Here is a 44,722-nt window from a genome sequence, read left to right on the forward strand (position 1 = left end):
CGGTCCATGACCTGCAGCAGGATGTTGAAGATGTCCGGATGCGCCTTCTCCACCTCGTCCAGCAGCAGCACGCAGTGCGGCGTCTTGACGATCTTCTCGGTCAGCAGGCCGCCCTGGTCGAAGCCGACGTAGCCCGGGGGCGCGCCGATCAGGCGGCTGACCGAATGCGGCTCCATGTACTCGCTCATGTCGAAGCGCACCAGTTCGATGCCCAGTTGCAGCGCGAGCTGGCGGGTGACCTCGGTCTTGCCCACGCCGGTCGGGCCGGCGAACAGGAAGTTGCCGATCGGCTTCTCCGGATTGCCCAGGCCCGAACGCGACAGCTTGATCGCCGACGCCAGCGATTCGATCGCCGGGTCCTGGCCGAAGATCACCATCTTCAGGTTGCGCTCCAGGTGCTGCAGCACGTCCTTGTCGGTTGCGGTGACCTGCTTGGCCGGGATGCGTGCCATCTTAGCGACGATGGCCTCGACCTCCTCGACATCGATGGTCGCCTTGCGTTCGTTTTCCGGCAGCAGGCGCTGGCGCGCGCCGGCCTCGTCGATCACGTCGATGGCCTTGTCCGGCAGCAGGCGGTCGCCGATGTGCTTGACCGACAGGTCCACCGCCGCCTGCAGCGCGTCGTCGGCGTAGGTCACGCTGTGGTGCGCCTCGTACTTCGGGCGCAGGCCCTTGAGGATCTCGTAGGCCTCGCCCACGGTCGGCTCGACGATGTCGATCTTCTGGAAGCGGCGCGCCAGCGCCCGGTCCTTCTCGAAGATGCCGCGGTATTCCTGGAACGTAGTCGAGCCGATGCAGCGCAGCTCGCCGGAGGCCAGCGCCGGCTTGATCAGGTTGGACGCATCCATGGTGCCGCCCGAAGCCGAGCCGGCGCCGATGATGGTGTGGATCTCGTCGATGAACAGCACCGCGCCCGGCACCTTCTTCAGCGCGGTCAGCACGCCCTTCAGGCGCTTCTCGAAATCGCCGCGGTACTTGGTGCCGGCGACCAGCGCGCCGAGGTCGAGCGAATAGATCACCGCATCGGCCAGCACCTCGGGCACCTCGCCGTCGACAATGCGCTTGGCCAGCCCTTCGGCGATGGCGGTCTTGCCGACGCCGGCCTCGCCCACGTACAGCGGGTTGTTCTTGCGGCGGCGGCACAGCACCTGGATGGTGCGCTCGATCTCGTCGCCGCGGCCGACCAGCGGGTCGATGCGGCCGGCGCGGGCCTGCTCGTTGAGGTTGCTGGCGAATTCGGCCAGCGCGTCGCCCTTGGCCTCGCCCTCCCCGCCCTCGGCGCGGCCCTCGCCGTCGATGGACGGCGAGGTGTCGCCATCGTCGCCGGACTTGGCGATGCCATGGGACAGGTAGTTGACGATGTCCAGCCGGGTCACGTCCTGCTGGTTGAGGTAGTAGACCGCGTGCGAGTCCTTCTCGCCGAAGATCGCCACCAGCACGTTGGCGCCGGTGACCTCCTTCTTGCCTGAGGACTGGACGTGGTAGACGGCCCGCTGCAGCACGCGCTGGAAACCGAGCGTGGGCTGGGTGTCGCGGCCGTCGTCGTCGGCCAGGCGCGAGACCGAGGTCTCCACGGCCTGTTCCAGGTCCTGGCGCAGACGGTCCAGGTCGGCGCCGCAGGCCTTGAGCACGGCCTGCGCGGAGGGATTCTCCAGCAGGGCGAGCAGCAGGTGCTCGACCGTCATGAATTCATGACGGGCCTCGCGGGCGCGCTTGTAGCACTGGCCAATCGTCTGTTCGAGGTCTTTGCTGAACATGGGGGACTCCGACTGCGGTTGGAGACAATATGCGGCCTGACTGCACGTTTTCCATCACCCTACCGGATGCCGGTGTTCAGACGGCGTTAGCAGTATGCCCAATGGTTGGGGATCCGTTGCGGCCGGTCGGCCGCCGGGGGCGTATCCCTACCCTGCACCACGGCATTCTTTACCGGCACCGCGATCCGGCAGGAGTCACGCCAGGCAACTCCTGTCCCCTCCACATGGGCGCCGGCCGGGCCACAGCCAATGCCGCCGCCGTACCCATATACGGAACGATGCGGACCGCCAGTGTCGGGACGGGGCGACGCGCGCACTGCCGGCGGCGACGCCGGTCAGGCCTTCTCCATCGTGCACAGCAGCGGGTGCTGGTTCATGCGCGAGAACTCGTTGACCTGGGCGACCTTGGTCTCGGCGACCTCGCGGCTGTAGACCCCGCAGATGCCGCGGCCACGGGTATGGACGTGCAGCATCACCTGGGTGGCCTTGTCCAGGTCCATGGCGAAAAAGTTCTGCAGCACGGCGACCACGAAATCCATCGGGGTGTAGTCGTCGTTCAGCAGCATCACCTGGTACAGCGGCGGCGGGGCGACCTCGGGCTTGCCGGGTTCCACCAGCAGGCCATGGTCGTTGTCGTGTTGGAGCTTGCGGGGCATGCGCGGAATTATACCGGGTGGTCCCGGCGTACTGCGCCGAATTGGACGTGAACGCCCCCGTCAAAGCACAATTTGCGCCTGATCAACCAATCCCGCAGGGAAAGCATGAAGAAGTACGTGACTGGAATGATGGCGGCGTGCGTGTTGGGCTGCATGGCCGGAACCGCCTTCGCCGGCGAACCGGATGCCGCAATCGGGCGGCTGCTCGATTCGCTGGAATACAAGTACGAGGTCGACGACGACGGCGACTACCGCATGGTGTTCGACATGGAGGACGAGCGCACCCAGCTGGTGTTCGTGCGCTCCTCGGTGGAGACCTACGGCACCCACCGCATCCGCGAGATCTGGTCGCCGGGCTACAAGTCCTCCGGCCCGCAGCTGCCGGCGCTGGTGGCCAACCGCCTGCTCGAGGATTCCAACGACTCCAAGCTCGGCAGCTGGGTCAAGCAGGGCGACATGGCCATGTTCGTGGTCAAGATCGACGCCGATGCCAAGGCCGAGGTTCTCAGCGACGCCATCGATGCGGCGATCAAGAGCGCCGATGCGATCGAACTGGAACTGACGGCCAAGGACGAGTACTGAGGGTGAACGCACTGGACTGCCAGCGCTGGGCGCCACACGTCACCGTGGCCACCGTGGTGTCCCGCGCCGGGCAGTTGCTGCTGGTGGAAGAGGAAAAGGAAGGACGGCGGGTGCTGAACCAGCCGGCCGGCCACCTGGACCCCGGCGAAAGCCTGGTCGAGGCCGCCGTGCGCGAGACGCTGGAGGAAACCGGCTGGGAAGTGCGGCCGACCGCCTTCATCGGCGCCTATCAATGGGACGCGGCCGACGGCACGCCGTTCCTGCGTTTCGCCTTCGCCGCCGAGCCGGTGAGGCACCACCCGGAACGGCCGCTGGACGGCGGCATCGTGCAGGCGCTGTGGCTGAGCCCGGCCGCGCTGCAGGCCGACATGGCGCGGCTGCGCAGCCCGCTGGTCTGGCAGACCGTGTCGGACTGGCTGGCCGGGCAGCGTTTCCCGCTGTCGGTGCTGAGGCAGGTGCCGTGAGCCGCCCGGGCGTGGTCGTGGGCGTGTCCGGCGGTGTGGACTCCTCCGTCGCCGCCCTGCTCCTGGTGCAGCAGGGACTGGATGTCTCCGGCCTGTTCATGCAGAACTGGGCCGATGACGGCAGCGGCCATTGCCGTGCCGAGGACGACCGCCGCGACGCCGTGGCGGTCTGCGGCCGGCTGGGCATCGCGTTCCATTTCCGCGACTTCTCCGCCGAGTACTGGCAGGGTGTGTTCGCGCATTTCCTGGCCGAATACGCGGCCGGGCGCACGCCCAACCCGGACGTGCTGTGCAACCGCGAGGTCAAGTTCAAGCATTTCCTCGACGCCGCCCGCGAGCTGGGCGCCGGGCGCATCGCCACGGGCCATTACGCCCGGGTGGCGCAGTCCGGCGGGCGCTGGCGCCTGCTGCGCGGGGCCGACCGCGGCAAGGACCAGAGCTATTTCCTGCACCAGCTGGGCCAGGAACAGCTGGCCGCCACCCTGTTCCCGATCGGCCACCTGGAAAAGAGCCAGCTGCGCCGCATGGCCCAGGAGGCCGGGCTGCCGACCCATGCCAAGAAGGATTCGACCGGCATCTGCTTCATCGGCGAGCGCGATTTCCGCCAGTTCCTCGGCCAGTACCTGCCCGCGCGCGAAGGCGATATCCGCGACCCGGACGGCCGGCCCATCGGCCGCCATCCGGGCGTGTTCTATTTCACCCTGGGCCAGCGCGAAGGCCTGAACATCGGCGGCGTGCGCGGCCGGTCGGCGGCGCCCTGGTACGTGGTCGGCAAGGACGTGGCGGCCAACGTCCTGTACGTGGACCAGGGCCACGACAGCCCCTGGCTGCAGTCCAGCCGCCTGCAGACCGAATCCATGCACTGGATCGCCGGCGCCGCGCCCGCCGCCCGCTTCCGCTGCACGGCGCAGACCCGCTACCGGCAGCCGGACGAGCCCTGTGCGGTCACCGTGCGCGATGACGGCACCCTGCAGGTCGATTTCGACCGGCCGCAGCGGGCGGTCACGCCCGGCCAGTCGCTGGTGCTGTACGACGGCCCCGAATGCCTGGGCGGCGCGGTGATCGCCGCCACCGACGCGCCGCTGGAACAGCGTGCGTCCCGCCCCGTTTCCCTTGAGAGGCAAGCATGAGTTTTTCCTTCGACGACCGCGTACTGGCACTGGCCGGCATCGCCCAGGCCCTGCAGCAGGTGCGGCGCATCGCCGAGACCGGCCATTCCGATGCCGCCGTGGTGCGCACGGCCATGGACAGCGTGCTCCGCATCGACGCCCCCTCGCCTGCGGCCGTCTATGGCGACGGCCGCCAGCTGGACGCCGGATTGCGGCTGCTGCGCGACTACTTCGGCAACCAGGGCAAGGACGACCTGCTGCCGCGTCTGGCGTTGTCGGTGATGCAGCTGGAACGCCGCTTCGTGCGCGATGGCGCCACGGTCGCCAGGGTCCAGGCCGGCATCGCCGCCGCCGCGGCGCGGGCCGGCGAACTCGGCGACCCGGCCCATCCCGACGTGCTGGCGGCCATGGGCGGCCTGTACGCGGACACCATCAGCCAGCTCAAGCCGCGCATCATGGTGCAGGGCAATCCGCATTACCTCGGGCAGGCCGGCGTGGTCGCCGAGATCCGCGCCCTGCTGCTGGCCGCGGTGCGTTCGGCGGTGCTGTGGCGCCAGCTCGGCGGCAGCTACTGGGATTTCCTGTTCTCGCGCAGGGCCATGCTGGAGGCGATCGGCCGGCAATTGCGCGGCGGCGCCTAAAGACCGCCCCCCCACGGCCGATACTGCAATCGTGACTCTCCCGAGAACGTCCATGTATTCACGCATTGCTATCCGCCTGGCCGCCCCGCTGGCCCTCACCCTCCTGCTGCCGCTGGCTGCGGCGTTCGCATGGCCCTCCGCCGTGGTCTGGGCGATCATGACCACGATGGTCCTCAGCTGGCTGGTGTTCGCCTACTGGAGCGTCTACAGCCAGTCGCAGCGGTCCCCCGAGCATGCCCGCGTGCTCAAGGAGCAGGATCAGCTGCTCAACGAACTGCGCAGCTTCGTCAGCAACGAGATCGACGGCTCGCGCGGCGAGATCGAACGCGCCCGCGAACTGATCCGCCAGGCCGTGTCCGGCCTGGGCAGCAGCTTCGATGCGATGAACCGCAAGTCGCGCCAGCAGAGCCAAGCGCTGGCCCGCATCGTCGACCGCGCCGGCGATGAAGGCCATGGCGGCGTCGACGTGGCCCGCTTCGCGCAGCATGCCAGCCACCAGATGGAACAGCTGGTCGAGGCGCTGGAGCAGGTCAGCGGCCAGAGTAGCAACACCGTGCAGCACATCGACCAGATGGCGCAGCACCTGGACGGCATCTTCGCCCTGCTCGAGGACGTGAAGTCCATCGCCGACCAGACCAACCTGCTGGCGCTCAACGCCGCCATCGAGGCCGCGCGCGCCGGCGAGGCCGGACGTGGCTTCGCCGTGGTCGCCGACGAGGTGCGCAACCTGTCCGAGCGTTCGACCACCTTCAACGAGCAGATCCGCAAGCTGGCGCACAGCTCCAAGGACGCCATCGCCAAGGTCCGCGAGACGGTCTCGCACATGGCCTCGCGCGACATGGACCGCTCCCGCGAGGCGCGCCAGGAAGCGGCGGCCATGCTGGACAACGTGGCGGCGATCAACAATTCGCTGGGCGACGGCATGCGCGAGATCTCCGAATGCGGCCGCGCCATCGACAGCAGCGTCGCCGAAGCGGTGCGCGCCCTGCAGTTCGAGGACATCGCCACCCAGGCGCTGGGTGGCGTGCACACCCACCTGGACCGCCTGACCGCGATCAACCGCGAAGCCGTGGCGCTGCAGGAACTGCTGCACCGCAGCGGCGGCGTGCTCGACAGCGAACTGGTGGCCGCGCTGCAGCGCACCGGCAGCCGCCTGCGCGAGATGCGCAACGAATGGGAACGTCCGCCGCACAAGCCGGTGGCGCAGCAGAGCATGGGTGCGGGAACGGTTGAACTGTTCTGATTTCCCACGCGGCGAAATACCGACCCCGGCTCCGGCCGGGGTTTCGTCGTTGCAGGCCGCCTCCCCTGCGCAGTCCGCCGCCGCGGCGGACGAGGCGTATCCGGCCACCTTCCTGCCGGTAACGGGCAACGCGGGTGTTCCCCGCCCCGTATCGGCGCTGGAACGGCTGATGGCCCTGGAGGCACTGGCGCAGCAGGAACTGGCCGGCGCCACGCGCCTGCAGGAAGCCGCCGCCCCCCGGCAGGACGACCTGCTGGCGATCCTGGTCGCCTGGGACCTCGCGCTCTGACGCCGGCACTGGCGCGCGCGGGCAGCCTGCTCCACGGGCGGTGACGTCGTCTGGCGGTATCCGGTCGTCGTCGGGGAACTGACCTCGAGCTCCCGCAGCTGCGATGGAAATGCCCTCTGCCGGATCAACCGGATGCGTTGCCCGTGCGTCGATGACGTCCGATCTGGTTTCCGCTGACGGAACGATGCGCGGAGCGCCCGTTGCCGTCCGCGCCGCCTCCTCGAGCCAAGTGTCATGCGATGGCGGACCACGCTGATCGAGCAGCGTGGCGCGGCGCCTCAGGCAGCACAGGGGGCGTAGCAAAGAGCTCCGGCTTCCCTCCCCGGCGCGAGTGACAGCGCGGTGTCCCAAGCAGGAATGGGACCGTCGACTGCACGCGCCGGCAGCACCGACGGCAATGCCCACGTCGCGCTGACGCGGCTGTGCAGGGGAAGAAGAATTACCGTGGGGGCGGTGCCCCTTGAACCGGCCATCCAGCGCGGGCCGAGATGGAACAGGCCCGATACGCGGTCGGTCAGAGCGCCACGGCCGGCCTGTCCGACGGGTGCGGCGACGACGGGTTCTGGCCGTTGCCGCACTGGCGCAGCCACTGCGCCATGTCGCGCGACGGCAGCGGGCGCGAGTACAGATAGCCCTGGATCTCGTCGCAGCCCTGGCGCAGGAGCAGCGCTTCCTCCTGCCGCGTCTCCACGCCTTCGGCCACCACCAGCATGCCCAGTGCGTGGCCGAGGTGGACGATGGCCTGGGTCACCTCGGCGGTGCCGGCGTCGTGCAGCATGCGCTGGACGAAACTGCGGTCGATCTTCAGGCGCTGCACCGGGAACCGGTTCAGGTAATGCAGGTTGGAGAATCCGGTGCCGAAATCGTCCACGGCCAGCAGCACGCCGTTGCGCTCGAAGGTGTCGAAGCACTGGCGCAGCGCGTCGCTGTCGCGGATCAGCGCCGATTCGGTCAGCTCCAGTTCCAGCCGCTGCGGCGGCCAGCTGTGGCGCTCGCAGATGGCGATCACCTGCTCGGCGAAGCCGCGCTCGCGCAGCTGCATGGCCGAGACGTTGACGGCGATGCGTTCGAACGCCAGGCCCGCCGCCTGCCACACGGCCGCCTGGCGGCAGGCCTCGTCCAGCACCCACTCGCCGATGCGGGCGATTTCCCCGCATTTCTCGGCCACCGGGATGAACTCGGCCGGGCTGCATGGCCCCAGTTCCGGGCAAACCCAGCGCAGCAACGCCTCGATGGCCGGCGGCCGCGACGGGTCGACGTTGACCAGCGGCTGGTAGACCAGCTGGAACTCCTCGCGTTCGAGCGCGCCATGCAGCGCGTGCTCGATCTGCAGGCGCCGCTGGATGCCGGCCAGCGCATCCTGGCTGTAGTACTGGTAGGTGTTGCGCCCGGCTTCCTTGGCGGCATGCATGGCCGCGTCGGCCGCGCGCAGCAGCGTGTCGAAGTCGTGGTGGTTGTCGTCGGCGAGCGCGATGCCGACGCTGGCGCCGACCTTCAGCGTGGTGTCGCCGCGGTGCAGCGGCGAAGCCAGCGAGGCGATCAGCTTGCGCGCGACGTGGCCGGCATCGGCCGGGTCGGCGAGGTCGCGCAGCACCACGACGAACTCGTCGCCGTTGAAGCGCGCGAACAGGTCGGCGTTGCGCAGGTTCTGGTGCAGCCGCGCGGCGGCGGCCTTGAGCAGCATGTCGCCGGTGGCATGGCCGAAGGTGTCGTTGATCGACTTGAACCCGTCCAGGTCGACGAACAGCATCGCCAGCACCCGGCCGTTGCGGTGCGAATCGGCGATGGCCTCCTCGGCCTGCTCGCGCAGCAGGATGCGGTTGGGCAGCCCGGTCAGCAGGTCGTAGTGCGCCAGCAGTTCGATGCGCTCGTTGGCCTCGCGCTCGCGGGTGATGTCGCGGAAAAGCACGACGAAACGCTCCGGCAGGCCTTCGCGCCGGTCCAGTTCGACCTGCACCTGCACCCATACGCGCTCGCCCGAATGCCGGTAGAAGCACAGGTCCAGCTGTTCGGGCAGGCCGCCGCCGGCGATGCGGGTGAGCGCGGCCTCGAAGCTGTCGCGCGAATCCTGCGTGTAGAGCGCCAGCGCCTGCTCCAGCGTGACCGGCTCCTTGCGCAGGCCGTGGATGCGGTAGCACTCGTCGGTCCAGAGCATTCCGCGGGTGGCGACCTCGATCTCGCAGCCGCCGATGCGGCCGAGCGCGGACACGCGGTTGAGCAGTTCCGTGCGCCAGCGGATCAGGGCGTCGGTCTGGCGCTGTTCGGTGACGTTCTGCAGTTGCCCGATCACCCGCTGCACGCGCCCGGCTGCATCGCGCTCGGGATGCATCCAGATCCGCAGGTGCAGGCTGCCGGACTCCATCGGAGCGGGCGCCAGCACCAGGTCGAAACCATGCGGCTGGCCTTCGCGGTGCAGCCGCCGCCAGGCGGCCAGCACCTGGGCGCGGGCGTCGCCGTCGAGCAGGCACAGCCAGCGGCGGTCGCCGGGCAGGCTGCCGGGCGAGCGGCCGACCGCGGCATGCAGTTCTTCGGACCAGAGGAAACGGGCGCCATCCCGCTCCCACGACCAGGTGCCGAGGCCGGCGATGCGCTGCAGGTGGCGCAGTTGCGCCTGCTGTTCGTGCGCGCCGGCGTCGTGCGCGTCCTGCGGGCCGATCTCGATACGGATGCCGCTGATGCGCAGCGGCTGGCCGTCGGCCGTGCGCGCCACCACCTGGCCATGATCCTGCACCACGTGCCAGTTGCCGTCGCCGCGACGCACGCGCAGGCGGCAGGCATAGGGCATGGAGGCGTCGTGCAGGTGCGCCTGCAGCGCCGCCCGCTGCGCGGCACGGTCGGCGGGATGGACCTGGTCCAGCCATTCCTGCACGGTGCCGGGCGCGATGCCCTGCCCCGCCTGGCCCTCCAGAAGGGCCAGCAGGTTGGCCGGCACGTCCCACTCCCACACGCCGTGCCCGGCTTCGTGCAGCAGCCTGGCCCAGCGCCCGTCGGCCAGCGCGACGGCCGGGGCGGCGGTGTACACGTAGGCGCAGACCGCGCCGGCGGGCGAGCGCGCCGCGCTCAGGAAGCCATCCAGGCGTTGCCCGCCAGCGGGAACCGCGCAGGGCAGCAGCCCCTGCGCGGCGACACGCTCGCGCAGCCCGAGCAGGGCGTGGCGATGGGCCTGCAGCCCGCGCGGCAGGTCCAGCGTGCGGGCCGCGGCATTGGCCGCCAATGGATGGCCCTCCGGATCGAGCAGCACGATGGCCCCCTCCATCGGGTGGCCCATCATGCTCGCAATCACGCCCTGATCCACGCGCTACCGCTCCAGTCATCCACCCGAGGTCCGGGAACCCTATCGATAACGGCAGTCCCGGAGGGAAATTGAGTACTGCGTCATCGCTCCCGGCGACGGCCCGTTAAGATGTCCGGGACAGATCACGCCGGTACCGCCACGGAATATGCACAACGGCCCCACCCTCCCGCGGCACGCCGCTTCCACGGACGCGGCGATGGCATGCCTGCAGCGCACCACCTACGGCGTGGTGGCCGGCGGCGGCGTGCTGATCCTGCTGTGCGGGCTGCTGCCGTGGGCCTGGGCGGCGATCCCGGCGCACCCGCTGGCCTGGACTGTGATCTCCGTCGCCCTGGTGGCCGCGTACATGGCGCTGGCACTGCTCCTGCTCCTGCCCCGGCTGGCGCAGGTACGCCTGCTGGCCGCGCGCGACCTGGCCGAACTCGAATCCAGCCGCAAGGCGCTGGAGACCGGCAACCGCGAACTGCAGGCCATGGCCGGGCGCCTGTTCTCGGTGCAGGAGGACGAGCGCCGCGCGATCTCGCGCGACCTGCACGACGACATCGGCCAGGCCGTCACCGCGATCAAGCTGGCCGCGCACGCGGCGATGGACGAGGACGACACGCGGCGGCGCCGCGAGGACCTGGGGCAGATCGTGGAACTGGTGGATAGCACCGTCGTGCGCCTGCGCAACCTGTCGATGCTGCTGCGCCCGCCGCAGCTCGACGCGCTGGGGCTGGAGGCCGCGCTGCGCTGGCAGGCCGGGCAGCTGTTCCGTTCCTCGCCGGTGGAGCTGTGGATGGAGGTGGACGAGCTGCCGCAGCGGCCCGACAACGAGGTCGAGCAGGCCTGTTTCCGCATCGCCCAGGAAAGCCTGACCAACGCCCTGCGCCACGCCCTGGCCAGCCAGGTCCGGCTGAGCCTGGAGGACGATGGCGACGGCCGCCTGCGGCTGCGGGTGGTCGACGATGGCGAAGGTTTCGACCCCGACGGTCCGCGCGGGCTGGGGCTGGTGGTGATGCGCGAACGCGCGCAGAGCGTCGGCGGCTGGCTGCGCATCCGCACCGCGCCGGGCGAAGGCACCCAGATCGAACTGCACCTGCCCTACCGTGCGCCGCAGGCGGCCGCCTGCCAGGGAGCCTGACGATGTGGAACCCCGCCGCCTCGCAACCGGCCGTCGAACTGCCCGCCCCTGCGCGCCTGGGCGCCGGCAATCCCGAACTGGCCGCCATGGTCGCCGCGGCGTCCGCCGGCGGCACGCCGCTGATGCTGCTGCACCTGGACATCGACCACTTCGCCTCGGTCAACGAGAACATGAGCGCCGAGGTCGGCGACCAGGCGCTGGTCCTGATCGCCCAGCGCCTGGGCGACCATCTGCGCGGCCGCGGCCGGCTGTGGCGGCACGGCAGCGACGAGTTCGTGCTGGCCATCCCGCGCGAAAGCGGTGTGCCGCTGCCGGAGGAAATGGCCGAGCAGCTGCGCCAGCAGATGGAGCTGCCGCTGTCGGTGCTGCCCTACACCCTGTTCCTGACCGCGAAGATCGGCGTGTCGCTGTGCCCGGAGCACGCCGTCGATCCGAGCCGCCTGCTCGACCTGGCCGAGGACGCGCTGCACCAGGCCGGGCGCGAAGGCGGCAACGTCGTGCAGGTGCACATGCTGCACAAGCCGCTCAGCGCGCACAGCGAGAGCATCATCTCGCGGCAGCTGGTGGACGCCATCGAGAACGGCGAGCTGCGCCTGCGCTACCAGCCGCTGGTCAGCGCCCGCGACGGCCATGTCGTGGGCATGGAGGCGCTGCTGCGCTGGCAGTCGCCGACGCTGGGCATGCTGGTGCCGGAGCGCTTCATGCGCACCGCCGAGCGGCTGGGGATCATCGTCCAGATCGGCGCCTGGGTGCTGGAGATGACCCTGCGCCAGGCGCGCGTCTGGCGCGACCAGGGCTTCGACGATTTCAACATCGCGGTGAACGTGTCCACTCTGCAGCTGCTGCGGCCCAGCTTCTTCGCCGAGGTCATGGCGCTGCTGCAGTCCACCGGCGTGCCGGCGCGCATGCTGACCCTGGAGATCAACGAAAGCGCGCTGACCAACAACGTCAATTTCGTCTACGAGACCCTGGCCAACCTGCGCAACGAAGGCATCAGCCTGAGCCTGGACAACTTCGGCACCGGCGATTCCAGCCTAAGCGCGCTGGTGCGCTACCCGGTGGACAAGCTCAAGATCGACCGCAGCTTCATCAAGAGTGCGCCGGCGGCCAACCGCGAGGCCGCGATCTCCCGCGCGATCATCGCCATGGGCCACCAGCTGGGCATGACCGTGATCGCCAACGGCGTGGAATCGCAGGCGCAGCTGGGCTTCCTGCGCCGCAACGACTGCGACGTGTTCCAGGGCTACCTGTTCGGCGAACCGATGTCGGCCGAAGCCGCCGGCGTGACCCTGCGCCGCCGCTACCTGCGCCCGGAAGCCTTCGCCGAGACCCGCCCGGACCGCACCCTGCTGCTGCTGGACGACGAGGAGAACGTGCTGCGCTCGCTGGTGCGCCTGTTCCGCCGCGACGGCTACCGCATCCTGGCCGCCGGCAACGTGCGCGACGCCTTCGACCTGCTGGCGATCAACGACGTGCAGGTGATCCTGTCCGACCAGCGCATGAGCGACATGAGCGGCACCGAGTTCCTGGGCCGGGTGAAGATGCTCTACCCGGACACGATCCGCCTGGTGCTGTCCGGCTACACCGACCTCAACACCGTCACCGACGCGATCAACCGCGGCGCGATCTACCGCTTCCTGACCAAGCCGTGGAACGACGACGAGCTGCGCGAGCACATCCGCCAGGCGTTCCGCACCCACGACGAGAAGCGCAAGCCGGGAAAGAGCGCGTAGCCGCCGGAAGCCGGGAACCGCTGGAGAGGAGCCCGCTCCTAGCCCTTGGGCTGCCGCACCGGCAGCACGATGCGGAAGCGCGAGCCCTCGCCCACCGTGCTGTCCAGGTCGATGCGGCCGTGGTGCTTGTTGACGATGCCGTAGGAGATGGACAGGCCCAGTCCGGTGCCGCTGCCCACCGGCTTGGTGGTGAAGAACGGATCGAAGATGCGCTGGCGCAGTTCCGGCGAGATGCCCGAGCCGTTGTCCTGGAATTCGATCCACACCTCGTCGCCCTGCACGCCCGTGCTGACCACGATGTGGCCGCGCTCGGCGATGGCGTGGCCGGCGTTGAGCAGCATGTTCATGTACACCTGGTTCAGTTCCGACGGCAGGCACTCGACCATCGGCAGCTCGCCGTAGCGGCGCTCCAGGGTGACCTTGTACTTGAGCTCGTTCCAGATGATGTTGATGGTCGATTCCAGCCCCGAGTGCAGGTCGGCCAGCTTCCACGACTCGTCGCGCCCGGAATAGGAGAAGTCCTTCAGGTCGCGCACGATGCGCGTCACCCGCTCGATGCCCTCGCGCGACTCGGCCATCAGCTGCGGCAGGTCGCGGCTGATGAAGTCGATGTCCAGGCGGTCGCGGATGTCGTCGATCTCGGGGATCAGCGCCTTCGGGTCCGGCGCGCGCAGCGCCCGTTCGTAGGCCTCGATCACGGTGAACAGGCTGCGCAGGTATTCCTGCAGGCTGCCCAGGTTGGAGTGCACGTAGCCGATCGGATTGTTGATCTCGTGCGCCACGCCGGCGGCGAGCTGGCCGATGGAGGCCATCTTCTCCGACTGCAGCAGCTTTTCCTGCGCGCCGTTGAGCCGCAGGTAGGCCTGGCGCAGCTCGGCGTGGCGGCGCTGCAGTTCGTTCTCGTAGTCTTCCTGGCCGTCGATGTGGCGGAACAAGGCCAGGCAGGCCCGTTCGCTGCCCTCGTGGTGGTGGTAGAGGTGCACGATCACCGCGCGGTCGCCCAGCGGCAGGCTGCCGCTCCAGCTGCCCGATTCCTTGGCCTGCGCCAGCGCCACCGGCGGCAGCAGGTCGACAAGGCGCCGGCCCAGTTCGGCGGCATCGCCGCCCTGCGCGCCGAACAGGTCGCGCACGGCGCTGTTGGCCAGGGCCACTTCGCCGGTGTCGTTGAACAGGAGCATGCCGTCGCGCATGCGGTCGCTCAATGCATGGAGCATGGCGGGCGACGGAAGGGGCGCGAGCGGAGCGGAAGCGTTGTCGGCCACGGAAGGCGGTGGATCAGTGGAACGGGCGTCCACTATAACCGCGGATGCCTCGGCGCATCGGCGCCGGAATGCGGTGGCGCGCCCTCAGGCGACGGCCAGCGGCTTGCGGGTATGCAGCAGGTGGGCCTGGCCCTTGGCGTCGTAGGCCGAGGAGGCTTCGCTGCGGCCGAGCTGGCGTAGCGCCCAGCTGACCTCGCGCCGGCGGCGGGCCAGCAGCGCGCCGTTGGCGCGGTTGCGTTCGGCCAGTTCGCGCAGCCGCTCGGCGTGCTCCAGCGGCGGCCGTGCCTCCAGGATGCGCAGCGCCTCGAGTTTCAGGCTCGTGGCCGCCACCAGCGCCTGCACGTCGTGCTCGACCAGCGCCTGGCGCTCGCCGTCGAGCGCGTCGCTCAGCTGCTGCAATGGGTCGGCCACCGCGAGCTTCATGCGCGCAGTTGCTCGTCCTGGTCCAGCATGCGCTTGGCGATGGCGTCCGGGTCGATCCGGTAGCTGCCGTTCTCCAGCGCTTCGCGCACGGCCTGCACGCGGGCGGTGTCGATCGCCGGGGCGGTGGACAGTTCGCGCTGCAGGGCCTGCAGGCTGGTGGCTTCGCCGGTCAGGCGCACGCTGTCGGCGGCCTCGACCGGACGGGCCTCGGGTCCGCCGGCTGGGGCGGCCTTGGTGGGCGTGGCGACCGGGCGCACCTGGGTGCTTGCCGTGATCCCGCCGTCGATTTTCTGGCTCATGTGATGGAAGTCCTGATTCGGTACACAGGGGTTAACGGCAACCCGGGGGTAATCTTTAGCGGAATCTATCGCGAAACCAGCACGTCGCCGGCGGCGGTCGCGATGCCCTGCACCACCCGCCGGGAGGAGAGGTTCTCCACCGGCACCCGCTCGGCCTCGCCGGCATCGGCCAGCGCCTTGCCGGCCACCCGGACCTCGACGCCGCCCCGCCGGGACACCAGGGCGACGCTGTCTCCGCGGCGGATGATACGCGGGGCAACTAGGTCGGCGGCCGACAACAGCGTGCCTGCACTCATCGCACGCCGCGCCACCCGGCCGATGGCCGATTGCGGGTCGGACAATACCGCACCGGCGATGCGCGCGGTGTCACGGCGCACGCTTCCCATATCGGCGGCGGTCAGCACTTCTCCAGCGGCGACGCCGCGGGCCAGCACCAGCACGTCCTGCTCGCGGCGCACCGTCACCGGCACGAACAGCTTCCAGCCGCCGGCCTGCGGGCACCCCACTTCCACCGTGCGGTTGCCGGTGGCCCGCGCCTGCAGCGCGACCGGGCAGGCCGGCAGGCGCAGGCCGGCGTCGACGCTGGCCTCGCCGTCGGTGGCCGGGTCCAACGTGGACAACGCGGCCGCGCGGATCGAGGCCACGGACTGGAAATCGCCGGCCCAGGCGGGGGCCGCCAGCAGCAGACACAACAGGGCCAACAGGCGCATGGGCAACTCCGCCATGGATAAGGTCGCCCGTTTCCCTGCAAGCGGCGTGCCGGAAGCCGCGCTCAAGTCCCGCCCCCCGCCTGCCGATACCGGCTGCATGTCACATGACCTGCTCAACCGCATCGACCAGCGCACCCGGCTGGCCGGCCACAACCGACTGGCCCTGCTGCTGTTCCGCCTTGGCGGCCGTCAGCTTTTTGGCGTCAACGTGTTCAAGGTCCAGGAAGTGCTGCGGCGCCCGCCGCTGTTCCTGGTCCCGGGCCTGCCGGTGCAGTTCTCCGGCGTGGCCGACGTGCGCGGCCGTTCGGTGCCGGTGCTGGACCTGGGCCTGGCGATCGGCCATCCGGAGCGCGAACCCGATGCGGATACCTCGCCGGGCTACCTGGTGGTCACCGAGTTCAACCGCTCGGTGCAGGGCTTCCTGGTCAGCGGCGTGGAACGCATCGTCAACATCGCGGTGGAAGACATCCAGCCGCCGCCGGAACTCGGCGCCGAGTCCAGCTACCTCACCGCGGTCACCCGTTTCCAGGGCGAACTGATCCAGGTCATCGACGTGGAGAGCGTGCTGGCCGACATCGCCCAGGTGAGCAAGGAAGCCGTGCTGGACCCGTCGATGGCGCTGCCCTCCGACGCGCCGCCGATGCAGGTGCTGGTGGTGGACGACTCGCGCGTGGCCCGCCAGCAGATCCGCAGCGTGCTGGACCAGCTGGGCGTCACCGCGACCCTGCTGTCGGACGGCAAGCAGGCGCTGGACCACCTGCTGCAGATCCATGCCGCCGGCGAGAACCCGGCCGAACGCTATGCCATGGTCATCTCCGACATCGAGATGCCGGCCATGGACGGCTATACCCTGACGACGGAAATCCGCCGTCACCCCGGCCTGGCCGGGCTGTACGTGCTGCTGCACACCTCCCTGTCCGGCGTCTTCAACAACGCCATGGTCGAACGCGTCGGCGCCAACGCCTTCGTGGCCAAGTACAGCCCGCACGAACTGGCCGACTTCGTGCTGCACCGCCTGCGCCAGGTGGCCGAGGCGGCCTGAGCCACCGGTGCGGGGCTGCGCTCCGCACCGCCTGACTGGCCCCGCACGCGCGGACCGGCCTGACTCCTGCGGGTGACGGACTCGTCCATCTCAGCGTCGATGAGATAACCCGGGCCACTACGCCGTTCCTGGCCCCTTCCCGCTGACTCCTGCCGTTCTGGCACACCGCTTGCAGCTTCCCGGGCATCGTTCCCCCGGGAGGCGCGCCATGCCCAACCTCATCTCCAACTATCTGGGCGTCCATGCCCAGGCCATGCCGTTGCGCGAGCAGCGCATGAAGCTGATCGCCGGCAACCTGGCCAACGCCGACACGCCCGGCTACAAGGCCCGCGACCTGGACTTCGATGCGGCCCTGCGCAACGCCCAGGGACTGGACGGCAACGGCCTGCTGGCGACCACCGCCGAGCAGCACTACCCGGTCGGCGGCGATGGCCTCAATCCGTTCCAGGTGCTGCGCCCGGGCGTGCAGCCCAGCCTCGACGGCAACACCGTCGACCCGGATGCCGAACGCGCCGCCTACGGCCGCGCCGCGCTGGAATACCGCGCCTCGCTGAGCTTCGTCGAGTCCAAGGTGCGCAGCCTGCTGACCGCGATCACCGGCCAGTAAGCCGGCCGCCACGGAGAACACCATGAGCAACCTGCCCATCTTCGACATCGCCGGCTCGGCACTGCAGGCGCAGTCGGTGCGCATGAGCACCATCGCCTCCAACCTGTCCAACGCCGACACCGTGGCAGGTTCGGCCGAGGCGGCCTACAAGCCGCTGGAGCCGATCTTCCAGGCGGTCACCAGCCGCGAGGACCCGCGCCTGACCCGCGTGGAGGTCAAGCAAGTCACCCAGAGCGAGGCGCCGCCGCTCAAGCGCTACGAGCCCAACCATCCGCTGGCCGACGGCGATGGCTACATCTACTCGCCGGACATCGATCCCGTCGCGCAGATGGTCAACCTCATTTCCACCTCGCGCAATTACCAGGCCGGCGTGGAAATGCTCAACACCGCCAAGGAACTGACCCTGGCCACCCTGACCATGGGCCGCTGAGCCGGCCGCCACGGAACCGCACTGTCATGAGCAGCATCAACACCAATAGCGACCTGTTCGGCGCGCTCGGGCTCAACGCCCCGGCCACGCAGAACACCAAGAAGAAGGACGCGCTGGACCAGGCCGATTTCCTGCGCCTGATGACCACCCAGCTGCAGCACCAGGACCCGCTCAAGCCGATGGACAACAGCCAGATGGTCGCGCAGATGGCGCAGCTGTCCACGGTGCAGGGCATCACCGACCTGAACAAGACCGTCAGCGGTTTCCAGGAATCGATGGCCGGCGACCAGATCCTGCGCGGCGCGGCCATGGTCGGCCACGACGTGCTGGTGCCGTCGACCAAGTTCCTGCTCGGCGAGGAGGGCGACACCGGCGGCACGCTGGCCGCGCCCGGCGCCGGCACCATCACCGTGGACGTCACCGATGCCAACGGCAACAAGGTCACCCAGCTGAGCGTCCCGGCCGAGGCGGCCGGCGAAGTGCCGTTCCAGTGGGACGGCACCGACGCCAACGGCAAGCGCATGCCGGCCGGCGCCTACACGCTCGCGGCCACCTACACCGACGGCAGCGGCAAGCAGACCAAGCTCAGCACCTACGTGCAGGCCGAAGTGGAGAGCGTGACCGTGGGTGCGGACGGGCTCTACCTGAATCTCAAGGGGCTGGGCGCGGCCCCGCTCGACTACGTGCTCCGCGTCAGCTGAGCCCCACACCTTCCACGGATTCCCCAGGAGTTTCGCCATGGGCTTCAATACTTCCCTGTCCGGCATCAGCGCCGCCAACGCGGACCTGAACGTCACCGCCAACAACATCGCCAACGTCAACACCGTCGGCTTCAAGGAATCGCGCGCCGAGTTCGCCAACGTGCTCAACGCCACCGGCTACGGCCTGCTCGGCAACGCGATCGGCTCGGGCGCGCGCCTGACCAACGTCGCCCAGCAGTTCTCGCAGGGCAACATCGACCAGACCGGCCGCAGCCTGGACCTGGCCATCGAGGGCGAAGGCTTCTTCACCCTGAACATGAACGGCAGCCGCGTCTACTCGCGCGCCGGCAATTTCCAGGCCGACAAGAACGGCTACGTCATCAACCCGCAGGGCGCGCGCCTGCAGGTGTACGCGCCCAGCGCCGACGGCACCCGCTTCGACGGCGGCCTGAGCGACCTGCGCCTGCTCAGCAGCGACAGCCCGCCGCGCCCGACCAGCCAGGTCGAACTCTCCTTCACCCTGCCGGCCAACGCCGAGGCGCCGACGATCACGCCCTTCGATCCGGCCAGCAGCAACAGCTACAACTTCTCCAGCGGCGGCATCACCGTGTTCGATTCGCTGGGCGTCAGCCACGTGCAGACCTCGTATTTCGTCAAGACCGCCAATCCCAACGAATGGCAGGTCTTCAACTTCGTCGACGGCGTGCCGGTCAACACCGGCAGCGTGCCCGGCGACCCGACCGCCACGCCGCCGGTCCCGGCGGTCATCGGCACCCCGACCACGCTGCAGTTCTCCGACAGCGGCGCCCTGACCGCGCCCGCCAGCGGCCGCATCGACCTGGGCACCTTCACCCCGACCACCGGCGCCGGCCAGTTGGTGATGAACCTGGACATCTCCGGTTCCACCCAGTACGGCGAGAAGTTCAACCAGTACAACACCGGGCAGGACGGCTACGCCTCGGGCAAGCTCAACGAGCTCAACATCTCCGAGCAGGGCGTGGTCTACGCGCGTTATTCCAACGGCGTGGACGTGGCGCTGGGCCAGGTGGCGCTGACCAACTTCAACAACCCGCAGGGCCTGCTGAGCCAGGGCAACAACCTGTGGACCGAGACCTACGCCTCCGGCACGCCGCGCATCGGCGCGCCGGGCAGCTCGGACCTGGGCCAGATCCAGGCCGGCTCGCTGGAAGCCTCCACGGTCGACCTGACCCAGCAGCTGGTCAACATGATCACCGCGCAGCGCAACTTCCAGGCCAACGCGCAGATGCTCTCGACCCAGGACCAGATCACCCAGACGGTGATCAACATCCGTTAAGGCCGGGAACGGGGAAGCGGGAACGGGGAATGACACGGTGCGGAGGCTTTCCGCCCTGCCCCGCTCCCGCTTCCGCTGCCTCCGCCCACGGCGCTCCGTCATTCCCCCTTCCCCGCTTCCCGGTCCCCGCTCCCCATGGACAAAGCCCTCTACGTCGCCATGACCGGCGCCCGCGCCTCGCTGCAGGCGCAGGCCACCGTGTCGCACAACCTGGCCAATGCCGACACCCCCGGTTTCAAGGAAGCGCTGGCCAATACCGAGGCCTTCCCGGTCCAGGGCCAGGGCTATGCCTCGCGCATCGACGCCCTGCACGTGGATGCCGGCTTCAACCGCCGCGTGGGCGCGCAGCAGATCACCGGCAACGCGCTGGACCTGTCGCTGCAGCCGGGCAGCTGGCTGGCGGTGCAGGCGACCGACGGCTCGGAGGCCTATACCCGCGCCGGCGGCTTGACGCTCACGCCCAACGGCCAGCTGGTCACCGCCGAGGGCAACGCCGTGCTCGACGAGAACGGCAACCCGGTGGCGGTGCCGCCGCACCAGGCCATCGAGATCGGCCACGACGGCACGCTGTCGGTCATCCCGCTGGGCGAAGGCCCGCAGACCATGGCCATGGTCGGGCGGCTGCGCGTGGTGCAGGCGCCGGACGAGCGGCTGCAGCGCGGGCTGGACGGCCTGATGCGCAACACCGACCCGCAGCAGCCCTTCGCCCAGGTCCAGGGCAAGGCGCTGGACAGCGGCGTGCTCGAGTCCAGCAACGTCGACGCCGCCGGCGCGCTGGTGCAGATGATCCAGCTGCAGCGCCAGTTCGAGATGCAGGTCAAGGTCATCAAGCACGGCGACGAGAACGCGCGCAGCGCCAACACGCTGCTGCGCCTGAACGGCTGACGCCGCCGCGCCGGCCGATTGGCGCGCGGATCTGGCACGCCCCATGCATTACATCCTGCAAAGGCCCTGAGGGCCGGCACCAGCAGCAGAGGAACCGCTCATGAATCAGGCACTGTGGGTCGCCAAGACCGGCCTGGATGCGCAGCAGACGCGCATGTCCGTCGTCTCCAACAACCTGGCCAACACCAACACCACCGGCTTCAAGCAGGACCGCGCCAGCTTCGAGGACCTGCTGTACCAGCAGGTGCGCCAGCCCGGCGGTTCCTCCTCGGCGCAGACGCAGCTGCCGACCGGCCTGCAGCTGGGCACCGGCGTGCGCGTGGTGGCCACCTCCAAGAACTTCCAGCAGGGCGGCCAGCAGCAGACCGGCCGCGCCCTGGACGTGATGGTCAACGGCCGCGGCTTCTTCGAGGTGATGCTGCCCGACGGCAGTTCGGCCTATACCCGCGATGGCAGCTTCCAGATGAGCCCGCAGGGCGAACTGGTCACCAACAGCGGCTACCCGGTGCAGCCGGGCATCCAGATCCCGGAAGGCGCGCAGTCGCTGACCATCGGTGCGGACGGCACGGTCAGCGTGAAGATGGCCGGCGACGCCGCCTCGGTCGAGATCGGCTCGCTGACGCTGACCGACTTCATCAATCCCGCCGGCCTGCAGGCCAAGGGCGAGAACCTGTACCTGGAGACCACGGCCTCCGGCCCCGCGCAGAACGGCACCCCCGGCCTCAACGGCCTGGGCGGCATCGTGCAGGGCGCGCTGGAGGGCAGCAACGTCAACGTGGTGGAGGAGCTGGTGACGATGATCGAGACCCAGCGCGCCTACGAGATGAACGCCAAGGCCATCTCCACCACCGACTCGATGCTCGGTTACCTGAACAGCAACGTCTGATCCTCCCGCCTCCGGAACCCGCCATGGCCCGCCTGTCCAACGCCCTCCGTCTTTCCTGCGCCGCCGGCAGCCTGGTGCTGCTGGCCGGCTGCGTGGTCGCCGGCGACGTGCGCCCCTACCCGGCCATGGCGCCGGTGGTGCCGGTGGTCGCGCCCTCGGCCGAACCTACCGCCGGCGCGATCTACGCCGCCGGCCCGAGCCTGAACCTCTACGGCGACCGCCGCGCCCGCGACGTCGGCGACCTGCTGACCATCACTCTGGTCGAGAGCACCTCGGCCACGACCAGCGCCAACACCGCCATCGGCAAGAAATCCAGCATGGAGATCGGTTCGCCGACCCTGTTCGGCGCGCCGGTGACCGTGGGCGGCAAGGACGTGCTGGCCGCCAGCGCCAGCGGCGAGCGCGATTTCAACGGCAAGGGCAGCAGCGCGCAGAGCAACCGCCTGCAGGGCAGCGTGACCGTCACCGTGGTCCAGCGCCTGCCCAACGGCAACCTGGTGGTGCAGGGCCAGAAGAACCTGCGCCTGAACCAGGGCGACGAACTGGTGCAGATCCAGGGCATCGTGCGTTCGGCCGACATCGCCACCGACAACACCATTCCCTCCAGCAAGGTCGCCGACGCGCGTATCGCCTACGGCGGCCGCGGCGCGGTGGCGCAGTCCAACGCGATGGGCTGGCTGGGACGCTTCTTCAACTCGCGCCTGGCGCCGTTCTGAGCATGGCCATGACGATTCCCGCATTCCCGCGCCACGCCGCCGTCCTGCTGCTGGCGGCCGCCTGCGCCCTGCCCGCCCACGCCGAGCGCATCAAGGACCTGGCCCAGGTCGGCGGCGTGCGCGGCAACGCGCTGGTCGGCTACGGCCTGGTGGTCGGCCTGGACGGCAGCGGCGACCGCACCAGCCAGGCGCCGTTCACCGTGCAGAGCCTGAAGAACATGCTCGGCGAGCTGGGCGTCAACGTGCCGGCGAACGTCAACCCGCAGCTGAAGAACGTGGCGGCCGTGGCCATCCACGCCGAGCTGCCGCCGTTCGCCAAGCCCGGCCAGACCATCGACATCACCGTGTCCTCGATCGGCAACGCGGTCTCGCTGCGCGGCGGCTCGCTGCTGATGGCGCCGCTCAAGGGCGCCGACGGGCAGGTCTACGCCATCGCCCAGGGCAACCTGGTCGTCGGCGGTTTCGGCGCGCAGGGCAAGGACGGCTCGCGCGTGTCGGTGAACGTGCCCAGCGTGGGCCGCATTCCCGGCGGCGCGACGGTCGAGCGCGCCCTGCCGGACGTGTTCGGCGCCAGCGGCGAGATCACCCTGAACCTGCACCAGAACGATTTCACCACCGTCGCGCGCATGGTCGCGGCGGTGAACAACGCCTTCGGCGAAGGCGCCGCGCGCGCGGTGGACGGCGTCACCGTGGCGGTGCAGGCGCCGACCGACCAGGGCGCGCGCATCGGCCTGCTGGCGCGCATCGAGAACATCGAGCTCTCGCCCGGCACCGCGCCGGCGCGGGTGGTGGTCAATTCGCGCACCGGCACCGTGGTGATCGGCTCGCAGGTGCGGGTCAGCCCGGCGGCGATCGCGCACGGGTCGCTGACGGTGACCGTCAGCGAGGCCACCCAGGTCAGCCAGCCCGACGCCTTCGGCGGTGGCCAGACCGTGGTCGCGCCGCAGTCCACCATCACCGCCAGCAACGAAGGCAGCCGCATGTTCCGCTTCGACGGCGGCACCACGCTGGACGAGATCGTGCGCGCGGTGAACGAGGTCGGCGCCGCACCCGGCGACCTGATCGCGATCCTGGAAGCCCTCAAGCAGGCCGGCGCGCTGAGCGCCGAGCTGGAGGTGATCTGACATGCGCATCGCCGCCCCATCGCTGGAGCTCAATCCGGTCGTCGCCAACGACCCGGCCAAGATCGACAAGGTCGCGCGCCAGCTCGAGGGCCAGTTCGCGCAGATGCTGATCAAGAGCATGCGCGCGGCCAGCTTCGGCGACTCGCTGTTTCCCGGCGAGAACCAGATGTTCCGCGAGATGTACGACCAGCGCATCGCCGAAGCGATGACCAAGGGCCGCGGACTGGGGCTGTCGGCGATGATCGCCCGCCAGCTGGGCGGCGGCGCGACGGACGCGCAGGCGCCGCTGGATCCCTCGCTGCGGCCGGCGGCCAAGGCCGCGCAGGCCTACCGGCTGATGACGCCGGCCCCTGCCACCGCGCCGGCCACGACGGCGGCGATGGCGGCCGATCCGCTCGGCGCCCTGGGTGGCGCCGCCCCGGCGATGCCGGAAGAACAGATGCTGGACCTGATCGCCGGCCGCGACAGCGGCAGCCTGCACCAGGCGATCGGCGGCCGCGGCATGGCCGCGGACATCGCCCAGCCGGCCGCCGACTGGGCGATGGGCAGCGACCGCTGGAGCGGCGTCGGCCCGGCCACGCATGCCGGCGCCACCGACGTGGCCACCGCCGACGCCGCCGCCGACCAGCTCGGCAAGCACACGCCCGAAGGCTTCGTCGCCAGCATCTGGCCGCATGCCGAGAAGGCCGCGCGCGAGCTCGGCGTCAATCCGCGGGCGCTGGTCGCCCAGGCCGCGCTGGAGACCGGCTGGGGCCGCCGCCACATCCGGCGCCAGGACGGCGCCAGCAGCCACAACCTGTTCGGCATCAAGGCCACCGGCTGGAAGGGCGACAGCGCCACCGCCGCGACCCACGAATACGTCGACGGGCAGCGCCAGAGCCAGACGGCGCGCTTCCGCGCCTACGGCTCGGCGGCCGAGAGCTTCGGCGACTACGTGCGCATGCTCAAGAACAGCCCGCGCTACCAGGCCGCGCTCAAGGCCGGCAGCGACGTGCGCGGCTTCGCGCAGGGCCTGCAGCGCGCCGGCTACGCCACCGATCCGGGCTACGCGGCCAAGATCGCCGCCATCGCCGCCGGCCCGACCATCGAGCGCGCCGTGGCCGCCATCGGCCAGGCCGGCGCCCGCGTCGGCCAGACGTTCGCAAACGCCACCGGCCTGACCGGCCTCACCCGTCGTTGAGATAGTTCCCGATGCCCAGCGTCCTCTCCACCGGCAGCAGCGCCCTGATCGCCTTCCAGCGGGCGCTGGCGACCGTCAGCCACAACGTGGCCAACATCAAGACCGACGGCTACAGCCGGCAGAAGGTCGACTTCGCCACGCGCAATCCCACCGACGTGGGCTACGGCGACGTCGGCAACGGCACCAAGATCACCGATATCCGCCGCGTCGCCGACCAGCTGGCGATCTCGCGCCTGCTCGACAGCAGCGGCGAACTGGCCCGGCTGAAGCAGCTCTCCGGGCTGGCCGACCGCGTGGATGCGCTGTTCTCCGACAGCGCGACCAACCTCAACGGCATCTGGTCCAATTTCTTCGACTCGGTCAGCGGCCTGTCGGCCAACGCCGCCGGCGCCGCCGACCGGCGCAGCATGCTCGACAACGCCAACGGCCTGGTCAACCGCTTCAAGCAGCTGACCGGCCACCTGGATTCGCTCGGCCACGAGGTCAACAACGGGCTGATCGCCGGCGCCAGCGAGATCAACCGCCTGGCCACGGAGATCGCGCAGATCAACAGCGCCATCGGCAGCGACGCCAACCGCGCCGCGCCGGACCTGCTCGACCGCCGCGACCAGCTGATCAGCCAGCTGGTGGGCTACACCGGGGGCACGGCCGTCATCCAGGACGGCGGCATCATGAACGTGTATTCGGCCGGCGGCCACGCGCTGGTGGTGGGCAGCACCGCCTCGCAGGTGACCACCGTGGCCGACCCGTTCCAGCCCGAGCGTCTGCAGCTGGCGCTCCGGACCCTGGGGCAGACCATCGCCCTGGACGGCAAGGCGCTGGGCGGCAGCATCGGCGGCCTGATCGAATTCCGCGACACCGTGCTGACCCCGGCGCAGGCCGAGCTCGGCCGCATCGCCGTCGGCCTGACGCAGGCGTTCAACGAAAGCCACCGCGAAGGCATGGACCTGTACGGCGACATGGGCGCGGACTTCTTCGCCCTCGCCCCGCCGAAGGTCGCCGCGCACAGCGGCAACAACAGCGCCAGCACCGCCACCGTCGCCGCCAGCTACGGCGACACCACCAAGCTCGACGGCCAGAACCTGCAGCTGCGCTTCGACGGCAGCAACTGGGTGGCCACCCGCACCGACACCGGCGCGCCGGTGTCGATGACCGGCAGCGGCACCGCGCTGGACCCGTTCGTGGTCAACGGCATCGAACTGGTGGTCGGCGGCACGCCGGCGCTCAACGACCGTTTCCTGGTGCAGCCCACCGCCGCGGCCGTCAACGGCCTGTCGGTGGCGATCACCGATCCTTCGCGCATCGCCGCGGCCAACCCGGTGCGGGTCAAGGCCGACATGGGCAACATCGGCACCGGCGTGGCCGGCCGGCTCGACGTCACCGACGCGACCGACACCGCCCTGCTCAACCCGGCCAGCATCGATTTCATCGACGCCGACCACTACACCATCGACGGCCTGGGCCCCTATGCCTACACGCCCGGGCAGACCATCAGCGCCAACGGCTGGAGCCTGGTGCTGGACGGCAAGCCGGCCGCCGGCGACACCTTTACCGTGAGCCGCACTCCGGCCGGGTCCAGCGACAACGGCAATGCCTCGCGCCTGGCCAAGGTGGAGGACGCCAAGGCGTTCAACGGCGGCACCGTCACCCTCAACGGCGCGCTCGGCGGCCTGACCACGCAGGTCGGCGCGGCGGCGCGCGCGGCCGATTACTCGCTGCAGGCGCAGCAGGTCATCAACGAGAACGCCCAGGCCACGCGCGACTCGGTCTCCGGCGTGAACCTGGACGAGGAAGCGGCGGACATGCTCCGCCTGCAGCAGGCCTACCAGGCCGCTTCGCAGCTGATTTCCACGGCCGACACCATGTTCCAATCGATCCTGCGGGCGGTGGGCTGATGAACAACCGCATCTCCAGCAGCATGATGTACGACCAGTCGGTCTTCCTCATGCTTTCCAAGCAGAGCAAGCTCAACCACCTGGAGCGCCAGCTGGCCACCGGGCAGAAGATGGTCACCGCCAAGGACGACCCGGTCGCTTCGGGCACCGCGGTGGGCATGGACCGCGTCCTGGCCGAACTGGACCAGCTCGGCGCGAACGCGGCGACCGTGCAGAACCGCCTGGGCCTGCAGGAGAACGCGCTGGCCCAGGCCGGCGAGCTGCTGCAGCGCGTATCGGACCTGACCATTCAGGCCAACAGCGCCGCGCTGTCGGCCGAGGACCGCAAGAGCGTATCGGCCGAACTGCGCACGGTCCGCGATTCGCTGCTGTCGCTGGCCAACAGCACCGACGGCAACGGGCGCTTCCTGTTCGGCGGCACTGCCGACGGCGTGGCGCCGTTCTCGGCCAGCACCGGCACCATCCTCTACAACGGCGACCAGACCCAGCGCCAGGTGGAAGTCGCGCCGGGCAGCTTCGTGCAGGACGCGCTGCCGGGCAGCGAGATCTTCATGCGCATCCGCACCGGCGACGGCACGGTGGACGGCAGCGCCGCGACCGGCAACGCCGGCCAGGCGGTGCTGACCGGCGTCAGCCGCGACGGCACCGCGACCTGGACCGGCGACAGCTTCACCGTGCAGTTCACCGGCCCGGATACCTACGACATCCTCGACAGCGGCGGCAACCCGGTCGGGGGCGGCACCTACGCCGATGGCGACGACATCGTGTTCCAGGGCCTGCGCGTGCGCCTGAGCGGCGTCCCGGTAGCCGGCGACGAGTTCAGCGTCGGCCAGGCCGGCAACCGCGACGTGTTCTCCACCATCGACCGCCTGGTCGGTGCGCTGCAGATGGACACCTCCACCCTCGCCGGCCGCACCGCGCAGCAGAACGTGCTGCAGTCCAGCCTGCGCGACGTGGCCCGGGCGGCGGAAAAGATGATCGATTCGCGCGCCTCCGGCGGCGCCCAGCTCAGCGCCATCGACAACGCCGCCTCGCTGCGCGAGGCCAACGCCATCAGCCTGAAGGATTCGCTGTCGCAGCTGCGCGACCTCGATTATGCCGAGGCCATCGGCCAGTACAAGCTCGAAGGCGCCGCCCTGCAGGCCGCGCAGACCATCTTCACCCAGATGCAGTCCATGTCGCTGTTCAACATGATCCGCTGATCCAGACCAACGCAGAAGCACTGCTTTCCCATACCACGCAAGGCCCCGAACACAACGGAGAAGTCCCATGGCACAAGTCATCAACACCAACATCATGTCGCTGAACGCCCAGCGCAACCTGAACACCAGCGGCACCAGCCTGGCGACCAGCATCCAGCGACTGTCCTCGGGCCTGCGCATCAACAGCGCCAAGGACGACGCCGCCGGCCTGGCGATTTCCGAGCGCTTCACCACCCAGATCCGCGGCCTGGACGTCGCCACCCGCAACGCCAACGACGGCATCTCGCTGGCGCAGACCGCCGAAGGCGCGATGGTCGAGATCAGCAGCAACCTGCAGCGCATCCGCGAACTGGCGGTGCAGTCGGCCAACGCCACCAACTCCGGCAACGACCGCGAGGCGCTCAACGCCGAAGTGCAGCAGTTGCTGGGCGAGATCGACCGCGTCGCCAACCAGACCAGCTTCAACGGCACCAAGCTGCTGGACGGCAGCTTCACCGGCGCCCTGTTCCAGGTCGGCGCCGACGCCGGCCAGACCATCGGCGTAAACAGCATCGTCGACGCCAACATCGACATGCTGGGCAAGGCCGGCTTCGCCGCCACCCAGACCTCGACCAACGCCGTGGCTTCCGGCATCGCCACCGCCGCCGGCAACCTCTCCGGCCTGAGCATCAACGGCAAGGCCATCGCCGCGGTGAAGGTCGCCATCGGCGACACCGGCGCGGACGTGCAGAAGAAGCTGGCCTCAGCCATCAACGAGAGCATGGACCAGACCGGCGTCTACGCCTCGATCGACAGCACCGGCAAGCTGCAGCTGGAATCGGTGAAGGCCGGCCAGGACTTCAGCATCTCCGGCACGCTCTCGGCCGTGGCCGGCATCACCACCGACGTGTCGGGCATCGTCAACGCCACGGTGGCGGCCAATGTCACCGCCACCGGTTCCCGCTTCCTCAAGGACCTGGACATCTCCGACTTCACCGGCGCCCAGCGCGCCCTGGAGATCGTGGACAAGGCGCTGACCGCCGTCAGCGGCTCGCGTGCGGAAATGGGCGCGATCCAGAACCGCTTCACCTCCACCATCGCCAACCTGTCCACCACCTCGGAAAACCTGTCCGCCTCGCGCAGCCGCATCCGCGACGCCGACTACGCCAAGGAAACGGCCGAGCTGACCCGCACCCAGATCCTGCAGCAGGCCGGCACCGCCATGCTGGCCCAGGCCAACCAGGTTCCGCAGAACGTGCTCAACCTGCTCAAGTAATCGCTGCTGCCTTCCGGAAGACAGAAAGCCCCGGCATGCCCGGGGCTTTTTCCATTTCGGCGCCATCGCAGAGCAACGCGGCGCCGGGCAGGCCATGCCATGCGTCGCGGAATAATGTGGTTCCCTGCCCCTCTCTCGCTGAAGAGCCGGATGCCTGCAAACCGCGGGCGTGTTTCACCGCCCGCCCGCGGAAAAAACAACGGCGCTGGAACTTAATGGTTCCAGCGCCGTTTCCGTATGACGAACCCCTTCCGACCGCGCCCCGGACCTTGCGGTCCATTTTTCCGGCAAGCCCTAAAGCTGCCGGTGGCGCTGCCGTTATTGGTATCAGCAGCGGTACTGCGGCGCCCTACGCCACCTCCCACTGCACTCAGTACCGGTCAGGTTGAAGCTGCCGGATCAAACGCCAAACAGGAATCCGAATCATGGCACAAGTCATCAACACCAACATCATGTCGCTGAACGCCCAGCGCAACCTGAACACCAGTGGTGCCAGCCTGGCGACCAGCATCCAGCGCCTGTCCTCGGGCATGCGCATCAACAGCGCCAAGGACGACGCCGCCGGCCTGGCGATCTCCGAGCGCTTCACCACCCAGATCCGCGGCCTGGACGTTGCCACCCGCAACGCCAACGACGGCATCTCGCTGGCCCAGACCGCCGAAGGCGCGATGGTCGAGATCGGCAACAACTTGCAGCGCATCCGCGAGCTGGCGGTGCAGTCGGCAAACGCCACCAACTCCGGCACCGACCGCGACGCGCTGAACGCCGAAGTCAACCAGCTGCTGAAGGAAATCGACCGCGTCGCCAACCAGACCAGCTTCAACGGCACCAAGCTGCTGAACGGCGACTTCTCCGGCGCCCTGTTCCAGGTCGGCGCCGACGCCGGCCAGACCATCGGCATCAACAGCATCGTCGACGCCAACATCGACGCCCTGGGCAAGGCCGGCTTCGCCGCCACCCAGACCTCGACCAACGCCGTGGCTTCCGGTACCGCCACCGCCGCCGGCAACCTCTCCGGCCTGAGCATCAACGGCAAGGCCATCGCCGCGGTGAAGGTCGCCGTCGGCGACACCGGCGCGGACGTGCAGAAGAAGCTGGCCTCGGCCATCAACGAGAGCATGGACCAGACCGGCGTCTTCGCCTCGATCGACAGCACCGGCAAGCTGAAGCTGGAATCGCTGAAGGAAGGCAAGGACTTCACCTTCTCCGGCACGCTGTCGGCCGTGGCCGGCATCACCACGGACACCTCGGGCGTGGCCGCCTCGGCGACCGTTGCCACCAACGTCACCGCCAACGGCTCCAGCTTCCTGAAGGATCTGGACATCTCCGACTTCACCGGCGCCCAGCGTGCCCTGGAGATCGTGGACAAGGCGCTGACCTCGGTGAACAGCTCGCGTGCCGACATGGGTGCGATCCAGAACCGCTTCAGCTCGACCATCGCCAACCTGGCCACCACCTCGGAAAACCTGTCCGCTTCGCGCAGCCGCATCCGCGACGCCGACTACGCCAAGGAAACGGCCGAGCTGACCCGCACGCAGATCCTGCAGCAGGCCGGCACCGCCATGCTGAGCCAGGCCAACAGCTCGACCCAGAACGTGCTCAGCCTGCTGCGCTGATCCGTCGGCGTCAGCCTGGCAAGTGGACACGGGCCCCCGCCAGCAATGGCGGGGGCTTCGTCTGTCCGGGAGCCGGCCCGCCGCCGCCGCCCGTCGCGCGGCCCACGGCATGAGTCTTGCCTATCCGGGGAGACATGTCCGTCGCCGGGGCTAAAGAATCCCGGCTGCGGGCCGATATCCGGGATGCCTGCACGAGTGTCCCTTTGCGCAAAGGAATCCAAATGGCCACGTCCTCTCTCTCCACCATCGGCTCCGGGCTGGATATTCCGACCATCGTCTCCAAGCTGGTCGCCAACGAGCGCAAGCCGGCCGCGGACCGGATCAACAACCAGGGCACCACGGCCACCGCCAAGCTTTCGGCGCTGGGCAGCATCAAGAGCTCGCTCGGCAGCCTGCAATCGGCGCTGGAGACGCTGACCAAGAGCGCGAGCACCCCGGCCTACAAGACCACGGTGCCGGAGGGCAGCGGTTTCGGCGCGACGGTCGTGACCGACCCCAGCACCGGGAAGACGCTCGCGGCGGCCGGCACCTACAACGTCGAGGTGCTGAGCCTGGCGCAGCCGCAGAAGCTCAGCTCCGGCGCGTTCGCCGCCGATGGCGCGGTCGGCGACGGCACCCTGAAGATCGCCTGGGACGACAAGTCCCTCGACGTGGCGATCAAGCCCGGCAGCACACTGTCGGACATCGCCGCGGCGATCAACAAGGCGGCCGGCGGCAAGGGCGTCAATGCCACCGTCATCACCGCCAACGATGGCCAGCACCTGGTGCTCAACGCGGTCGACGCCGGGACCAAGGGGGCGTTGACCGTCTCGGCCAGCGGCGGCAACGGCGGCCTTTCGGCGCTGACCTGGGACGGCACCGCCGGCGGCCTGAGCCAGACCGTGGCGGCCACCAACGCACGCGTGCGGGTGGACGGGTTCGAGCGCGAGTCCAGCAGCAACAGCGTCAGCGACCTGATCCCGGGCATCACCCTGAACCTGACCAAGGCCGAGGAAGGCACCACCAAGACCCTGACCGTCAGCCAGGACAACGCGCCGCTCAAGATCAACGTGCAGGCCTTCGTCAGCGCCTACAACGCCTCGATCAACCTGCTCAAGAATTCCAGCGCCTACGACGCGACCAACAAGAAGGCCTCCACCCTTACCGGCGATTCGATGGTGCGCGGCCTGCAGCAGCAGCTGCGCGGGCAGCTCAGCGCGAACGTGGTCGACCTGAAGGCCATGGGGCTGACGATCAACACCGACGGCACGATGTCCCTCAACGCCAGTACGTTCGACAAGTCGATGGCCGAGAACCCCACCATGGCGGCCAGCCTGCTGGGCAAGGACGGCAAGCTCTCCGGCGGCCTTTCCAGCCTGCTCAAGAGCAACCTGGACAGCGGCACCGGCACCCTGACGCTGCGTACCGACGCCCTGAACAAGCAGATCAAGAAGCTCGAGAAGGACCTGGACGACCTGGACGCGCGCATGGAGAAGGTCTCCGATCGCTACACCAGGCAGTTCAACGCGATGGATTCGCTGGTGGCGCAGATGCAGGGCACCAGCAACTACCTGGCCCAGCAGCTGGCGGCACTCCAGAAATAACCCTTCGCGTTCAAGTAAACGGCCATGACGGCCGATACACGGATATCACCCCATCATTCCCGACGCAGCCCGGACCGCGCGCCGGACAGGTCCCAGGAGACTCTCCCCATGTACGGTTCCAGCCGCAACTACGCCGAGCAGTACCGAAAGGTCGGCGTTTCCACCAAGGTTGTGGATGCCGATCCGCACAGGCTGGTGGCCCTCCTGTTCGAAGGCGCCAACGAGCGGATCCGCCGTGCCGAGGCCTTCCTCGCCCAGGGCGACCAGGCCATGAAGGGCAAGTCCATCGGCGAGGCCTGCGCGATCATCGGCCATCTCAACGGCTCGCTCGACCACGAGGCCGGCGGCGAGATCGCCGGCAACCTCTCGGCGCTGTACGACTACGTCATCCAGCGCCTGACCGAGGCCAACCTCAACAACGACGTCGCCGCCCTGCAGGAATCGCTCTCGCTCATGGGCGAGATCGAATCGGCCTGGAACGCGATCCCGGGCGACCAGCGCCAACGTCCCGCCGTCGCCGGAGCCTGAACATGATCGATACCGACCACACCCTGCAGGCGCTGCACGACGACCTGGAGGCGCTGCGTGCCGCGGTCGAGCAGGAAGACCACGCCGAGGCCGAACGCATCGCCAGCGGCCACGACCGCCGCCTGCGCGAGTTCGTCGACGCCTGCGGCGTCCAGGCTGCCGCCAACGGCCTGCGCAACCTGCTGGCCCTGCAGCAGTCGCTGATGGCCGACATGCTGGTGCGGCGCGACATCGCCGCGGCCCGGCTGCGCGCCGGGCGCCAGTCCGTGCGCGCGGTGCATGCCTACCAGCAGGCCGAATCGCTGGCATGAACGCGCCCGGCGCCAGCGTCGTGCACCATCCGGCCGAAACCGAGCTGTTCGAGGACACGCTGTCCTGCGACGTGGCGCTGCCGGCGGCGTTCGAGCCGGGCAGCACCGCCATCCGCGCAGGCGCGACCGAGATGCTGCTGCGCAGCGTGGCGCTGGTGGAGGATTCGCGCGGCACCGACGGCGACGACGACCGCGGCGGCGACGGCAACCCGCAGCTGCAGCGGCTGGAAGCGCGCATGGACCTGGCGCTGGTCCTGCTCGGGCGCCTGCTGCGCCAGTCCGTGCAGGCCTTGCCGCTGCGCCCGGTGCGCTGGTCGCGTCGCGGGCTGCGGCTGGAACTGGGCCAGCGCACCGGCGCCGTGCAGGGCAGCGCCGGCATCGTCCGGCTGCAGCCGGCGGACTGGCTGCCGGACCATATCGAGCTGCCGGTGCAGGTACTGGGCGAGGCGACCTCCGGCAACGGCGGCGTCTACCTGTGGCTGCGCCTGCAGAGCACCGGCGAGGCGCTGGAAACGGCGCTGGAGCGCCACCTGTTCCGCCTGCACCGCCGCCAGATCGCCGACAGCCGGCGTCCGCGTTGATCCGCGCGCATCCATGACCTCTGCCGCTTGGCGCGCATGCGCGCGCTCGGCTAAGGTGCCGCCATCCCCAAGCGATGCCCCCTGCCCGTGCGTGTCCTGATTGTCGATGACCATACGCTGGTCCGTGCCGGCCTGTGCCGCCTGCTGCAGACGTTCGGCGGGGTGCTGGTGATCGGCGAGGCCAGCAGCGCGGAACAGGCGCTGGAACTGGCCGTGCGGGAACAGCCCGACGTGGTGCTGCTGGATCTCTCCCTGCCCGGCCGCAGCGGCCTGGAAGCGCTGTCGGACATCGGCCACAAGGTGCCCAACGCGCGGGTGGTGATGATGTCCATGCACGACGACACCGCCCACGTGCGCGATGCGCTGGACCGTGGCGCGGTGGGATTCGTGGTCAAGGACGCAGCGCCGCAGGAACTGGAACTGGCGCTGCGCGCGGCCCATTCCGGCCAGGTGTTCCTGAGCCCGCAGATTTCCGCGCGCATGCTCTCTCCGCTGCTGGGACGCGAACGCCCGACCGGCATCGCCGCGCTGTCGCCGCGCCAGCGGCAGATCCTGCGCCAGCTCGGCAACGGCCAGTCGACCAAGGAGATCGCCGCGGAGCTGGGCATCAGCGTCAAGACGGTGGAGACCCACCGGGCGCGCATGATGGAGGCGCTGGGCTGCCGCCGCGCCAACGACCTGCTGCTGCTGGCGGTGCGCCACCAGCAGGAACTGGCCTGACGGCGGGCAGCCAGTCTGGATCCGCGTCACATATCCGGAAATCCGTCGCGGCCGCCGTCAGAAATCCGTAAGTCGTTGATTCTCCGGTTTCCCTACATCGCATTGCGACGGATTAATGACGTTGTGTAGGAAAAACCCCTACATGAAGTAAGGGGATTTCCTAGGCGATACAGGTTTTCACCGATTCATTCCCTGACACCCCCTACGCAAGATGCGTTCCATAACGGTCGCTTCACACGGCGCCCACGGGGATCAGACACATGAAGACCACGCTCGCCACCCAGCTCGGCCAGCAGCTCCACCTCACGCCCGCGCTGCTGCAGTCGATCCGCCTGCTGCAGCTCAACGGCCTGCAGCTGGAACAGGAAATACGCCAGGTCCTGGAGAACAACCCGCTGCTCGAGCTGGAGGAGGAATCCTCCCCGGCGGCCGACGCGGCCAGCGGCGGCGACGCGCTGGTGGAAACCGCGGCGTTCGACGAACTGCCCGAAAGCGCGATGTGGGACGTGGCCGGCGCCAGCTGGAACGATGGCGAGGACGACCGCACCGCGCGGCTGGCGATGGGCCAATCCAGCGACCCGCACCTGCGCATCCTGCAGGCGCTGTCCCTGGAGCTGGACGAGGGCGACCTGGCCATCGCAGCCTTCTGGCTGGAGCACTGCGACGACGCCGGCTACCTGCAGGCGCCGCTGCCGCAGCTGACCCTGCTGGCCAGCGCCCGCTTCGACCGCGACGGCGCCCACGTGGAAAGCATCCGCCAGCGCCTGCTGCAGGGCGATCCGGCCGGCATGGCCGCCTGCGACCTGCGCGAATGCCTGCAGGTGCAGCTGGCCGCCCTGCCCGGCGCCGTGCCGGCCCGCCACCTGGCGGCAAGGCTGCTGGGCGAAGACCTGCAGCTGCTGGCCAGCCACGACTATGCCGCGATCGCCCGCCAGCTGGATGTCGAGCAGGCCGACGCGCTCGAGGCGATTCGCCTGATCCTGTCGCTGCAGCCCCGCCCCGGCGATACCCTGCAGCCGCAGGAAGAAACCGCGGTCATCCCGGAAGTGGTGGCCTGGCGCGCGGACGGCCAGTGGCGGGTCGCGCTGAACCCGGCCACGGCGCCGCGCGTGACCCTCAACCCCACCTACGAACGCGCCCTCGCCGCCAGCGAAGGCGCCGCCGCCCAGCCGATGCGCGAGATGCTGCAGGAGGCGCGCTGGTTCACCCGCGGCCTGTCCATGCGCTACGACACCCTGCTGCGCACCGCGCGGGTCATCGTCGAGCGCCAGGCCGCGTTCCTGGCCGAAGGCGAGGAAGCCATGGCGCCGCTGACCCTTAAGGAAGTGGCCGACGCCATCGGCATGCACGAATCCACCGTCTCGCGCATCACCTCGGGCAAGTTCATGCAGACCCCACGCGGCACGTTCGAGCTGAAGCACTTCTTCGCCGTGCGGCTGGAAGGCGCCAGCATCTCCGGCCAGGCGGTCAAGGCGATGGTGCGCCGGCTGATCGAATCCGAACCGTCGGCCCGCCCGCTGGCCGACGAGGCCATCGCCGTGCTGCTGTCGCGCCAGGGCGTCAACATCGCCCGCCGCACCGTGGCCAAGTACCGTGAACAGCTGGACATCGCCCCCGCGCGCGAGCGGAAGCGGCACAATGCGCGTCCGCTGCTGGCCCGCGCAGGCTGATCCGAGGAATTCCATGAGCAAGCTCACCGTTCTGCTGGTCGACGACCACGAAGGCTTCATCAACGCGGCCATGCGCCATTTCCGCAAGGTCGACTGGCTGGAGATCGTCGGCAGCGCCGCCAACGGCCTGGAGGCCATCGAGCGCTCCGAGGCGCTGCGGCCGCGGGTGGTGCTGATGGACCTGGCGATGCCGGAGATGGGCGGGCTGCAGGCCACGCGCCTGATCAAGACCCAGGACGAGCCGCCCTACATCGTGATCGCCAGCCATTTCGACGATGCCGAGCACCGCGAGCACGCCCAGCGCGCCGGCGCCGACAACTTCGTCAGCAAGCTGTCCTACATCCAGGAGGTCATGCCGATCCTGGAAGGCGTGCGCCAGGAACAGGGCCATGAGTGAATCGCGCATCCTCGTGATCGACAGCGAGGGCGTGCGCGCCGAGCGCACGGTCGCGCTGCTCGAGTTCATGGACCTCAACCCGCGCTGGGTCACCGACGTGGGCGACATCGACATCGCGCGCCACCGCTCCAACGACTGGATGGCGCTGGTGGTGGGCACGGTCGAGGATCCGGCGCGCGCCGCGCCGTTCTTCAACTGGCTGGCCGGCACCGGCATGCCGCCGCCGGTGCTGCTGGCCGAGGGCGATCCGCTGGCCTTCGCGCGCCACTACGGCCTGCACGAGGCCAACGTCTGGCCGCTGGACCAGCCCATGCGCCACGCGCAGATGGAGGCGCTGCTGCGCCGCGCCAGCCTCAAGCGCCTGGACGCCGAGCGCCATGCCGGCGGCGGCGAGGACGAAGGCCCCACCGGCGGCAGCCCGGCGGTGACCGAGCTGCGCCAGCTGATCGAACAGGTGGCCGGCTTCGACACCACGGTGCTGGTGCTGGGCGAATCGGGCACCGGCAAGGAAGTGGTCTCGCGCGCCATCCACCAGCGCTCGCCGCGGCGCGATGGCCCGTTCGTGGCCATCAACTGCGGCGCGATCCCGCCGGACCTGCTGGAAAGCGAGCTGTTCGGCCACGAGAAAGGCGCCTTCACCGGCGCGCTGACCGCACGCAAGGGCCGCTTCGAGATGGCCGAGGGCGGCACCCTGCTGCTGGACGAGATCGGCGACATGAGCCTGCCGATGCAGGTCAAGCTGCTGCGCGTGCTGCAGGAACGCAGCTTCGAGCGCGTCGGCGGCAACCAGACCATCCGCTGCAACGTGCGGGTGATCGCCGCCACCCACCGCAACCTGGAAACGCGCATCGCCGAAGGCAAGTTCCGCGAGGACCTGTTCTACCGCCTGAACGTGTTCCCCATCGACGTGCCGGCGCTGCGCGAGCGCATCGCCGACATTCCCGCGCTGGTGGAAACCATCGCCGCGCAGCTGGCCCGCACCGGCCGCGGCGAGGTGCGCTTCGCCGCCGAGGCGCTGCAGGCGCTGGCCGCCTACCGCTGGCCGGGCAACGTGCGCGAGCTGACCAACCTGGTCGAACGCCTGGCCGTGCTGCACCCGGGCGGACTGGTGCGGGTACAGGACCTGCCCGCGCGCTACCGCGGCGATCCGGCAGCGGCCGCCACCGCCGTGCACGACGAGGAACGCCCGCTGGCCAGCCTGGCCAATGGCGCGGCACCCGCGCCCGTGGCGCCCGCCGCGGCTGCGGCAGCGCCGGTCCCGGCGCAGCTGCCCAGCGACGGCCTGGACCTGCGCGACCACATGGCCGGCATCGAGCTGAAGCTGATCAACGAGGCGCTGGAACGTACCCAGGGCGTGGTCGCCCACGCCGCGCAGCTGCTCGGCCTGCGCCGCACCACCCTGGTGGAGAAGCTGCGCAAGTACGGGATCGACCGCGAGCAGGGCGAGAACGCCGGCTGAGCCGCGCCTGGTGGCCCGGGTACCGCCCGTCCGGCCATGATGGCGCGCCACCGCGCTTCTTCGCCGCCTCCATTACCCAACGCCTGCCCGCCCGACCCCTGCCCGCCCGACGCCGATCGCACGCGCAGGCGGTGGCACGGCGCTTGCAGCATCTCCACCATGTCCGTCCGGCAGAGACCATCGATGCGCAGAAGTGTCCAGGCTTCACTGTTCCGCGTCCCGCTTTCCTGCGGGAAAGCCGGACGTCCGGGAATGCGCCCTTCCCGCCCGGGGAAGCGCCCATGATCGGGGTGATCCTGGCCGCCGGTATCGGCTCGCGGCTGCGGCCGATGACCAACCACAAGCCCAAGTGCATGGTGAAGTGCGCCGGCAAGCCGCTGCTGCAGTACCAGATCGACGCCTACGTCGCCGCCGGCATCACCGACATCGTGATCGTCGTCGGCTATGAGGCGCAGGCCATCGTCGACTACTGCAAGCACCTGAAACACGTGTCGATCCGCATCGTCGACAACGCCGAGTACGAAACCACCAACAACATGTACTCGCTGCACCTGGTGTGCGAGCACCTGCGCGGGCGGCCCTTCATCCTCAACAATGCCGACCTGGCGGTGGACGGGCAGATGGTCCGGCGCCTGCTCGACTTTCCCTGCGCCGATGCGGTGGCGGTGGATACCTCCCTCTACATGGACGAGTCCATGAAGGTGACCATCGATGGCGAAGGGCTCATCCGCGACATAGCCAAGGGCATCCCGGCCAGCGCCGCATTCGGCTGCTCGATCGATTTCTACAAGTTCTCCGCGCAGGCGGGCAACGTGCTTTTCGCCGAAATCGCCCGCATCGTCGAAGGCGAAGGCCTGCTTCGCGAATGGACCGAAGTGGCGATGCAGCGCCTGTTCCAGGCCGGCCATCTGGATTTTCGCCCCTGCGACATCGCCGGGCTGGACTGGGTGGAAGTGGACAACTACGACGACCTCGCGCTGGCCGACCGGAAATTCTCCGGGTTCGACGATGCGCTGGACCATATCGACACCTTCGTCTTCGACCTCGACGGCACCCTGTACGTCGGGAACGAGGCGGTCGAAGGCGCTGCCGTCACCCTGGAGACGCTGCAGCGGCAGGGCAAGCAGATATTCTTCATCTCCAACAACTCCTCCGGCACCGCCGACGGCTACGTGGACCGCCTGGCGCGCATGAACATCGCGGCGGCGCCTTCGCAGGTCATCCTGTCGTCGGACGCGCTGATCGCCTGGCTGCATCGCCAGGGCGTCCAGAACCTGCACGTGCTGGGCACCGAGGCGTTCAGGCGGCGCCTGGCCGAAGAGGGCTTCAACCCCGCCGCCGAGGACCCGGAGTACGTCGTCATCGGCTACGACACCGAACTGGACTACGCCAAGCTGGTCGCGGCCTGCCGCCTGGTCAACCGCGGCGTGGACATCCTGGCCACGCATTCGGACCTGTTCTGCCCGACCGAGGCCGGGCCGATTCCCGATATCGGCGCCCTGCTGGAAATGATCCGGATCACCACCGGGCGTTCGCCCAAGCAGGTATTCGGCAAACCGCACGAGTCGATGATCCTGCTGCTGCGGCAACGCGCGGAGGTGGACCTGGCGCGCACGCTGGTAATCGGCGACCGCCTGCATACCGACATCGCGATGGCGCGCAACGCGGGCACCCGCAGCCTGCTGGTCCTGTCCGGCGAGACCACGCGTGACCAGCTCGACCACGCCGACATCCTGCCGGACCACGTATTGAAGTCAATCAAGGACATCGTCTGCTGCTGAGGCGGCCGGCGTTCCCCGTTGCCACGACCCGACCGTCCGCCATGAGCCCAGCCTGCGCTTCCGACACCGCACTCGCCGCCCCTGCGTTCGAAACCCCGGACGACTCGCCGGCGCCGGCCTGTAGCCTGCCGGCGACCGCCGAGGAGCCCGTGCCGGACTGGTTCGATGCCGGCTTCTACCGCTCCCAGAATCCCGACGTGGCCGCCGCGGGCAGCGCGGCCTGGCACCATTTCCGCAGCCAGGGCTGGCGCGAATTCCGCAACCCGTCGGAAAGCTTCGATCTGTGGTGGTACTGCATCTGGCACCTGGATGCGGACCCGACGCGCGACCCGGTCGCCCACTACCAGGCCACGGGCATGGCCGCCGGGCTGGATACCTGGCTGGCGCCGGGCGAACGTTTCGAGGTGTCGCGCAAGACACGATTCAACCTGCGGACCCTCGCGCTCTACCGGCAGCTGGATGTATCCGGCGAGGTATTCGCGCGGATCGCGGCGAATCTGGCGCGCATGTCCCTGTGGGACGTCGCCGACATGATCGCGGTGCATGCGGCGTCGCTGGCGCCGGATGATCCGGCCATCCAGGTCCTGCTCGCGCGCATCGTCTGCAAGCGTGGCGGCTGGCGCCGTGCCATCGACCCGCTGCGCAAGGCGGTCGCCGCCGATCCGACCCACGCCGACTGGTGGCACGACCTGGGCGTGGCGGCCGAGCGGCTGCGGTGGTACGACGAGGCCGCCGACGCCTACCGGCGTTCGCTGGAGCTGGACCCGGGCCATGCCGATGGCTGGTATCGCCTCGGATGCGTGCGCGACCGTCAGCTGCGCGGGCACGACGCCGATGCCGCGTACGCGCGGCTGGCCCTGCTCGACCCGGAAGTCGCGCGGCTGGGCCCGGGCGTGCTGCATCAACGCGAAGGCCGCTGGACCGACGCCGAAGCCGCCTACCGGGCGGCGCTGGCTGCCCCTGGCCGGGACGACCCCGCGCCGCTGCACTTCGCCCACGGTTTCGCGCTGGAGATGCTGCTGCGCTGGGAAGACGCCGTGGATGCCTACCGCCGTGCGCTGGCATCGGCGCAGGCGCCCGCCGAGTGGCATTACCGCCTCGGCTGGATGCTCGAACGCCTGGACCGCCATGCCGAAGCCGCCCAGGCATACGGGCGCGCCCTGCACCTGCGCGACACGGCCGATGGCTGGTATCGCCTGGGCAACGTGCTGCACCTAGCTGGCGACATGGCCGCCGCTTTCAACGCCTGGCTGCGCTGCGTGCCCGGGGAACCGGCGGCATTGGCCATGGACGAGCCCGCCGCGCTGCTGCAGGTTCGCCGCACCGCGCTGCTGGCCGCGCTCGCGGCCAGTACCCTCGATGCCGCCACCTACCATGAGCTTGGCAACGTCTGCGAACGGCTCGGGAGGCTGGACGAAGCCGCCGACGCCTACCGCGCGGCGACCCTGCGGCGCCACGAGCCGCAGCCCGGCGACCACTTCCGCCTCGGCGCCGTCCTTCTCCGACTCGGCCAGACGGCGGCAGCCTGCCGCGCCTTCCTCGATACGCGGGTCTACAAGCGCGATTTCGCCCATCTGCCGGCGCCGCAGACCGAGGACATCAAGACGCCGTACGCGGAGTATCTGGACACGTTGCCGGTGGACGGGGCCGTCATCCTCTACGAGAGCTTCCACGGCGCTTCGGTCAGCTGCAACCCGCTGGCGCTGTTCCGCCAGGCCTACCGCCGCTTCGCCGGCAGCGGGCGGCTGCATGTGTGGGCGGTCAAGGCCCACGCGGTCATCCCCGCCGAACTGGCGGCATTGCCGGACGTGGTGTTCGTGCGCCACGGCAGCACCCTGTACGCGCGTTACCTGGCCACGGCCATGTGGCTGGTCAACAACAACACCTTCCTGCCCTACTTCGTGCGGCGGGAGGAACAGCGTTACCTCAACCCCTGGCACGGCACGCCGCTGAAGAAGCTCGGCGCCGATATTCCGGGCGCGCTGTTCGACCACAAGAACTGCACCCGCAACCTGCTGCAGGTCACCCACCTGGTGCTGCCGAACGCGCATACGCTGCAGACCATGCTCGACGCCAACCAGGTCCGCGACGTTCTCACCGCGCGGGTGGCGCAGACCGGGCACGCGCGTGTGGACCTGATGCTCAACGCCGATCCGGCCACCCGCGCGCGCCTGCGCGAACGCCTCGGCGTGGCCGACGGCGACCGCGTGGTGCTGTACGCGCCTACGTGGCGGGGCGATCTGGCGGGCGCTTCGCTGGACATCGAACTCGTCGGCGCGGCGATACGGCGCATGGCACGCCCGGGCGTGAGCCTTCTGTTCAGCGCCCACCACATGGTCGCGCGCAGCCTGGGGCCGCTGCCGCCGGGAGCGCGCGCCCTGCCGGGAGGCATCGACATCACCGAACTACTGTCGATCGTCGATGTACTGGTGACGGACTATTCCTCGATCCTGTTCGATTACCTGCCGCTGCGCCGTCCGCTGATCCTGCATGTGCCCGATCTGCCCGAGTACGCCCGCGAGCGCGGCCTGTATCACGGGGTAGAAACGATGCCCGCCCGGATCACGCACGATCCCGACGCGCTGGAAACCGCGCTCGGCGATGCGCTCGCCGATCCCGCGCCGCACCCGGGCCTGCCGTCGGCGCTGGCCACCTATTGCCCGCATGAAGATGGCGCCGCCTGCGAGCGCATCCTGGACTTCTTCTTCGACGATGCCGCCATCGCCGGCGAGACCCGGATCGACAGCGGCAAGCACACGCTGCTGTTCCAGGCCGGGAACTTCAACCCCAACGGCGTCACCGCCTCTTTCACCCGGCTGGCGGCGCAGCTGGATCCGGCGCGTTATGCCGTTGCCGTCGTGGTGGACCCCTGGAGCCTAGAGAGCTACCCGCAGCGGCTGCAGCGCTATGGCGAACTGTCCGCCCATGTCTGCCGCTGGGGACGGGTGAGCCACCCGGTCAACAGCCATGAGGACCAGTGGCTGCACCAGCGCATCGGCGAACCGGAAACGCTGTCCCCGCGCGCCGAGCGCATGCTCGATCGCGTCCTGCGCCGCGAGTACCGGCGCCAGTTCGGCCACGCGCGTATCGATACCGCGATCGACTTCGGCGGCTATACCGCCTTCTGGTCGGGCCTGTTCGCGCGCGGCCGGCCGGCCGGGACACGCGCGGTGACCTGGCTGCACAACGACATGAAGCAGGAGGAGATCGTCCGCCATCCCCAGCTGGCCAAGGTCTTCCGCCAGTACCGGTACTGCGACGCGCTCGTCTCGGTATCCCGGAGCCTGCACGAGGTCAACCGCGAAGGACTGGCCGCCCATGTCGACAACGACGCGGGTCGCTTCCAGGTGGCGGACAACTGCATCGATCCGGCGCTGATCCGCGAGCGGGCCGCAGCGGCGTTGCCGCAGGCCCTGCAGCAGTGGCGCGCGGGTCACCGGCTGATCGGCAGCGTCGGCCGCCTTTCGCCCGAGAAGGGGCATGCCCGCCTGTTGGAGGCATTCGCCGAACTGCGTGGCGATGTGCCGGACCTGCGCCTGGTCATCGCCGGCGACGGCGCCGAGGCGCCGGCGCTCAGGCGGCAGATCGAGCGCCTGGGCCTGGACGAGGATGTCCATCTCGCCGGGGCGCTGGAGAACCCCTACCCGCTGATGCAGGCGCTGGACCTGTTCGTGCTGCCTTCCCTGCACGAGGGCCAGGCCATCGTGCTGCTCGAAGCGCTGACGCTGGGTACGCCGGTGATCTCCACCGACATCCCGGGCCCGCGCAGCGTGCTGGCGGGCGACCCGCAGCGGCTGGTCGAGAATTCCACGCATGGCCTGCGGGAGGGCATGCGCCGCTGGCTGCAGCATCCCGTCGCCTCCGCGCCCTGGGATGCCGACGCCTACGCCCGCGCGGCGCTGGCGCAGTTCGAGCGCATCGCCACCGGCCATGCCTGAGGTGAGCGGCATCAACGTCCTGGTCTTTCCCTGCGGCTCCGAGATCGGCCTGGAGATCCATGCGGCCCTGCGCCACGCCAAGGACGTGCGCCTGCACGGCGTGTCCTCGGTCGACGACCACGGCGGGTTCGTCTACGCGCACCATCGGCGCATCGACGCGGAGGCGCGCTCGCCGGACTTCATCGAAGCGCTCAACGCGCTGATCGCCGAGTGGGGCATCGACATCGTGCTGCCCGCCCACGACGATGCCATTCCCGTCCTGGCCACGGCCGTGGCCGAGGGCCGCCTGCACGCACGCGCCGCCGTACCCGACGCCGAGACCGCCGCGGTCTGCCGCGACAAGCGGCTCACCTATGCGCGGCTGCGCCACCTGGGCTGCGTCCCGGCCGAGGTCGACGCAGATACCGGGGCGTATCCGATCTTCGCCAAACCTGCCATCGGCCAGGGCAGCCAGGGCGCCGAACGGGTCGACGATGCCGCCCGCCATGCCCAGCTGCGCGCCTGCGGCGTGGATTACGTGTTCAGCGAGTACCTGCCCGGCCAGGAATACACCGTCGACTGCCTGTCCGATGCCGATGGCCGACTGCTGCACAGCGCCGCGCGGCAACGCGGGCGGATCAAGGGCGGCATCAGCGTGCGTACGGAGGCAGCGGCGCCGGACCCGCGCTTCGCCGAAATCGCCGGCGCCATCGCCGCCGAGCTTCGACTGAAAGGCGCGTGGTTCTTCCAGCTGCGGCGCGACCGCCACGGCACGCCCAAGCTCCTAGAGGTGGCCCCCCGCATCGCCGGCTCGATGGCACTGGCCAGGATGCAGGGAATCAATCATGCGCTGCTGGGCACGCTGGCCCACCTCGGCAGTGCGTTCTCCGTTCTGCCGCAGCAATGGCCGCTGGTGCTGGACCGTGCGCTGACCAACCGGTACCGTCCACGGCTCGACTATCGACAGGTCTATCTGGACCTGGACGACACGCTGATCGCGGGAGGCAAGGTCAATCCATGGCTGATGGCACTGCTCTACCAGTGGCGGGCGAACGGCATCCCGGTGACGCTGTTGACCCGGCATGCCGGCGATCCCTGCCAGACGCTGGCCGCCCATCATGTCGCCTGCAGCCTGTTCGCCGCGATCATCCACGTGACTGACGGATCGCCCAAGAGCGCAGCCATGGACCCGGCGGTGCCGGCGTTGTTCATCGACGACTCGTACCGGGAGCGGCGCGATGTCCATGCGGCCTTCGGCTGGCCGGTGCTGGACGTGGACGCGGTCGAGCAGTTGCTGGACCAGCGCGCCTGAGGCACGGAACTTGCCTGCCCACC

The 44,722-nt window shown here is 69.5% G+C and carries 38 protein-coding genes and 1 pseudogene (1 of these 39 only partly in view); 32 read left to right on the forward strand and 7 right to left on the reverse strand.

The annotated features are described in order from the left end of the window. Together clpA and clpS are read right to left on the reverse strand one after the other, a co-directional pair. Positions 1-1,757, reverse strand: partial view of an ATP-dependent Clp protease ATP-binding subunit ClpA gene (gene clpA / locus CQ393_RS02500; protein ID WP_153190043.1) — the 5' portion only. 523 nt of this gene lie to the left of the window's left edge; 1,757 of the gene's 2,280 nt are visible here — the first part of the coding sequence; its start codon is at positions 1,755-1,757; its stop codon lies beyond the left edge, outside the window. 335 nt (positions 1,758-2,092) lie between these two features. Further along, the gene (clpS, locus tag CQ393_RS02505; RefSeq protein WP_153190044.1) at positions 2,093-2,413 is read right to left on the reverse strand and encodes an ATP-dependent Clp protease adapter ClpS; all 321 of its coding nucleotides are present in this window, start codon (positions 2,411-2,413) and stop codon (positions 2,093-2,095) included. Between the two features lie 105 nt (positions 2,414-2,518). Between clpS and CQ393_RS02510 the strand changes: the two genes are divergently transcribed. From CQ393_RS02510 to CQ393_RS02530, 5 genes are read left to right on the forward strand one after another with little or no spacing between them, the layout of a single operon-like run. Continuing rightward, entirely contained in the window at positions 2,519-2,995 is a 477-nt protein-coding gene (locus CQ393_RS02510) for a hypothetical protein (protein ID WP_153190045.1), read from the forward strand. A gap of 2 nt (positions 2,996-2,997) precedes the next feature. After that, complete coding sequence (locus tag CQ393_RS02515) at positions 2,998-3,459, forward strand: NUDIX hydrolase (protein ID WP_343199460.1); 462 nt, start codon at positions 2,998-3,000, stop codon at positions 3,457-3,459. After that, entirely contained in the window at positions 3,456-4,589 is a 1,134-nt protein-coding gene (gene mnmA, locus CQ393_RS02520) for a tRNA 2-thiouridine(34) synthase MnmA (RefSeq protein WP_343199461.1), read from the forward strand. The genes CQ393_RS02515 and mnmA overlap by 4 nt, the downstream gene beginning before the upstream one ends. Further along, positions 4,586-5,209, forward strand: coding sequence for a high frequency lysogenization protein HflD (gene hflD, locus CQ393_RS02525; RefSeq protein ID WP_153190046.1), 624 nt, complete (start codon positions 4,586-4,588; stop codon positions 5,207-5,209). Before mnmA ends, hflD begins: the two co-directional genes overlap by 4 nt. A 52-nt stretch (positions 5,210-5,261) precedes the next feature. Then, positions 5,262-6,452: a methyl-accepting chemotaxis protein gene (locus tag CQ393_RS02530; protein ID WP_153190047.1), complete on the forward strand. Its 1,191-nt coding sequence runs from the start codon at positions 5,262-5,264 to the stop codon at positions 6,450-6,452. 803 nt (positions 6,453-7,255) lie between these two features. On the opposite strand, the gene CQ393_RS02535 is transcribed toward CQ393_RS02530, so the two are convergent. Further along, entirely contained in the window at positions 7,256-10,036 is a 2,781-nt protein-coding gene (locus tag CQ393_RS02535) for an EAL domain-containing protein (protein WP_343199462.1), read from the reverse strand. 391 nt (positions 10,037-10,427) lie between these two features. Between CQ393_RS02535 and CQ393_RS02540 the strand changes: the two are divergent. Together CQ393_RS02540 and CQ393_RS02545 are read left to right on the forward strand one after the other, a co-directional pair. Then, positions 10,428-11,159: pseudogene (locus CQ393_RS02540) on the forward strand (sensor histidine kinase); the annotation flags it as partial. A 2-nt stretch (positions 11,160-11,161) separates the two neighbouring features. Beyond that, positions 11,162-12,892 (forward strand): EAL domain-containing protein, encoded by a 1,731-nt coding sequence (locus CQ393_RS02545; RefSeq protein WP_153190049.1) that lies wholly within the window; start codon positions 11,162-11,164, stop codon positions 12,890-12,892. A 38-nt stretch (positions 12,893-12,930) separates the two neighbouring features. Here CQ393_RS02545 and CQ393_RS02550 read toward each other — a convergent pair whose 3' ends face one another. From CQ393_RS02550 to flgA, 4 genes are all read right to left on the reverse strand, one after another. Beyond that, a complete protein-coding gene (locus CQ393_RS02550) occupies positions 12,931-14,106 on the reverse strand; it encodes an ATP-binding protein (RefSeq protein ID WP_153190050.1) in 1,176 nt (391 codons plus the stop codon). Between the two features lie 132 nt (positions 14,107-14,238). Next, entirely contained in the window at positions 14,239-14,577 is a 339-nt protein-coding gene (locus CQ393_RS02555; RefSeq protein ID WP_153190051.1) for a flagellar protein FlgN, read from the reverse strand. Then, positions 14,574-14,876 carry a flagellar biosynthesis anti-sigma factor FlgM gene (flgM, locus tag CQ393_RS02560; RefSeq protein ID WP_153190052.1) on the reverse strand — a complete coding sequence of 101 codons (303 nt, stop codon included), beginning with the start codon at positions 14,874-14,876 and terminating at the stop codon, positions 14,574-14,576. Before flgM ends, CQ393_RS02555 begins: the two co-directional genes overlap by 4 nt. Before the next feature lie 65 nt (positions 14,877-14,941). Then, positions 14,942-15,586, reverse strand: coding sequence for a flagellar basal body P-ring formation chaperone FlgA (gene flgA, locus CQ393_RS02565; protein ID WP_153190053.1), 645 nt, complete (start codon positions 15,584-15,586; stop codon positions 14,942-14,944). Between the two features lie 97 nt (positions 15,587-15,683). Between flgA and CQ393_RS02570 the strand changes: the two genes are divergently transcribed. The 25 genes from CQ393_RS02570 (at position 15,684) to CQ393_RS02690 (ending at position 44,699) form a co-directional block, all read left to right on the forward strand. Further along, positions 15,684-16,628, forward strand: coding sequence for a chemotaxis protein (locus CQ393_RS02570; RefSeq protein WP_153190054.1), 945 nt, complete (start codon positions 15,684-15,686; stop codon positions 16,626-16,628). A gap of 208 nt (positions 16,629-16,836) precedes the next feature. Continuing rightward, positions 16,837-17,235, forward strand: coding sequence for a flagellar basal body rod protein FlgB (gene flgB / locus CQ393_RS02575; protein ID WP_153190055.1), 399 nt, complete (start codon positions 16,837-16,839; stop codon positions 17,233-17,235). A 22-nt stretch (positions 17,236-17,257) separates the two neighbouring features. Then, positions 17,258-17,665, forward strand: coding sequence for a flagellar basal body rod protein FlgC (flgC, locus tag CQ393_RS02580; RefSeq protein WP_153190056.1), 408 nt, complete (start codon positions 17,258-17,260; stop codon positions 17,663-17,665). Between the two features lie 26 nt (positions 17,666-17,691). Continuing rightward, entirely contained in the window at positions 17,692-18,366 is a 675-nt protein-coding gene (locus CQ393_RS02585; protein WP_153190057.1) for a flagellar hook capping FlgD N-terminal domain-containing protein, read from the forward strand. A 37-nt stretch (positions 18,367-18,403) separates the two neighbouring features. Continuing rightward, entirely contained in the window at positions 18,404-19,681 is a 1,278-nt protein-coding gene (gene flgE / locus CQ393_RS02590; protein WP_153190058.1) for a flagellar hook protein FlgE, read from the forward strand. A 135-nt stretch (positions 19,682-19,816) separates the two neighbouring features. Beyond that, positions 19,817-20,566: a flagellar basal body rod protein FlgF gene (locus tag CQ393_RS02595; protein ID WP_153190059.1), complete on the forward strand. Its 750-nt coding sequence runs from the start codon at positions 19,817-19,819 to the stop codon at positions 20,564-20,566. Between the two features lie 100 nt (positions 20,567-20,666). After that, positions 20,667-21,452 carry a flagellar basal-body rod protein FlgG gene (gene flgG / locus CQ393_RS02600; RefSeq protein ID WP_153190060.1) on the forward strand — a complete coding sequence of 262 codons (786 nt, stop codon included), beginning with the start codon at positions 20,667-20,669 and terminating at the stop codon, positions 21,450-21,452. 23 nt (positions 21,453-21,475) lie between these two features. After that, complete coding sequence (gene flgH / locus CQ393_RS02605) at positions 21,476-22,168, forward strand: flagellar basal body L-ring protein FlgH (RefSeq protein WP_153190061.1); 693 nt, start codon at positions 21,476-21,478, stop codon at positions 22,166-22,168. Positions 22,169-22,176: 8 nt separating this feature from the next. After that, positions 22,177-23,292 carry a flagellar basal body P-ring protein FlgI gene (locus CQ393_RS02610; protein ID WP_153190062.1) on the forward strand — a complete coding sequence of 372 codons (1,116 nt, stop codon included), beginning with the start codon at positions 22,177-22,179 and terminating at the stop codon, positions 23,290-23,292. A 1-nt stretch (position 23,293) separates the two neighbouring features. Beyond that, the gene (flgJ, locus tag CQ393_RS02615) at positions 23,294-24,472 is read left to right on the forward strand and encodes a flagellar assembly peptidoglycan hydrolase FlgJ (protein ID WP_153190063.1); all 1,179 of its coding nucleotides are present in this window, start codon (positions 23,294-23,296) and stop codon (positions 24,470-24,472) included. Positions 24,473-24,483: 11 nt separating this feature from the next. After that, positions 24,484-26,367, forward strand: a complete 1,884-nt coding sequence (gene flgK, locus CQ393_RS02620; protein WP_153190064.1) for a flagellar hook-associated protein FlgK — start codon at positions 24,484-24,486, stop codon at positions 26,365-26,367. Then, complete coding sequence (gene flgL / locus CQ393_RS02625; RefSeq protein WP_153190065.1) at positions 26,367-27,569, forward strand: flagellar hook-associated protein FlgL; 1,203 nt, start codon at positions 26,367-26,369, stop codon at positions 27,567-27,569. Before flgK ends, flgL begins: the two co-directional genes overlap by 1 nt. 67 nt (positions 27,570-27,636) lie before the next feature. Next, positions 27,637-28,824, forward strand: a complete 1,188-nt coding sequence (locus CQ393_RS02630) for a flagellin (RefSeq protein WP_153190066.1) — start codon at positions 27,637-27,639, stop codon at positions 28,822-28,824. Positions 28,825-29,249: 425 nt separating this feature from the next. Continuing rightward, positions 29,250-30,440: a flagellin gene (locus CQ393_RS02635; protein WP_153190067.1), complete on the forward strand. Its 1,191-nt coding sequence runs from the start codon at positions 29,250-29,252 to the stop codon at positions 30,438-30,440. A gap of 221 nt (positions 30,441-30,661) precedes the next feature. Continuing rightward, complete coding sequence (gene fliD, locus CQ393_RS02640) at positions 30,662-32,023, forward strand: flagellar filament capping protein FliD (RefSeq protein WP_153190068.1); 1,362 nt, start codon at positions 30,662-30,664, stop codon at positions 32,021-32,023. Positions 32,024-32,131: 108 nt separating this feature from the next. Beyond that, the gene (gene fliS, locus CQ393_RS02645) at positions 32,132-32,551 is read left to right on the forward strand and encodes a flagellar export chaperone FliS (protein ID WP_153190069.1); all 420 of its coding nucleotides are present in this window, start codon (positions 32,132-32,134) and stop codon (positions 32,549-32,551) included. A gap of 2 nt (positions 32,552-32,553) precedes the next feature. Further along, positions 32,554-32,862, forward strand: coding sequence for a hypothetical protein (locus CQ393_RS02650; protein WP_153190070.1), 309 nt, complete (start codon positions 32,554-32,556; stop codon positions 32,860-32,862). After that, positions 32,859-33,443 carry a PilZ domain-containing protein gene (locus CQ393_RS02655; protein ID WP_153190071.1) on the forward strand — a complete coding sequence of 195 codons (585 nt, stop codon included), beginning with the start codon at positions 32,859-32,861 and terminating at the stop codon, positions 33,441-33,443. Before CQ393_RS02650 ends, CQ393_RS02655 begins: the two co-directional genes overlap by 4 nt. Positions 33,444-33,530: 87 nt before the next feature. Then, entirely contained in the window at positions 33,531-34,163 is a 633-nt protein-coding gene (locus CQ393_RS02660) for a response regulator transcription factor (protein WP_343199464.1), read from the forward strand. Between the two features lie 260 nt (positions 34,164-34,423). Then, complete coding sequence (gene rpoN, locus CQ393_RS02665; RefSeq protein WP_153190073.1) at positions 34,424-35,833, forward strand: RNA polymerase factor sigma-54; 1,410 nt, start codon at positions 34,424-34,426, stop codon at positions 35,831-35,833. A gap of 13 nt (positions 35,834-35,846) precedes the next feature. Continuing rightward, positions 35,847-36,230 (forward strand): response regulator transcription factor, encoded by a 384-nt coding sequence (locus CQ393_RS02670; RefSeq protein WP_153190074.1) that lies wholly within the window; start codon positions 35,847-35,849, stop codon positions 36,228-36,230. After that, positions 36,223-37,689, forward strand: a complete 1,467-nt coding sequence (locus CQ393_RS02675; protein WP_153190075.1) for a sigma-54 dependent transcriptional regulator — start codon at positions 36,223-36,225, stop codon at positions 37,687-37,689. The genes CQ393_RS02670 and CQ393_RS02675 overlap by 8 nt, the downstream gene beginning before the upstream one ends. 281 nt (positions 37,690-37,970) lie before the next feature. Continuing rightward, positions 37,971-39,470 carry an HAD-IIA family hydrolase gene (locus tag CQ393_RS02680; RefSeq protein WP_153190076.1) on the forward strand — a complete coding sequence of 500 codons (1,500 nt, stop codon included), beginning with the start codon at positions 37,971-37,973 and terminating at the stop codon, positions 39,468-39,470. 41 nt (positions 39,471-39,511) lie between these two features. Continuing rightward, a complete protein-coding gene (locus tag CQ393_RS02685; RefSeq protein ID WP_153190077.1) occupies positions 39,512-43,408 on the forward strand; it encodes a CDP-glycerol glycerophosphotransferase family protein in 3,897 nt (1,298 codons plus the stop codon). Further along, entirely contained in the window at positions 43,401-44,699 is a 1,299-nt protein-coding gene (locus CQ393_RS02690; RefSeq protein WP_194269564.1) for an ATP-grasp domain-containing protein, read from the forward strand. Before CQ393_RS02685 ends, CQ393_RS02690 begins: the two co-directional genes overlap by 8 nt. Positions 44,700-44,722 lie beyond the last annotated feature (23 nt).

It is taken from the genome of Stenotrophomonas sp. MYb238 (assembly GCF_009496535.1).
Lineage (GTDB): Bacteria > Pseudomonadota > Gammaproteobacteria > Xanthomonadales > Xanthomonadaceae > Stenotrophomonas.

Bases quoted from the DNA above. Each gene is read 5' to 3' on its own strand.
- clpS (WP_153190044.1), bottom strand. From the start codon at position 2,413: ATGCCCCGCAAGCTCCAACACGACAACGACCATGGCCTGCTGGTGGAA.
- CQ393_RS02510 (WP_153190045.1), top strand. From the start codon at position 2,519: ATGAAGAAGTACGTGACTGGAATGATGGCGGCGTGCGTGTTGGGCTGC.
- hflD (WP_153190046.1), top strand. From the start codon at position 4,586: ATGAGTTTTTCCTTCGACGACCGCGTACTGGCACTGGCCGGCATCGCC.
- CQ393_RS02530 (WP_153190047.1), top strand. From the start codon at position 5,262: ATGTATTCACGCATTGCTATCCGCCTGGCCGCCCCGCTGGCCCTCACC.
- CQ393_RS02545 (WP_153190049.1), top strand. From the start codon at position 11,162: ATGTGGAACCCCGCCGCCTCGCAACCGGCCGTCGAACTGCCCGCCCCT.
- CQ393_RS02550 (WP_153190050.1), bottom strand. From the start codon at position 14,106: ATGCTCCATGCATTGAGCGACCGCATGCGCGACGGCATGCTCCTGTTC.
- CQ393_RS02555 (WP_153190051.1), bottom strand. From the start codon at position 14,577: ATGAAGCTCGCGGTGGCCGACCCATTGCAGCAGCTGAGCGACGCGCTC.
- flgM (WP_153190052.1), bottom strand. From the start codon at position 14,876: ATGAGCCAGAAAATCGACGGCGGGATCACGGCAAGCACCCAGGTGCGC.
- flgA (WP_153190053.1), bottom strand. From the start codon at position 15,586: ATGCGCCTGTTGGCCCTGTTGTGTCTGCTGCTGGCGGCCCCCGCCTGG.
- CQ393_RS02570 (WP_153190054.1), top strand. From the start codon at position 15,684: ATGTCACATGACCTGCTCAACCGCATCGACCAGCGCACCCGGCTGGCC.
- flgB (WP_153190055.1), top strand. From the start codon at position 16,837: ATGCCCAACCTCATCTCCAACTATCTGGGCGTCCATGCCCAGGCCATG.
- flgC (WP_153190056.1), top strand. From the start codon at position 17,258: ATGAGCAACCTGCCCATCTTCGACATCGCCGGCTCGGCACTGCAGGCG.
- CQ393_RS02585 (WP_153190057.1), top strand. From the start codon at position 17,692: ATGAGCAGCATCAACACCAATAGCGACCTGTTCGGCGCGCTCGGGCTC.
- flgE (WP_153190058.1), top strand. From the start codon at position 18,404: ATGGGCTTCAATACTTCCCTGTCCGGCATCAGCGCCGCCAACGCGGAC.
- CQ393_RS02595 (WP_153190059.1), top strand. From the start codon at position 19,817: ATGGACAAAGCCCTCTACGTCGCCATGACCGGCGCCCGCGCCTCGCTG.
- flgG (WP_153190060.1), top strand. From the start codon at position 20,667: ATGAATCAGGCACTGTGGGTCGCCAAGACCGGCCTGGATGCGCAGCAG.
- flgH (WP_153190061.1), top strand. From the start codon at position 21,476: ATGGCCCGCCTGTCCAACGCCCTCCGTCTTTCCTGCGCCGCCGGCAGC.
- CQ393_RS02610 (WP_153190062.1), top strand. From the start codon at position 22,177: ATGACGATTCCCGCATTCCCGCGCCACGCCGCCGTCCTGCTGCTGGCG.
- flgJ (WP_153190063.1), top strand. From the start codon at position 23,294: ATGCGCATCGCCGCCCCATCGCTGGAGCTCAATCCGGTCGTCGCCAAC.
- flgK (WP_153190064.1), top strand. From the start codon at position 24,484: ATGCCCAGCGTCCTCTCCACCGGCAGCAGCGCCCTGATCGCCTTCCAG.
- flgL (WP_153190065.1), top strand. From the start codon at position 26,367: ATGAACAACCGCATCTCCAGCAGCATGATGTACGACCAGTCGGTCTTC.
- CQ393_RS02630 (WP_153190066.1), top strand. From the start codon at position 27,637: ATGGCACAAGTCATCAACACCAACATCATGTCGCTGAACGCCCAGCGC.
- CQ393_RS02635 (WP_153190067.1), top strand. From the start codon at position 29,250: ATGGCACAAGTCATCAACACCAACATCATGTCGCTGAACGCCCAGCGC.
- fliD (WP_153190068.1), top strand. From the start codon at position 30,662: ATGGCCACGTCCTCTCTCTCCACCATCGGCTCCGGGCTGGATATTCCG.
- fliS (WP_153190069.1), top strand. From the start codon at position 32,132: ATGTACGGTTCCAGCCGCAACTACGCCGAGCAGTACCGAAAGGTCGGC.
- CQ393_RS02650 (WP_153190070.1), top strand. From the start codon at position 32,554: ATGATCGATACCGACCACACCCTGCAGGCGCTGCACGACGACCTGGAG.
- CQ393_RS02655 (WP_153190071.1), top strand. From the start codon at position 32,859: ATGAACGCGCCCGGCGCCAGCGTCGTGCACCATCCGGCCGAAACCGAG.
- rpoN (WP_153190073.1), top strand. From the start codon at position 34,424: ATGAAGACCACGCTCGCCACCCAGCTCGGCCAGCAGCTCCACCTCACG.
- CQ393_RS02670 (WP_153190074.1), top strand. From the start codon at position 35,847: ATGAGCAAGCTCACCGTTCTGCTGGTCGACGACCACGAAGGCTTCATC.
- CQ393_RS02675 (WP_153190075.1), top strand. From the start codon at position 36,223: ATGAGTGAATCGCGCATCCTCGTGATCGACAGCGAGGGCGTGCGCGCC.
- CQ393_RS02680 (WP_153190076.1), top strand. From the start codon at position 37,971: ATGATCGGGGTGATCCTGGCCGCCGGTATCGGCTCGCGGCTGCGGCCG.
- CQ393_RS02685 (WP_153190077.1), top strand. From the start codon at position 39,512: ATGAGCCCAGCCTGCGCTTCCGACACCGCACTCGCCGCCCCTGCGTTC.
- CQ393_RS02690 (WP_194269564.1), top strand. From the start codon at position 43,401: ATGCCTGAGGTGAGCGGCATCAACGTCCTGGTCTTTCCCTGCGGCTCC.